The sequence below is a fragment of the Cytophaga sp. FL35 genome (genome assembly GCF_014349235.1).
Taxonomy (GTDB): Bacteria; Bacteroidota; Bacteroidia; order Flavobacteriales; family Flavobacteriaceae; genus Euzebyella.
This window is the reverse complement of sequence record NZ_JACSOH010000030.1, coordinates 1-51,510: the sequence shown is the minus strand read 5'-3', so window position 1 is coordinate 51,510 and position 51,510 is coordinate 1. Positions and strand designations below refer to the sequence as shown.

General features: G+C 39.3%; 33 protein-coding genes and 1 tRNA gene. 11 read left to right on the top strand and 23 right to left on the bottom strand.

Annotation, left to right across the window (positions count from 1 at the left end):
- The first annotated feature begins 100 nt into the window (after positions 1–100).
- Positions 101–514, top strand: coding sequence for a response regulator (locus BIZ36_RS18060; RefSeq protein ID WP_187459296.1), 414 nt, complete (start codon positions 101–103; stop codon positions 512–514).
- A 26-nt stretch (positions 515–540) separates the two neighbouring features.
- On the opposite strand, the gene BIZ36_RS18055 is transcribed toward BIZ36_RS18060, so the two are convergent.
- From BIZ36_RS18055 to BIZ36_RS18035, 5 genes are all read right to left on the bottom strand, one after another.
- Complete coding sequence (locus BIZ36_RS18055) at positions 541–4,575, bottom strand: hybrid sensor histidine kinase/response regulator transcription factor (protein ID WP_187459295.1); 4,035 nt, start codon at positions 4,573–4,575, stop codon at positions 541–543.
- A 61-nt stretch (positions 4,576–4,636) separates the two neighbouring features.
- On the bottom strand, positions 4,637–6,208 hold the full coding sequence (locus BIZ36_RS18050; RefSeq protein WP_222937452.1) for a glycoside hydrolase family 28 protein: 1,572 nt from the start codon (positions 6,206–6,208) through the stop codon (positions 4,637–4,639).
- A 1-nt stretch (position 6,209) separates the two neighbouring features.
- Positions 6,210–8,522, bottom strand: a complete 2,313-nt coding sequence (locus BIZ36_RS18045; protein WP_187459294.1) for a GH92 family glycosyl hydrolase — start codon at positions 8,520–8,522, stop codon at positions 6,210–6,212.
- A 192-nt stretch (positions 8,523–8,714) separates the two neighbouring features.
- The gene (locus tag BIZ36_RS18040; RefSeq protein WP_187459293.1) at positions 8,715–10,358 is read right to left on the bottom strand and encodes a RagB/SusD family nutrient uptake outer membrane protein; all 1,644 of its coding nucleotides are present in this window, start codon (positions 10,356–10,358) and stop codon (positions 8,715–8,717) included.
- Between the two features lie 29 nt (positions 10,359–10,387).
- Positions 10,388–13,435: a SusC/RagA family TonB-linked outer membrane protein gene (locus BIZ36_RS18035; RefSeq protein ID WP_222937451.1), complete on the bottom strand. Its 3,048-nt coding sequence runs from the start codon at positions 13,433–13,435 to the stop codon at positions 10,388–10,390.
- A gap of 314 nt (positions 13,436–13,749) precedes the next feature.
- On the opposite strand from BIZ36_RS18035, the gene BIZ36_RS18030 reads away from it, so the two are divergent.
- Positions 13,750–14,214, top strand: a complete 465-nt coding sequence (locus BIZ36_RS18030; protein WP_187459292.1) for a response regulator — start codon at positions 13,750–13,752, stop codon at positions 14,212–14,214.
- Between the two features lie 10 nt (positions 14,215–14,224).
- Here BIZ36_RS18030 and BIZ36_RS18025 read toward each other — a convergent pair whose 3' ends face one another.
- From BIZ36_RS18025 to BIZ36_RS18000, 6 genes are all read right to left on the bottom strand, one after another.
- The gene (locus BIZ36_RS18025) at positions 14,225–14,605 is read right to left on the bottom strand and encodes a DoxX family protein (protein ID WP_187459291.1); all 381 of its coding nucleotides are present in this window, start codon (positions 14,603–14,605) and stop codon (positions 14,225–14,227) included.
- Between the two features lie 54 nt (positions 14,606–14,659).
- Positions 14,660–15,541 (bottom strand): aldo/keto reductase, encoded by an 882-nt coding sequence (locus tag BIZ36_RS18020; RefSeq protein ID WP_187459290.1) that lies wholly within the window; start codon positions 15,539–15,541, stop codon positions 14,660–14,662.
- A 145-nt stretch (positions 15,542–15,686) separates the two neighbouring features.
- A complete protein-coding gene (locus BIZ36_RS18015; protein WP_187459289.1) occupies positions 15,687–20,135 on the bottom strand; it encodes a CheR family methyltransferase in 4,449 nt (1,482 codons plus the stop codon).
- 257 nt (positions 20,136–20,392) lie between these two features.
- Entirely contained in the window at positions 20,393–21,292 is a 900-nt protein-coding gene (locus BIZ36_RS18010; RefSeq protein ID WP_187459288.1) for a transglutaminase family protein, read from the bottom strand.
- A 1-nt stretch (position 21,293) separates the two neighbouring features.
- On the bottom strand, positions 21,294–23,852 hold the full coding sequence (locus BIZ36_RS18005; RefSeq protein ID WP_187459287.1) for a circularly permuted type 2 ATP-grasp protein: 2,559 nt from the start codon (positions 23,850–23,852) through the stop codon (positions 21,294–21,296).
- 6 nt (positions 23,853–23,858) lie between these two features.
- Positions 23,859–27,182 carry a transglutaminase family protein gene (locus BIZ36_RS18000; RefSeq protein ID WP_187459286.1) on the bottom strand — a complete coding sequence of 1,108 codons (3,324 nt, stop codon included), beginning with the start codon at positions 27,180–27,182 and terminating at the stop codon, positions 23,859–23,861.
- A 244-nt stretch (positions 27,183–27,426) separates the two neighbouring features.
- On the opposite strand from BIZ36_RS18000, the gene BIZ36_RS17995 reads away from it, so the two are divergent.
- Together BIZ36_RS17995 and BIZ36_RS17990 are read left to right on the top strand one after the other, a co-directional pair.
- Positions 27,427–27,867, top strand: a complete 441-nt coding sequence (locus BIZ36_RS17995) for a hypothetical protein (protein WP_187459285.1) — start codon at positions 27,427–27,429, stop codon at positions 27,865–27,867.
- A gap of 287 nt (positions 27,868–28,154) precedes the next feature.
- Positions 28,155–29,567, top strand: a complete 1,413-nt coding sequence (locus BIZ36_RS17990; protein WP_187459284.1) for a glycoside hydrolase family 99 protein — start codon at positions 28,155–28,157, stop codon at positions 29,565–29,567.
- A 60-nt stretch (positions 29,568–29,627) separates the two neighbouring features.
- On the opposite strand, the gene BIZ36_RS17985 is transcribed toward BIZ36_RS17990, so the two are convergent.
- Together BIZ36_RS17985 and BIZ36_RS17980 are read right to left on the bottom strand one after the other, a co-directional pair.
- Positions 29,628–30,668, bottom strand: a complete 1,041-nt coding sequence (locus BIZ36_RS17985; RefSeq protein ID WP_187459283.1) for a zinc-dependent alcohol dehydrogenase family protein — start codon at positions 30,666–30,668, stop codon at positions 29,628–29,630.
- 100 nt (positions 30,669–30,768) lie between these two features.
- Positions 30,769–32,832 carry a glycoside hydrolase family 3 protein gene (locus BIZ36_RS17980; protein WP_187459282.1) on the bottom strand — a complete coding sequence of 688 codons (2,064 nt, stop codon included), beginning with the start codon at positions 32,830–32,832 and terminating at the stop codon, positions 30,769–30,771.
- Between the two features lie 316 nt (positions 32,833–33,148).
- Here BIZ36_RS17980 and BIZ36_RS17975 point away from each other — a divergent pair, with 316 nt between their 5' ends.
- Positions 33,149–33,784, top strand: a complete 636-nt coding sequence (locus tag BIZ36_RS17975) for a hypothetical protein (protein ID WP_187459281.1) — start codon at positions 33,149–33,151, stop codon at positions 33,782–33,784.
- Positions 33,785–33,802: 18 nt separating this feature from the next.
- Here BIZ36_RS17975 and BIZ36_RS17970 read toward each other — a convergent pair whose 3' ends face one another.
- The 4 genes from BIZ36_RS17970 to BIZ36_RS17955 all read right to left on the bottom strand — a co-directional run bounded on the left by BIZ36_RS17970 (position 33,803) and on the right by BIZ36_RS17955 (position 35,633).
- Positions 33,803–34,204, bottom strand: coding sequence for a DUF4174 domain-containing protein (locus BIZ36_RS17970; RefSeq protein ID WP_222937450.1), 402 nt, complete (start codon positions 34,202–34,204; stop codon positions 33,803–33,805).
- Between the two features lie 183 nt (positions 34,205–34,387).
- A complete protein-coding gene (locus tag BIZ36_RS17965; protein WP_187459280.1) occupies positions 34,388–34,816 on the bottom strand; it encodes a hypothetical protein in 429 nt (142 codons plus the stop codon).
- Positions 34,794–35,090, bottom strand: a complete 297-nt coding sequence (locus BIZ36_RS17960) for an HU family DNA-binding protein (RefSeq protein WP_187459279.1) — start codon at positions 35,088–35,090, stop codon at positions 34,794–34,796. The genes BIZ36_RS17965 and BIZ36_RS17960 overlap by 23 nt, the downstream gene beginning before the upstream one ends.
- A gap of 66 nt (positions 35,091–35,156) precedes the next feature.
- A complete protein-coding gene (locus BIZ36_RS17955; protein ID WP_187459278.1) occupies positions 35,157–35,633 on the bottom strand; it encodes a nucleoside deaminase in 477 nt (158 codons plus the stop codon).
- 137 nt (positions 35,634–35,770) lie between these two features.
- Between BIZ36_RS17955 and BIZ36_RS17950 the strand changes: the two genes are divergently transcribed.
- Positions 35,771–36,220, top strand: a complete 450-nt coding sequence (locus BIZ36_RS17950; protein ID WP_187459277.1) for a hypothetical protein — start codon at positions 35,771–35,773, stop codon at positions 36,218–36,220.
- A 7-nt stretch (positions 36,221–36,227) separates the two neighbouring features.
- Here the strand turns inward: BIZ36_RS17950 and BIZ36_RS17945 are convergent, their stop codons facing one another.
- Both BIZ36_RS17945 and der read right to left on the bottom strand, forming a co-directional pair.
- Entirely contained in the window at positions 36,228–38,987 is a 2,760-nt protein-coding gene (locus BIZ36_RS17945; RefSeq protein WP_187459276.1) for an outer membrane beta-barrel protein, read from the bottom strand.
- A 133-nt stretch (positions 38,988–39,120) separates the two neighbouring features.
- Positions 39,121–40,425 carry a ribosome biogenesis GTPase Der gene (gene der / locus BIZ36_RS17940; protein WP_187459275.1) on the bottom strand — a complete coding sequence of 435 codons (1,305 nt, stop codon included), beginning with the start codon at positions 40,423–40,425 and terminating at the stop codon, positions 39,121–39,123.
- An 81-nt stretch (positions 40,426–40,506) separates the two neighbouring features.
- On the opposite strand from der, the gene BIZ36_RS17935 reads away from it, so the two are divergent.
- Entirely contained in the window at positions 40,507–41,013 is a 507-nt protein-coding gene (locus BIZ36_RS17935; protein ID WP_187459274.1) for a GTP-binding protein, read from the top strand.
- Positions 41,014–41,069: 56 nt separating this feature from the next.
- Here the strand turns inward: BIZ36_RS17935 and BIZ36_RS17930 are convergent, their stop codons facing one another.
- From BIZ36_RS17930 to BIZ36_RS17915, 4 genes are all read right to left on the bottom strand, one after another.
- On the bottom strand, positions 41,070–42,593 hold the full coding sequence (locus BIZ36_RS17930) for a choice-of-anchor I family protein (protein WP_187459273.1): 1,524 nt from the start codon (positions 42,591–42,593) through the stop codon (positions 41,070–41,072).
- 86 nt (positions 42,594–42,679) lie between these two features.
- The gene (era, locus tag BIZ36_RS17925) at positions 42,680–43,567 is read right to left on the bottom strand and encodes a GTPase Era (protein WP_187459272.1); all 888 of its coding nucleotides are present in this window, start codon (positions 43,565–43,567) and stop codon (positions 42,680–42,682) included.
- Between the two features lie 3 nt (positions 43,568–43,570).
- Entirely contained in the window at positions 43,571–44,041 is a 471-nt protein-coding gene (locus BIZ36_RS17920; RefSeq protein ID WP_187459271.1) for an RNA methyltransferase, read from the bottom strand.
- The gene (locus BIZ36_RS17915) at positions 44,028–45,392 is read right to left on the bottom strand and encodes an alanine/glycine:cation symporter family protein (protein WP_187459270.1); all 1,365 of its coding nucleotides are present in this window, start codon (positions 45,390–45,392) and stop codon (positions 44,028–44,030) included. The genes BIZ36_RS17920 and BIZ36_RS17915 overlap by 14 nt, the downstream gene beginning before the upstream one ends.
- A 188-nt stretch (positions 45,393–45,580) precedes the next feature.
- On the opposite strand from BIZ36_RS17915, the gene BIZ36_RS17910 reads away from it, so the two are divergent.
- The 4 genes from BIZ36_RS17910 to BIZ36_RS17895 all read left to right on the top strand — a co-directional run bounded on the left by BIZ36_RS17910 (position 45,581) and on the right by BIZ36_RS17895 (position 51,437).
- A tRNA-Met gene (locus BIZ36_RS17910) sits at positions 45,581–45,653 on the top strand.
- A gap of 43 nt (positions 45,654–45,696) precedes the next feature.
- Positions 45,697–46,974 (top strand): tyrosine-type recombinase/integrase, encoded by a 1,278-nt coding sequence (locus BIZ36_RS17905; RefSeq protein ID WP_187459269.1) that lies wholly within the window; start codon positions 45,697–45,699, stop codon positions 46,972–46,974.
- A gap of 834 nt (positions 46,975–47,808) precedes the next feature.
- A complete protein-coding gene (locus BIZ36_RS17900; RefSeq protein WP_187459268.1) occupies positions 47,809–49,695 on the top strand; it encodes a hypothetical protein in 1,887 nt (628 codons plus the stop codon).
- The gene (locus tag BIZ36_RS17895) at positions 49,695–51,437 is read left to right on the top strand and encodes a hypothetical protein (protein ID WP_187459267.1); all 1,743 of its coding nucleotides are present in this window, start codon (positions 49,695–49,697) and stop codon (positions 51,435–51,437) included. The genes BIZ36_RS17900 and BIZ36_RS17895 overlap by 1 nt, the downstream gene beginning before the upstream one ends.
- The last annotated feature ends 73 nt before the right edge of the window (positions 51,438–51,510 follow it).

The following is a 51,510-nucleotide window of genomic DNA, read 5'->3' as shown; positions in this document are numbered from 1 at the left end:
AGTTAAAATCTATATTTTTTGATTATTTAAGCTATTTCTTATAAAAATTTATTTTATTTTAGATTAATGTAAGAATAATACTATAAAAAAATCCTACCCTATGAATCCCCTAATACTATTAATCGATGATGATCTCGTATCACAGTTTGATATGAGAATCAAACTGCAGCGTCACGGGCAACCGTGCGAAATATTGTCCTACGATTGTCCTATTGAAGCGTTAAGCTGGTTTGAAGATTGGAAGTCTTCTAACGGGGCTCTTCAATTACCGGATATTTTATTATTGGATTGGCAAATGCCAAAAATGGATGGTTTTGAATTTTTAAGTGAAGCTCTGGACAGAGGAATTCCTCTTAAAGATATGGATATTTATATGGCCTCATCCTATAGCAATTGCCTTGAAAGGGCTGAAGAAGAAGTCAAGTCGGTTGTAAAAAGGCGATTTATTAAGCCTTTGAGCAGAGCAAACGTGGATATAATTTTTACCAATCAGGCTTTAAAAGAAAAAGTATAGAAAGAAAACTACACTCACTAATTTTCTTATTTAATCAATTTACTGGGGGGATAGCCAAATTGTTTTTTAAAACATCGACTAAAATATAGGGGGTCGTTAAAACCAATAAGGGTAGTTACTTCCGAAACATTGTATTTTTTGGTTTTTAACAATGCAGCGGACTTCTTCAAGCGCACCGTTCTAATAAATTCTTTTGGTGCCAGATCTGTAAGCTCCTTTATTTTTTGGTATAATTTTGAAGAACTCATCCCCAATTCTTGACATAAGAAACTGGTGGACAAATCCGCATTATCCAAATTTTTATCGATTAACTCTGTAATTCTACGCATTAAATTTTCATCAACCGGAGAATGGGTCAAAAGACTCACCTCACTTTCTGTTTCTTCGGCAAACTTTGCTTTAAGGTCCAATCGTGATTTAATGATATTTTCTATCATCATTTTCAATAAGGAAGGGTCAAAAGGTTTTACCAAATAGCCATCTGCGCCGGTACCATAGCCTTTTTTCTTGTCCTTATTGTCACTTAATGCTGTCAACAATACTACTGGAATATGGCTTATGAACTGATCGTTCTTAAGGGTTTCACAAAACTCAAATCCATCCATTACGGGCATCATCACATCAGATACGCAAACAATGGGTTTTATCTGTCTACACAGCTTGAGACCTTCTTCACCGTTTTCGGCTTCATACACTTTGTAAAATCCAGACAGGTAGTCTACCAAGTACTTTCGTAGCTCAAGGTTATCATCAATTACCAATACTTTTTGTTTTAGATCGGTATTCTGTATGGTTTTTCTGGGAATTTCATTTGTTTGGGGATAATCGACCACTTCATTGGGAACCCTAATTTGAAATATCTCTTCTGGATGATAAAAATTTTTCTGAATAGGTATTTCCACCGTAAATACGCTCCCCTTTTTGGGTGTGCTCTTGACCGTTATTGTACCTTTATGCAAACTTATCAGGGATTTAACCAAAGATAGACCTATACCGGAACCTGTATTATTTTGCTTGTTGGGCGAATCTTGATAAAACCTATGAAAAATTTTTTCCTGACTTTTGACCGGTATCCCTATTCCATCATCACTCACTTCTGCGGTAAGCAACCCCGTTTCCTGATTATATCTTAAATAAAGGTCTACATTACCAAAATCCGGAGTAAATTTAAATGCATTGGATAATAGGTTGTAGAGAATCTTATCATATTTGTCCGTATCTATATATCCAAGAATGTTCTCGTTCTCTGAAATAAACTGAAAGGTGATGTTCTTATTATTGGCCAACTCTTTGTAAGAATCAAAAATATTCTTGGAGTACGCCAAAATATCCGTTTGGGTTGTTTTTAACTTTAACTCACCACTTTGTGCCTTTCTAAAATCCAGAACTTGGTTGACCAAGGAAAACAATCTATTCGTGTTTTGGTGAATAAGTTTGTACCTGCTTTTTTGATAATCCGTGATCAACCCATTATTCTCTTCCATTAACTGTTTAATAGGACCTAAAATTAAGGTTAGAGGCGTTCTCAGTTCATGCGAGATGTTGGTAAAAAACCTAAGTTTTTCATTATTTAGTTTTATGTCATGTTCCCTGTTTACTTTTTCTGCCATAAGCTCTCTGCGCAACTTCATTCTTTTGTCAAGCTCAAGCCTAATGAGATAAAAGGATAGCCCAAGGATTACAAAGAACAAAACAAAAGCTTGCCATGTAAGCCAGAAAGGTTTCAGGATTTTAATATCATATTCCACAGTGTCGCTCCAGGGGCCATCCCCATTTCTAGACCTTAATTTAAATGTATAATCCGTGGGATATAAATTGGTATACTGTACGTTTCTTGTATAGCCATCTGTAGTAATCCACTCTTTATCAAAACCCTCTAATTGATATTGAAACTTATTTAGTTTCTCGTTTGCGAAGGACGGAATGGCGAACTGTAATGAGAAGTTTCTGTTGGCGTATGAAAGTTCTACTTCTTTGTTAAAATTGATATCCTCTTTTAGAGGAACTTGTCCGTTGATTTTCACTCCCGGTAGAACTTCCCTATTGGCAATCCTAAACTCAGAAATGACCGGTATAGCTTTTTCTTTATGGGCCTCAAGCTTATCTGTTTCAAAGTGGATGACCCCATTTTTTGCGGCCAGAAAAATTTCAGTTCCATTAGGGGAATAAAAACCCCTGGAACTAAAAACATCTAGCCTGTTACCACTATTCACATGGTACGTGTTCAAACTTCCGGAAGTACTGTTCAATTTGGCCACACTGTTATTGTTCAAGTTCAACCAGAGATTTCCAGAAGCATCAAATAACAAATCCGTCACCCATTTGCCAACGAGCTCTTCTGGCTCCTTCACAACTTCAAACAGGCCCCTATCCGCATTTAGCCTGCTTAGTCCATATCTGGAAGCTGCCCAAACAGTGCCTTGGTTATCTAAAACAATATCACTTACATCTTTGGCATCGGCATTATGGAATATTCCCTCCCTATTTATAACATAAAGTTTGTAGCGAAGCTCTTTGGTATTCAACTGTACAGCTCCGTCTTCCGTGGCCAACCAAACAATATCCCCTTCTCCTTTACAAATGGCATTGATTTCAAAACCATCTAACAATTTACCCTTAGCTACAACTTGATTTTTTGCTTTGGTGTCCCAATAAACAACACCTTCCCCAAAAGATCCCAAAAGTATAGTCTGTTCGTCAATTGTAGCTATGGCTATTACCGGTGCATTATGGAAGCCGGTATCAAAAATGGTAGAGCTGTTAGCTTCATGATCGTATACTAGAAGTCTACCGTCCCATAATCCACAATAAAAAAGCTTATGGTCATAGGTATAAATGGAAGCTATGTCTGCCTGATTGTTAAAAAGAGGTCTGTACCCGGATTCGTCTGTGATAAATAGGCCATTATGTCTAGTGGCAATTAAAATTTCACCATCATAAGTTTTGGCAAAACCTCTGATTCTTGGGGCCTTATTTCCTATAAATTTGGAAATATCCTTATCCAAACTGAACTGGTTTTCAAATGAGTCAAATTTATCGAGCCCATCTTCCGTACCGATCCATAATACACCGGAAGCATCAAAAAACAAGGAAGAAACCAAATTATCCGTCAAAGAAGCGTCATCAGAAAGAACGGATTGAAACAGTTGAAAATTACCTTTGGCAATATCCTCCAATTGATCACAGACCAAAAGACCTCCTAAAGTGCCCACCCAATATTTATTGTCCGGCGCTTTAGCGACCGAAAGGAAGTAGGGTCCTAAATTATTTCTAAGTTCATTATCAGTAATAAAGAGATTGACAAAAGAGTTGGAGTCGCGGTCAAATTTATACAGCCCTTCACGCGTACCAACGAACATATCCTTTTTGGCATCTTCATAAATAAAATTGACATAAGGATTTTTCTGATTTGAGTTGGGAATGGGCAATTCGAACTTTGTAATCTGAACAATGGTACCTTTAGAATTCAACTGTACTTTAGCAACCCCACCGGTCTCAAAACTACCGATCCAAATATTACCTTCACTGTCTTCAAAAATGTCCTTTATATACTCAAAGCCTTGTATTTCAATACGCTCAAAGGAATCGGTATCCACATTTAATATGGAAAGTCCTTGAGTTCTTGTTCCTACCCAAACTCTTTCCCATTTATCGATCAAAACCGAACGGATTTCCCTTTCAGGTAAGGCAGTATTTTTTTGGGAATCTGGCAAATACGTACGAAAAGTATGGGTATCTGTTTCCAGTAAAGTAAGTCCGCCACGTGTACCGATCCAAAGGTGATTGGATTTTGCATTGAACTCCAGCGCGGTGATGTCATCATTTAGAATAGAAGGCGAGTCCTTATCTGAACTTACGTACGACTTAAACTGATAACCATCAAAACGATTGAGTCCCGCAAAGGTGCCAAACCATAAGAAGCCATTTTCATCTTGAACAATGTGTCTAATGGAATTATGGGAAAGTCCATTGTTGTCATTGTAATGGGTAAACTTTATGTCTTGGGCTACCACAGGGCCCCATACACAAAAGAATACCAAAAGAGCGTAGAAAATTCTCATTACAAAAACAACGTTTATTCTACATCCAAATCTTTTCTCAGGATGAATATAAAGGGCTAAGTTACCACTTCTTCAACCATTTTTGGGCATCATCATCCAATTGCCACTGCTCTGTATCCTTCAATACAATTTCTTCTTTATCGGTATTAGGAAGCTGAATGGAGGACATATTCAAATTATGAACATCATCAAAAACAAATGCCGGTCTATATTCCATTTCTTTTAAGCCAAACTTAATATTGGACATCTTAACGTTCTTGGCGTGCCTAACATACAAACCGTACGCCGGTAATTCACCGAACATGGAAAACTCCGGATACCCTTTTCTTTCTTCAGGAACCCTGTCCAAATCGCTTAAAGGAATGTATGCCATACTCCTACTAGAACGACCGGGATATATAATCTCTATATTCTCCAAGGTTATACTTTCAATTTGATGGCCTTCTATTCCCACAATGGAAGAAGGGAAAGGGTTATGAAAGAAATTCACTTCGGGTCCCCTTAAATCATAATCGATATCTGGCCTACCAAAAGGAACTTCTACTTTCATATTGGTAATGGAGATATTTCTTACTACTCCCGGCTTTTCGCCTGCTCTATGTCCCAATCTCACAAAAATGGCGTTTCCGGTATTTTCTGCCACTATGTTGTTCACTTTGATATTTTCAATAAGGGCCCCGTCTACTGATTCTATGGCAATGGCAGAACGAAACGTATCGAATACTTTAATGTTCTCTATAGTCACATTTTTAAATCCGCCAAAGGAAGCCGAACCAAATTTTATGGCACTAGCGCTGGACCGTATGGTACAATTGGCTATATAGATACTATCATTGCTATATCCCGGATAATAGGATTTTAAGCAGATGCCGTCATCAGCAGAATTAACATCACAGTTAGTGATTCGCACGTTTTTACTATCCGTAATATCCATTCCGTCATTGTTCCAATAAGACCGGTTGGTAACGGTGAGATTATCTATAATCAAATTAGTGCACAGCTCAAAAGATAGTCCCCAACAAGCGGCTTCCCCTACTTTTAAGTCCGTTATTTCAATATTTTCACATTGTGAAAACCTAAACAATTTAGGTCTCATGGTCTCATTGGGCCTATTTCGCTTAGTGTTGTAATTAGGGTCTATGGCAACTCCGGCATGGTGTAGACTGTCAATATGTAAAGCCAGTGGTAGCCCCTGCCCATCAATACGCCCCTTACCACTAAGTTTGATGTTTATAGCCTTATGAGCCAAAATCAAAGCCATTTGGGAATTATCGTCCTTTTTGGGGCTTTCGGGTCTTCCTGGAAATTCCATTTTTTGGTAGTCCCCAGGATCGGTACTTCCTAACAATTGGGCATTCTCTTCAAAATAAAGATGAACATTGCTTTTTAATTGAATGCTTCCCGACAGATAATTTCCGGAAGGAAATACAACCTTTCCTCCCTTTTTTCGCTTATGTGCGGCGTCGATCGCTTTTTGGATGGCTATTGTATTAAGGGTCATACCATCTGGCACCGCTCCAAAATCCGTTACCAGAAACTCCTTCACCTTCCCCTTATCCAATTCCGGCAAAGGTTGTGTCATAGCAATCAATAAAGCGACCACCGGTAAAAAAAACCAGATTTTAGTTTTCATATTATTTGGTTTTTGACTCCGATTTCATATTCATAATCAAAGTACCCCCATTGGTAATATCCTCGTGTTTGATGGTAAAATCAGCTAAGCTGGTTCCGTTGAAAACGGGAGTATCCGAATACACGTTTGTTCCACTATTGTTGGAAGCATCAATTACAAAGGTTCCCCCTTTATAATAGTCTGGATGCAACTTAATGGTCACCTTATTGAAAATAGGACTGCCTATTTGATATTCAGGGTTTTCCTCTGTGCCCCCGTTCATCTGAAACAGGCCAATTTTGTAAAGCACGTTTAAACTCCCCATGAGACCTTGATCCTCATCGCCATTGTAACCGGTATCCGGTGCCAAACCACTAAACGCTTTTTCCACCACTTTTCGCGTCCAGTATTGGGTTAGGTCTGGCCGGCCCAACTTATTGAATACGAAAGGCGTTTGTATGGAAGGTTGATTTCCCAAATTGATGGGGATTCTTCTGTATTCCGGATGCAATTCACTTTCGTGCGAACTACCGGAGGTAAAGTTTAGTTCTTCTGCTTTTGTGAACTGTTCCTGCAATTTTTCAATTGCTTTTTCCTTTCCACCCATTAAGTTGGCCAAGCCATCCAAATCATGGGGCACAAACCATGTTGCCTGTGCGGCATTGCTTTCTACAAAACCGTTTTCATAAGCATAGGGGTCAAAATCTGCTTTCCATTCCCCCTTTTCATTTCTGGGGCCCATCCAACCTTCTTCTACATTAAAGACATTTTGATAGTTTTTGGACCGGTTCATAAAAACCTCCACCTCTGAAGCCTTTCCTAATTTCTTCGCTAATTGGGCCAAAGTGTAATCTTGATAGGCATATTCCAATGTTTGACCAGAGCCGTCTAAATGTATACCGAACTTGCCCTCGGGCAGGGGATTGGGAACATAGCCCTTTTCCAAGTAATGACTGAGCCCGCCGCCAATTTCCGTTTCATGCTCATAACCGGCCCTACCCATGATACCGCCTTTTTCGTGGTTCTTTTTAAGGGCGGAAAAAGCTTCTTGCAAATCTCCTTTATAGATATTTTTTTGAATGGCGGTTACTACAAATGGCGTACTGGAAGCGCCGGTCATCACATAGGTGTAGTTGCCACCGGACGGTCCTCTAGGTACCAAGCCACCATCCCTATAATATTGCATTAAGGAATTGGTAAATTCATCCATTATCTCAGGATAGGCCAATCCCCATAAGGTATTGATGGTCCACTGAGCCCCCCAAAAACTATCTGAGTTATAGTGGTTAAATTGAGGTTCTTCTTTTTCATTTAACGGAAGCTGACCAATTCTAAAATTCTCTCCCGTATTGTCCGGATAGGCCCCATTTACATCACTGATTGTTCTTCTTCCTTGTAAAGCGTGCCACAAATCGGTATAAAATCTTCGCTGCTCTTGGTCAGACCCCCCTTCTACTTGAATTCTTGACAGCATCTTGTTCCACTCCTCTTTGGATTCTTTCACAACCTGTTCAAAATCCCAATGTGGAACTTCTTTTTCCAAGTTTAGGGCTGCATTTTCTTTGGACGTATAGGAAATACCCACCTTCATTAAAACAGCATCTTCCGTTTTGTTTAAATGCACTACAGCATTTTGGGTAATTTCATCATGTTCAATGGAAGCAATTGCCGTATTTAAAAGTACTTTAAAGTACATTTTTAAAGGCTTGGGTCTTCTAAAAGTAGGTTCCATGACCAGACTACCGGAGAGTGCCATATTACCGTCCATTTCCAGGACTCCTTCGGAATTATCACAGGGTCCCAATGGGGTATGAAGGTTAAATAGAATGGCTCTTTTTTCTCCATCCTCCGCTCTAAAGTTGTATTTATGAAAACCAACCCTTTTAGTACTAGTGAGCTCTACTTCAATATTATTTCTATCAAGTTTTAAATAATGATGCCCGGGAGTTACTTTTTCAGATTCATGGCTAAATTTTGAATAGAAATCCGTAAATGGATTTATAGAATCCCTATTGACTACGGGCATCACGGAGAGGCCGCTCATTTGCCAAGCATGTACGTGGCTAAACCCTTTTATAGAGTCAACTTTGTAGCGATAACCACTTCCCCATGCGCCATCAATCTCCGTATCCGGGCTAAGGTTGACCATCCCAAAAGGTCTACTGGCAGAACTGAAGAAAAACCATCTGGAGTTCTCCGTATCCAACCAAGGATATACCTTATCCACATAGTTAATTTCCAATGGTTTTTTTACCTCCACTTTCTTCTCACAAGAGACAAACAGTAAAAGGCTAAGGGTAGAAACAAAAAATAATAACTCTTTGATGCGAAGCATTTTTAGATAGTTAAGAAGGAAGGTAAAGTGAGTATAATAGTGGTCAATATATAGAAAATACCCATAAATTTTAAAAATTTATTGAAGCTTAGCAGGTCAACCCATAACAGTAAATGTAAGTTGGGCGGGCCTAAGCCCGCCCTACCAAACAATCAGCTGTTAACTCAACTAAACTTAACAGAAGCAAAAATTTTACTTGTAATTAGGGTTTTGCGTTATGCTACCACCGGTATTGTCTATTTCTGCCTGAGGAATAGGCCTCAGCAAGTGATATTCCTGTAATGCATTGTTCAAGGCAACATGCGGGTTGTGCTCCCTTACACGCTCCAACAACTTACCTGTTCTTTTAAGGTCTGCCCAACGATTGACCTCACCTATGAGCTCTCTTGCCCTTTCATCCAAGATAAAGTCGATATCCACATCACCGGCAGTCACCTCTTCTGTAATTCCGGCTCTGCTTCTCAATGAGTTCAGCAAGGTCGCCGCTTGACCTGCATTTCCTAATTCAAGGTAGGCTTCAGCTGCAATCAAGTAGGCTTCTCCTCCTCGCATCATAACCATATCTCTTTCTCCTTGAGAAGATTGATCTGGCTGCGTAAAAGGTACCCCGGGATCTTCAAACTTAGTAAAGATGGGAAAATGTACAGGAGTAGTACCATTATTGGTGAAATATGTTCCGGGGTTAATAACTGCATAGGGCACGGCATCTATTTCCTCTTGTGTCCAAGTTTCTTTTGGAAGCAATATTGCCAATTCTCCTGCAGCAACCGTAACGGTAGAACCGTTTACCTCAGCTTCATAGTCCTCATGCGCATAAATCTCACGGGTAAAAGTAGCTTCGGCCCTTTGGTCCTCATCAGAAAATAAACCGTAAAAGAAAGGTGTTGGCATATTTCTTAGTCCCTGAACGGTCCTGATCAACCCGGGATAATCATAAAAACGGAACTGGTACATCATGTGTCTGGAGTTACCCCAACCACGACTTACCGAGTTTCCTCCAAATAAATAGGAGAAAACAACTTCCTGATTTCTTTGGTTACCTATAGCTACCAAATCTGCAAACGAACCTTCCAATGGATGGTTTGTCATTACCGTTTCGGCAAGACCGATTGCCTCAGTAAAATCAGCATCGGAACCAAATGATTTATACCCTCTAGTCAATAATACTTTGGATAAAAGATGTCTTACCGCATCTTTTGAAACCCTACCATAATCAGCTGGATTTTCATCAACACCAGCCAATGACGTTTGTAAATCAGTAATTATCTGTGCGTACACTTCTTCCTCGCTTGCCCGGCTATAATCCGTATCCGAAGTAGTAACCTGGTTCAACACCAATGGCACCCCCCCGTAATTGACCACTAATTTAAAATAGGACCATGCCCTAAAAAATTTTGCTTCAGCAACTCCTTTGGCCAATTCGGCCGCCGATAAATCTGGAATTGCAACTTCACCGTTCTCCAAATCTGCCACAACATTGGCAGCGGAGATTACTTTATATTGATTGGTCCAGAAAACTCCAACAGCCCAATTCAAGGAGTTAAAGTTCACGTAGTCATTCACATCACTAGTACCGTTTATGGCGGTAGCCCTTGTAACGATATCCGTTCCCAAATCCTCTAAAGCATAGTAAAGGTCAGAGGTATAATAGGTGCTGGTTTCCCTTGCCCGCTCGTATACGGAAGCTACCAATTGATTAAAAATCTGTGGGTCTGATTCTACGGTTTCTATACTTAAAGAGGAATTATTTTCTTCCTCTAAATAGGTGTCGCAACTGGCTCCTAAAACTCCGGCCAATAACAAACCACCAATTATTTTGCGATTAATATATTTCATTGAAATCTTTTTAATGTGTTAGTAACTGATTAGAAGCTTAGGTTAAGACCGGCCATAAAAGTTCTGGACATGTATGCGGCTCCCCACTGATTTCTTCCTGCATTTTCAGGATCCCAACCATCGTAATCTGTAAAAATGAACGGATTTTGAACGGTAGTATATAACCTTAGGTTACTTACGTTAAGTTTCTCCAATATGTTATTACCTAAGGAATATCCTAAAGTGATAAACCCAACCTTGGCGTAGGATACATCCTTGTAATGCGCTACATGCCCGTAAGGACCAGGATTACCTGGTTGATACCATGAATTGATCGGATTATCCGGTGTCCAATAATTCACATCATAACCATTAAATGTCCTCTGTGGTTGGTCTTGCCATCCCCAAGAGTAGTTACTATGGAAATTACTTCTGTAGGTATTTCCTTGGCTAAAGTTGATCAAGAAAGAGAAATCAAAGTTTTTATAATCCATATTACTGGTAATACCACCAGTCCATTTAGGAGCAACTTGACCAATTACCTTTCTGTCCTCATCCGGAGTAATTTGTCCATCACCGTTCACATCGGTAACTTTTACCTGGCCTGGACGTTGTCCAAAAGTGGCTGCTTCCGCTGCTTCGTCAATTTGCCATATACCGGCATATTCGTAATCATACACAGAACCAACTGGCTCTCCTACTCTATGGATTAGGTTGGTGCCCCCAACATTGAATACTATTTCATCATTCTGATATAGTTTTTCCAAGGTATTTTTATTGGATGCAAAATTGAAGTTGGTAGACCAACGGAAATCCTCTGTATCCACATTTACCGTATTCAACATTACCTCAATCCCCTTGTTACTGGATTCTCCTACATTATTGAACGTACCTGAAAATCCGGTTACTGTTGGTAATGGAGTAAAGAAAATGATATCATTGTTCTGTCTTTCATATACATCTACAGAACCGTTGATCTTGTTATTAAAGAAACCAAAATCTACCCCCACGTTAATTTCCGTAGTAGTTTCCCAAGTAAGATCCTCATTTGCCAAATCCGTAATATAGGAAGTAGCCACGGAAGCATCCCCAATGTTGGTGGCACTCGCCGCCAATAAAGACTGTGATTTAAGTGGCGCTAATCCACCGCCTTGACCGTTATTACCAGTTTGCCCGTAGCTCAATCTTAGTTTGGCATTGGAGACCGCACCAAGATTTTTCATAAAGTTTTCATCTATGATTTTCCAGGCAAAGGCAGCCGATGGAAAAAATGCCCATTTATTTTTTTCCGAAAGTATGGAAGCTCCATCATATCTACCTGTAACAGTGAACAGGTATTTATCGGCCAGGGTATAATTTAATCTACCAGTATAAGACTCCAAGGTCATCTTACTAAAATCACTGGAAACATCCCTGATATCCAAACCTGCTCCTATATTGTAGAAACTATACTCATCTGTGGTAAAGTTCCTTACTTGGTTATAATACCCTTCAGACCTTTCCAAAAACCTTGAAACAACCCCGGTAAAATTAACGGCATGGATACCCTTGCTAAAGTTGTAGTTAAGAATATTATCCCAAGCATATGAAAAGTAGTTACCGTGATTTACCTGAGCCCTTCTATTGGATTCATTGGCACTAACACTTTTAGAATATAGCCCGCGGTATTCGCCGTACCTGTTATACTTAATATTTGGCGAAAACTTGGTGGTAAAGGTTAGACCGTCAAGAGGTTTGAACCTTACGGCAAAATCAGCAATGTATTGAAGAAACTTATCTTCCCGTGTAATATTATCCGCTTCAAACAATGGATTGGTTATCTGTGTTTCTTTGGATGTTGGGAAAAAACGTAAGGTCCCATCCTCATTGTACGGCCTACCAATGGGCTTTAACCTGTACGCACTCCTGAAACCCTCAAAACTACCTCCATTTTGAATGGCCGTTGTAATGTAATTGCTAAAGGAAACGTTTACCCAGTCTGCCAAATCACTGCTTAGGCTGGCCCTCACATTATATCTAGTAAAATCTTCACCGTCCGCAGTACCTTCATCCTTGGTATACGCCAAACCTGCCGAGTATCTAGTGGTTTCAGTACCTCCACTTAAACCAATAGTGTGGTTTACTTGAAGTCCGTTTTTTAACATAAGGTCTATCCAATCCGTGTCAACGCCATCTGCCACATTTTGTAATTCCTCAGCATCCAAAAATTCACTTAATTGAACATCACTGGAACGGTAGGTCAAATCGCCTTCAGGCTGGGAAAACTCATTTCCAACAACGGCTTCTTTCACCATTTGCAAATACCCTTCCGTATTAAAAACTTTGGGCAAGTGGTAAGCTTGTTTAAAGCCCGTGTAGTTGCTATAGTCTACCTTTAATTTTCCGCTCTTACCTCTCTTTGTTTCAATAAGAACCACCCCGTTACTACCTCTAGAACCGTAAATAGCTGTAGCGGAAGCATCTTTAAGAATGTCCATTCGGCTAATATCCGCCGGGTTAAGAAAGGAAATATCATCAACAAAGATTCCATCAACAATAAATAAAGGGTTTTGACCAGGATTAAAACCATTACTGTCATTTTGGTTTATGGTACTGGCCCCTCTAATACGGATGTTAAATCCTCCACTCCCTGGCTTATTATCTCCACGCTGAATAACCACACCGGCAGATTGCCCCTGTAAGGCAGATACCGCATCTACCTTGTTGGCCTGTTCAATCTGTTTGGCACTAACGGTGGCAACAGAACCGGTTAAATCACTCTTTTTAACGGTACCGTAACCAATGACCACCACTTCATCCAATTTAGCGGCATCTTCTTCCAATACCACATCAATGGTCTGCTGACCATTATAACTTACTTCGGCATTCTTAAAACCAAGATAAGAGAAGACCAATACGTCTCCATTTTCGACACTAATTTCATAATTGCCATCAAAGTCTGTGGCCGTACCCTTAGAAGTACCCTTAATCATAATGTTCACCCCGGGAATGGGCATGTTGGTATTGTCATTGACAACACCTGTCACTTGTTCTTGTGCGAGAAGCGTTGTGCCCGTACACATACAAATGACCAACAAAAGTTGTTTTAGTCTAATCATAGTAGTTTGTTAAGTAGTTTACTGCACTAAACTATCGCAGACCCTTCAAGAGCATATGGACAAAACAACAAGAAATATGGATTTATATAGGTACCAACTAACCAAAACCCACTTAAAAAACTAATATTCAATTAGTTAAACAGAATTTTAAATTTTAAGTTTTTTTTATGTTTTTAATGTTTTGAAACCAATCCCCATTGAATTCAAACTTAAAATGTTAAGGTTTTTGATGCATTCGCATTAAAAGGAAATGGTTTTAAAGCACCCCATAGAGATGCCAGACCCTAATTTTGTATTTAAAATTTTCAGTTGATTTGTTAGAAAGAATATTTGGGCAGGATATGATAAGTCAAAATAAAAAATTGGTGTACTTGGTAGATGATGACCATGAGGATCAAGAAATCTTTTGCGATGCTTTGGAAATGGTAGATTCTGAAGTTGAGTTAAAAATGTTCGATAATGGGGTTGACCTTATGGCCGATTTACATTCTGAAAGTAAACTTCCAGACCTAATTTTTTTGGACCTTTTTATGCCAATGATGAACGGTGAGGAGTGTTTACAGGATATTAGGGACAATGAACGTTTTGACGAAGTTCCGGTCATAATTTATTCTACCGTTCTGGACATGACCAAAATTGAGGATCTGTTTGCCATGGGTGCCAATCGCTATTTGCACAAACCTTCCAATTTTCACAATTTAATTTCTGCATTGGAGCGAACGCTTAATTCCGTAAAAAGAAACAAACTAGGTGGTACTGCCATCATTAATGTTGTTTGATAATGTAAATTTACTTTTTGGGAATATTACTATAATCCTGAGCAAAAAGTAAAAGACCAAAATAAACAGCATGCACCAACTGCGCCCCTACTGCACCCCAATTTTCTATAGAGCAGCTTCCCAAAATTAACAAGGACATCACCATAAGACCTGCCACAAGTGCGTACTTCACTTGAATGGATAGCAACATAAGTAACCCAATGCCAAATTCTACGATGGGCAAGGCATAACTGAAAGGTATTATTAAGAAGGTAGGAATTGCAGATTCCGTCATAGTTTCCACCATCCACGTACTAAAACCGTCAAGTTTTGGCAGTCGTACTGCGCCATGACCGAACATGCTTACCGCCAGCGGTAACCTTAGTAGATAAAACAGGGTAGTTTTCTTCATTGTTCAATTTTAAAAGTTAAAGGGCAACATTTTAATTATGTTGCCCTCATTCTTTTACGCTTGTTTACCTATAATATCCGGCCATTCATTTGGAAGTTCTCCGCTAAAGCCCATTTTAGGAAGTTGACTAATGGTATGTAAGTCTTCCCCGGTAAGTTCAAAGTTGTAAATATCAATATTCTCCAAAACCCTTTCCTTGGTAGTTGACTTGGGGATGGGCACCGCACCATGCTGCACAATCCACTGTAAGGTAATTTGTGCTACGGTCTTGTTGTATTTTTTGGCTATTTCCTTCATTATACCGTTTTTAAAGACGGCACCTTTCGCAAAGGGCGACCAAGCTTCTACCCTAACATCACGTTCTTTACAGTAGGCAAATACCCCCGGTTGCCAATATCCCGGATGAAATTCTATTTGGTTGACCGCAGGCTTTATTCTTGCCGTTTGTAATAATGGTTCCAAATGCTCCGGCCAAAAATTACTCAACCCCAACGATTTAATTTTTCCTTCCATCTGTAAATCTTCCATGGCTCTCCAGGTCTCCGAGTTGATTTTCTGCCAATCAGCTCCAAAGTTCTTCTCGTTTGCCGGCCAGTGAATAAGATAGAGGTCAATATAATCTAACTGGAGCCTTTCCAAAGATTCAAAGAACGCCTTTTTAGTTTCGTCATACCCCAAGCGATCTCTCCAAACCTTTGTGGTTACCATAATTTCTTCTCGAGGTATTCCACTTTGAATTATTCCTTTCCCCACCGCCTCTTCATTTTCATACCTAGCGGCCGTATCCAATAGTCTGTATCCGTTTTGTAACGCAAATTTAACGCTCTCAATTCCTTCTTCCTCTGTGGCTTGGTACGTTCCAAAGCCCATGTAGGGAATGGTCTTGCCATCATTTAAGGTATAAGATTCTATTTTGTGGTCCTTTGTAATGTCCATAAATGTAATTTGAAATTAAAACTGCTAGAAAATAGGAATTAAAGATCGCAACCCTTATTGCAAACAACATGAATTTTTGTTCGTTTAAACCTACCTAAAATCAAGGTATTCTTGCTTGAACCATATTGAATAATGCTCTCCTAAATTAATTAGGAATCCATTTGGAAAGGATGGTGAACATTTCATCTTTTGAAATAGGTTTCGCCACATAGTCAACAAATCCTTTTTCCAGACAATTCTCACGATCACTGGTCATGGCATTGGCGGTTTGGGCGATAATCCGTGCCTCCGGATTGATTTTCAGGATGGCGTCTGCCGCTTCATAACCATCCATTACCGGCATACGTATATCCATTAATACCAATGAAAGGTCCGATTCATTTTTGAACAACTCCACGGCTTCCTTACCATCCATGGCCCAAGAAATTTTCATTTTTAAAGGTTCAAATAATTTTTTGAGGTAATGTTTATTGGTAGGGTTGTCCTCGGCGATTAAAACATGTTTGTTTTCAAATTTAGAGGTATCAACGGTTGTCTTCCCATTCTGCTCTTTTTGTTCTGAATGATATGCTTTATAAGGAATATCAAAGGTAAATGTAGTACCTACCCCTTTTTTGGAAGCTACTTTTATAGAACCTCCTAAGAGACTTAATACCCCTTTGGAGATGGCGAGACCTAGACCGGTACCATCGTATTGTTTTTTGTCTTTGTGCTCTACCCTTTGAAAGCGGTCAAATACTATTTCCAAATCCTTTTTGGAAATACCTATGCCCGTATCGGTCACCTCAAAAATTACCCTACCATCTTCAATTGTAAATCCAAACCTAATGCTTCCCTTTACCGTAAACTTAAGGGCATTGCCTACTAAGTTGATCAATACCTGCCTTAACCTAGAGGAATCTGTTTCTATAATATGTTCACCATCTTCAGGAACATAACATTCAATTGAGATTTTATCTTTTCTACGTTGCTTACGTATAGCTTCAAAAGTTTTTTGAACCTCATTAGTAAGCTCGTTTAGATTACAGGCTCCAAACTGCAAATCCAGTTCCCCTGCCTCAATCTTGGAAAGGTCCAAAATATCATTTACAAGATCAAGTAATTGTTTACTGCATTTTTCGATAATACCCACATATTCTTCCCTTGTGTTTTTATCCAACCCATCTTCCTTAAGAAACTCTGCAAAGCCCACCAATCCGTTCAATGGCGTGCGTATCTCATGGCTCATATTCGCCAAAAACTGATTCTTATAGATATTGGCAGAATGAGCTTTGTTTAAAGCTAGTTGTAATTCACGCTCTATTTTTTTCTTTTCGGTAATATCTATAAATACCCCTATAAAACTTATGACATTGCCTTCATCATCATACTCAAAAGGAGAATCTACAGAATAACACCAAACCCAATGACCGTCTTTATGCCTAAATCTATACTCTATTTTACAGTGCTCATTTCCATTAAACAATTCTTGCATATGTGCGGAGATAGCATCCCTATCCTCCTCATGAAAAAGTTCCATAAACTCTGACTGCTCCATTGAATTAATTTCATCCATGGAATAGCCCAAAATGGTCCCATATTGTTCGTTTACATAGTCGTTGGTGCCGCTGATAAAATTGTAGATATAAATTCCTGAAGGAGATAATTCCGTAATTTTATTAGAAAACTCCTTTTCGTGCAGCATTCTTTCATAAAGGTCTTTTCGCTCGGTAATATCTTGAGCAATCCCGCGTAGATGGGTAATTTCCCCCATCTCGTCGTAATAGGCATTGCCAGAAGCAAAAATCCATCCAAGGGAACCATCTCTTTTAAGCATTCTTAACTCCAAAGCATAAGGAGTACCGTCATGGGCCGTTTTTTCCACGGCTTTACTAAGTTCTTCCCAAGATTCCTTGGTAAAAAGTTTCATGTGCTCTGTGTAGGGCGGCGGGGGTAAATGAGGATCAAAACCGTACATTCTATAGAGTTCTTCTGTCCAGAACACTTTATTGGTTTTCACGTCTAAACGCCAACTACCCATTCTAGCTACTTCTTGGGCTTTGGCCAATTCTTCGGATTTTAATTGTAAGGCCAGTTCATTTTCCTTAAGATCACTGATACTAACAAAAGTAACTACCACCCCCTCAATTCTCTTTTCTGATGTTACAAAAGGGGCTATCTTATTTAGATACCAGTTTTTCTTCCTATCGCAGATTTCTTTCTCAAAAGTCTGTAACTCCTCCAATGCCATTTGACAGTCTTCCAAGAATATATCTCTTGTTGCATCATCAAATTCAGAAGCAAAACTTTCAATGGAGCGGCCTAAATCTCTTTCCTCCAAATTGAAAATACGCTTTACGGCCGGGGTAAACTTTCTAATATTCAGGTTTATATCAAGGAACAGCGTACCAATATCAGTACTGTTCAATAAATTCACCATATCATTATGAAGATCCTCAAGCTCCTTATTTTTCTCCTGAAACTCCGTATTTACGGTGTATAATTCTTCATTAACGGACTGTAATTCTTCATTGGAACTTTGTAATTCTTCATTGGAGGACATCAACTCTTCATTAGAACTCTGTAATTCTTCATTACTGGTTTCCAATTCTTCAATTACGTTTTGTAGCTCACCCTTTTTCTCCATGAGCTCATGTTCCAAATCTGCTATTCGCTCCTTGGAAAAATTGGAAACATCATCGCTCGAAAGATAAATTTCCTCTGCAGGCCTCTCTTTAACACTCTCCCCAAATTGTATTAAAAAAATGTTTTGATCCTTCTGCAAACTATCTACCTGTTCAAAATATAGATCCGTGGTAAGGTCTACTTCTGTTGTTTTTACCACCAGATTTTTAATGGTGATAGGCCCATTGGACTTCATGGTACGCCTTACTCCATTTCGTATTACCGTAGATAACTCCTGCGGTACAAGACTCATTAGATTATTGGAGAACATTCCATCAGTTTGCCTAAACCATCTTTTAAATTCACCTTGAATAAATTGTACATTGAAATCCTCATCTACAAAAACAGTAACCGGGGCATATTTTTTGCTCAGATATTTATAGTAAAAAAGCTCATTATTGGAAGTAAGTTCTTTCTCCCTTGGCTGCTGGTTTTCCGTACCTAGATAATCCATTCTACGTGTCCTCACATCGTTATCATAAATAGACCTTCTGTTAAAAAGCTTCTTTTCCTTTTTCACTACTTGAAAGATTCTATGTTTGGCATCCAAAGGTCTAAAAGCACTATTCATTCTTCCTAGAGACTCACTACTTCCCAAGAATAGGAAAGCATCTTTATTGAGGGCAAATTGAAAATTGGACAGAATGTTTTGCTGTGTTGCTCCTGTTAGATAGATGAGTAGGTTTCTACAAGTTATTAAATCTACTTGTATGAATGGGGGATCATTGGTAACATCGTGATAGGAAAAAACTACTTTTTCCCTAATACGTTTAATAATTTGTATCCTATTGCCTGTCTTTAGGAAATATTGGTCCAAATAAGACTTATCAATTTCCTCAGCATCGTTTCCATTATAGATACCGGCACTTGCCTGCCTTAGGGCATTTTTATCAATATCAGTTGCAAAAATTTTGAAATCAATATCCAATCCATTGATATGAATATAGTCATCAAACAACATGGCTATACTATACACCTCTTTGCCATTGGAGCAGCCGGCCACCCAAATCCTAATCCCTTCAAACTTGTCCTTTTCTTGGCAAATCCTTGGAATAACACTTTCCTTTAAAATCTGAAAAGCTTCTTGATCTCTAAAAAAATTTGTGACCCCTATTAAAAATTCTTGTTTAATGATTTCCAACTCCTCCTCTTTTTTCTTTAGATACGCCAAATAATCTTCTAAAGAATTGATGTTGTGAAGGCTTAAACGTTTGGCCAATCTTCTTAGTAAAGTATTTGGCTTATACTTTTTAAAGTTGATTCCCGTCTTTTTCTGAATTTCGAACAAGATGGCCTGATAGCTCTTTTCGTCGTAAGCTTCTTCCTCCCCGTCTACCTCCAAAACAATTTCATGGTTAACAAAATTGAAAACTTTGTCCGCTATATTTCCAGAAGACAATACATAATCCACTAAATTGGTAGAAATGGCAGACTTGGGCATGCCATCAAATTGAGCAGATTCCGGCTCCTGCACAAAGATGGTACCCCCGCCCTCCTTAATATCGCGCAAACCTCTGGATCCATCCGATCCGGTACCGGACAAAATGACCCCAATGGATTTATCTTGGTATTCTTGCCCCAACATTTTAAACAGAATATCTATAGGTAGGTTCAAATGTTCCTTTGGTGCTTTTTTGAGTAACACAAATTTGCCATCCTTTACTCCCAAGTTTTTGTTACGCTTATTTAGGTAAATGCAATTAGGTCTTATGACCTGGTCTTGATCGGCCGTAAAAATTTCCATCTCTGTATGGGAGGATAAAAGTTCTGGCATTAAACTTTTAAAATCCGGGGAAAGGTGTTGCACTACAATAAAGGCTATGCCGGAATCACTGGGCATGTTATCGAAAAAACTTCGAACTGCTTTTAGCCCTCCAGCGGATGCGCCAATTCCTACCACATAAAAGTCCTGAGGTTGTTCTTTACTCATATTCAGTTTGGTTTTGCAAGATTGACTCTCGAATAATCCATGTCAACTGTAAAACACTTGAACATAACTATTCCTCTGAAAAGGCAATACATCAAGAAAATAACCCCTACGCAAATCAACCCATGTAAGTAACGTATTCCTATTCTTAACAGGTATGCAACGTAAGTATGTTAAAATTACAGATTTTTTGAGTGATTGAGCACACCTTGTACCCAATTAATTCTATAAGTTTAAGAAGATTTAACTTACAATTGAATTTAAACCGGTTGCGCAGCCGTAATATCTACCATTACCTTGAGCTTACTCTTTCCACTCCCAAAAACAACTCCCTTTAAAGGAGGAACATCGTAATAGTCCCTTCCCCAGCCTACAACAATATGCTGGTTCATGGGTATCATATTGTTGGTAGGGTCAAAATCTACCCATCCAAAACCAGGAATGAATATGGAGAACCAAGCATGGGACGCATCTGCTCCCACTAATTTTTCTTGGCCTTCTGGCGGAATGGTCTCTATATAGCCGCTCACGTACCTTGCGGGCAACCCCATAGAACGAATACAGGAGATGGCAATTTGCGCAAAGTCTTGGCAAACCCCTTTTTTCTCCCTCATCACCTCCTCTACCGGAGTTGAAATACTTGTAAAGCCAGAAACGAAATCAAAGTCTGTATAAATACGCTGCATGAGTTCATATGCCGAATCAAAAACCGAGCGGTTGGGTAGAAAAGAAACTTTGGCATATTCCCTGATTTGCGCATTGGCCCGCCTTATAAATATAGAATCCAAGATGTATTGCTTGGCGTCCAAAAGTTCTGGTGTGGTGGCTCCCTTTAATGCAAAGATTGCTTGCGAGTTTGTAACTCCCCTGCAACTATTGCTATTCATATTTTCTTTGAATGGTGTGAAGTCCCTTTCTATTTTACTCTTGGTAGTTACTTTTAGTTCCTTATGTTCTGTTTGGATGGAAAATCTAGTGATAAAATTTCCAAAGAAATCCCTCCTTTCAGAAATTTCCGAAGGAAGGGGACTGATGTCTATGTTAAAATCCAATAATTTCTGCCCTTGGGAATCACGCGGTCTAAGGGTGGCAATGTTATGACAATAGCTAACCGGTGCATTGTACTTGTAGGCGGTTGTATGGATTACATTAAAGACCATATTAAAAAGGAAAAGATTGAACTACCAACTGGTTTTGCTTATCTGTATGGTTAAAATAGGTACTGGTTAGTGATTGACTGGTTTGATACAATAAAGTGGAAAGTTCCTCAAATAAAGTATCAAGGTCCTTTCGCACTATATCTTTATCAGAATTGGTTTTGATCAATTCTGATGACGACGCCAAACGAAGCTTGGAAAATCCTTCTAAAATGTACTTCTGATAATTAGCCAAGTTATTGTCCTGTCTTGAATGCGGCAATCGTACAATATCCTTTTGAATTCTGTTAAGCATAAAGGTTAAGGACCTAGGATATTCCAAATCCAAAATCACCAAATCCAATACATGCTCCAACTTAATATAAGAACGGTAACTATAGCGATAAATATTAAGACTTTCATGACTGGTTAGCAGATATTCAAGTAATTCATATTCTACCTGCTCATCATATGCGATGGTCAACAGAGACCTACATTTGGTAATAGTAAGAATACTTTGCTCCAACTGCAGCCCTATAAAATAAAGAAGCAGACCTTGCTGCACCAATATGCTCTCTTCAATAAGCCCCATAAAAGCTATCAATCGGGTAATCAACTGATTGAGCACTTTTAAAATCCTGTTGATGGAACGGTCCTCACTTTTTTCAAAAGTCTTCCATATGTTCTGAATATTCTCAAAAACCCGCCACATATCCGTAGACCAAAGATTTCTAATGGAATAGTAAGAATTACTGAACATCCCCAGGGTATGCGCCAAACTACCAGGTCTATTTCTATCTAACAGAACGGAAAGCATTTCTTGCATGGGATGTTCCATGGCTTTAGCTTCTTTACCCTTTTCACCCACAAAACCGGGATAGGTGCCCGTTAAATTGGTAACCGCCCGGAACAAAACCTCCAATTTTTCCGTTTTTGGTTTCTCGTCATTGTCCTGTAGTAAGGCCATTTGCCTAAATACCATTCTTAAAAAGCGGGCGTTCACCAAGGTTCTTCCCACATATCTACCTGCCCAGAACAAATTTTCCGCTGTAAGGCTAGGTAGGTCATTAAGGCCTGAAATTGCAATAGAACTTCTAGTTTGCCAGTGTTTTACCTCCTCTAAAGATGCATTTTCCTGAATTACCCAGAAATCCTTGCTGGTTCCCCCTCTTTGATTGGAAACCCTAATGGTTTCACTGCTAGGCGCTACCCTAACGAGTCCACCGGGCATTACATGATATGCCTCCTTACTGGCAATACAAAAAGAACGGCTTACCAAGTGCCTTGGCTCCACCGTATTGCCCGACAGATTGGGCGCCGTAGAGAAATTGATTTTTTCCTGTGCAACATACCTATAGGGTGTCCGCCTAATTTCAAGTTTTAACTTTTCCAATTCCACGGCACTTAGGAACTCTGCAAAATGGATACTTTCCCTATTGGTTCGGTCTATTCGTTTGATGACCAATTGCGATAAGTTTTCAAGAACATAGTTCATTTCTTTCTCCTGCCCGCACCACCAAGAGGCAATTTGCGGCAACATCAGATCCTCGTTCAAGAAATATTTACTTATGGAGGGCATAAAAGGAATTAAACCTGGATTTTCCATTACGGCACTTCCAACAGGATTCACAATGGCCACATTTTGCCTTCTAACAACATCTAAAAGTCCGGCCACTCCTAAATGGGAATCTTCCCTTAACTCCAAAGGGTCTGCAAAAACATCATCTACCCTACGCCAAACAACATCTACCCGTTTTAAACCTTGTAAGGATTTCATCCAAAGAAAACCATCTCGAACTACCAAATCATTGCCCTGTACCAACGGGTAGCCTAAAAAGGAAGATAGGTAAGCATGCTCAAAATACGTTTCATTATGAGAACCAGGGGTTAATATGACTATGTACGGATTTTCCTTTTTTACAGGTGATGCATCCATCAGCATTTGATGTAGTTCAAAGAAAAAACCGGACAAACGCTTAACGTTCATTTGGCTGTAAATCTCCGGTAAAATTCTACTAGTGGTAGAACGATTTTCCAAGGCATACCCCATTCCGGAAGGAGCCTCCGTCCTGTCGTTTACCACCCAAAGACGTCCGTCACTGCCACGGGCCAAATCCGCTGCGTAAATGGATAGAAACTTTTGGTTGGGATAGGTGATACCATCACATTGGCGTAAAAACCCCCTATGTCCATAGATGACCTCACTAGGAATAATACCTTCTTTGATCAATTTTCTTTCGCCATATACATCTTTCAGGACCAAATCCAAAAGGCGACTTCGTTGCATAATACCCGCCTCAACCTTTTTCCATTCCTGTTCCTCCACCAAATGCGGAAAAACATTCAAATTCCAAGGACGGTGCATCCCTTTAGGGTCATTATAGACGTTGTAAGTAACCCCATTCTCTCCCAAGAGCCAATCAATATCTTTTTGGCGGGCCATGAGCCCCTCGGGTCCAAATTTTTCAAACTCTTTGAGAAGTTGGTTCCAATAGGGTTTTATTCGCTGTTGAGCCGTAAACAGCTCATCATTCTTGTGTTGGGTATGATAGGTATTGATCCAATTGGTAGTGGTTAGCGGCATCTTCAATTACTTTTTACGTAAATCCAAAACATGAGGGTATTCCGGGTTCACGGGTACTTCTTTGAAAACAAATGTACTGGAAGCATTTTTAGGCTCCACCAATCTACCCACAAAATTTGTATTTGTTTTGGGTTGCGCAGGTAAAACCTCATCTTGTGTATGGCCCATTTCCCAAAAACGATTGATTCTTCGTGATTCCGCCTCCAAACTGTTCACGGGATAGGTTTCATAAGAGCGCCCTCCGGGATGTGATACAAAATAGGTACAACCCCCTATTGATTTCTTGTTCCACATATCAACCACATCAAAAACCAAAGGGGTGTCCACTCCAATAGTGGGATGCAGTGCAGACCATGGCTGCCACGCTTTGTACCGTACGCCCGCCACATACTCCCCTTTGGTTCCCGTGGGACTCAAATCAATTTTAACACCATTGCAGGTGATGCTGTACCGCTCTTCCGTAAAATTTTTCACCTTTATCTGTACTCGTTCCAAGCTGGAATCTACATATCTAGAAGTACCCCTTCCGGACATTTCTTCGCCTAAAACGTTCCATGGCTCAATGGCCATTCTTAGTTCCAACTGTATGGAATTGATTTCCACCATCCCATATAACGGAAACCGGAACTCGAAAAAGGGATCGAACCAATCCAATTGAAAAGGGTAACCGGCATCGTTTAATTGCGAGACCACATCGGCAATATCCTCTTTAACGTAATGCTCCAATAAAAACTTGTCATGTAGTTCAGTTCCCCAACGTACCAAATCATGCTTGTAGGGCTTTTTCCAAAACCAGGAAACCAAGGTTCGTACCAGTAACATTTGCATAAGGCTCATTTGGGAATGTGGCGGCATATCAAAAGCCCTAAGCTCCAAAATTCCCAAGCGGCCAGAGGAGCTATCCGGAGAGTATAGTTTATCGATACAAAATTCTGCCCGGTGCGTATTACCCGTGATATCGGTCAATAAATGTCTAAACAGCCTATCTGTTAGCCAAAAAGGTACTTCCCCTTCTTCAGGTATCTGTGCAAAGGCTATTTCAAGTTCATATAAATTTTCCAAGCGACCCTCATCCACCCTGGGTGCCTGACTGGTAGGACCAATAAAAGCCCCGGAAAACAGATAGGAAAGCCCAGGATGATGCTGCCAAAAAGTTAATAAGCTACGTAACAACTGAGGTTTACGTAATAACGGACTATCGGCCGGGGTTATACCGCCCAAGGTAACGTGGTTTCCGCCACCGGTGCCGGTATGCTTCCCGTCCAACATAAATTTCTCCGTCCCCAGTCGGGATTTTTTCGCCTCTTCATATAACGTTAACGTATTTTTGGTAAGCTCCTCCCAATTTTTTGCGGGGTGTACATTAACCTCGATTACACCAGGATCTGGGGTAATCTTTAAAACCTCCAATCTATTGTCCCTAGGGGGTTCGTAACCTTCTAGAATTACCGGGATTTGCAACTCTAAAGCAGTGGACTCAATTGAAGCTATCAAATCCAAAAAGTCCTCTGCTGAATTCAAAGGAGGTAAAAAGAGGTATAATTTATTTTCTCTAACCTCTGCGCACAAAGCAGTACGTACATAGGGCTGATTTTTTAGGTGGCCCACTTTACCATTTTGCAATCGTTTTTGCAATTCTTCCCCATAAGCCGGAAGTTCTTCCTTTGGTTCAAAAAGTTCGGGTTCAGCTGTAGGTTCGGAGGGTATTTTTGGGTTTTTAGGCAGCGACTCTAGCGGTAACCGTAATCCTATAGGCGAATTGCCCGGTGCCAAAACCAGGTTACCACCTCTAAATTCCCAAGGGTTGGTAATCCATCTACCTCCGGATTTTGATAAGGGCATTACGTGCCCAACCACTTCTCCAGTGCCCTGCTCCAGTACCTCGCTCAATTTTTTTCGCAAAGCGGAATCCCTTTGGTCGTATATTTTTCCGTCCACATCCACCGGTAATTTTCGCTCTTCCCACAAAAAGTAAAAGGCATCTTCGTAGGCAGGCATCACAGTATCCGAAGGACACAAAAGTTTATCCGATAGTTTTTTTAAGAAAGTAGATGTACTATCCTTAGGAAGCTCATATACCTTGGAAAATGAAGCCAGCCATTCAGGATTTTTCCAGATGGCTTCCCCATCTTTTCGCCAATGAATCCCTATGAGCCAACGCGGCAAGGCTTCACCCGGATACCATTTTCCTTGAGCATGGTGAAGCATTCCACCTTTTCCAAAAGCTTCCAATAACCTGCCGGAAAGATGAGAGGCCAATTCCCTTTTATGGGGCCCATCCGCCGTGGTATTCCACTCTTCGGCCTCCATATCATCAACCGATACAAATGTAGGCTCCCCGCCCATAGTAAGCCTTACATCGTTTTTTTGTAACTCCTCCTCTACCTTGAAACCCAAATTGTAAATGGCATTCCATTGTTCTTCCGTGTAAGGCCTAGTCACTCGAGGAGATTCAAAAATGCGGGTGACCTTGTTTTCGAATTCAAATTGAGTTTCACATGGATCCGTTAAACCGTATACCGGTGCTGCACTTTCATAAGACGGGGTACATGCCAAAGGAATATGGCCCTCTCCCGCTAAAAGTCCTGAGGTAGCGTCCAACCCTATCCACCCGGCACCTGGCAAATATACTTCTGCCCAAGCGTGAAGGTCCGTAAAGTCTTCTTCTGGTCCTGAAGGGCCGTCCAATGATTTTTCATCGGCCTTTAATTGAACCAAATAACCGGATACAAAACGCGCGGCCAATCCTAAATGTCTAAGTGTTTGTACCAACAACCAGGCAAAATCCCTGCAAGAACCCAACTTTCTTTCCAAAGTCTGTTCACAGGTTTGTACACCGGGTTCTAATCGTACCGTATAATTTAAATACTCATACAATTTTTGATTGAGCCCGGTAAGGAAATCAATAGTGCGTTTTTTACTTAGGTCTAATTGTGATATCCATTCGGTAAGCAACGGACCATCCTCCATAATTTCCAGATAGGGCCGCAGTTCTTTTTTTAGAGCTTCGGAATACGTAAAAGGATAATCCTCAACGGCTTCTTCCACAAAAAAATCGAAAGGATTGATGGTTTTCATATCTGCAATGATTTCCACATCAATGGAAAGTTCATTCGTCTTTTCCGGAAATACCAATCTGGCCAAATAATTACCAAAAGGATCCTGTTGCCAATTAAAAAAATGGTTCTCAGGTTTAATTTTAATGGAATAAGCTTCAATGGGAGTCCTACTATGTGGAGCAGGCCTTAGCCTAAATATGTGAGGGGAGAGATGAACCTTGCGGTCATATTTATAAACAGTCTTGTGCTTAATCGCTACTTTTAATGCCATATAAAAAGCTGGTTTTCAATGTATGTAAGTTAAGCGATAAAAAGAGGAATCCCTATCGATATCAACAGATAAATTAAAACTTTAGCTTCTATAGAATAATGCCAGCCCTATTTTACAATAATGACAAATTAGGGTTCCATAAACTGATAAAACCTGAGGTTTTAATTGTTTTTAGGTAATGAAAATTCTCCAATTTAGCGCAACCCTCCTACAATCTCACATCTATTCTTAAAAATGGTCAATTATGCGATTCTATACAGCACTATTTGTGTTACTTTATTTAAATTCCTGTACAAACGAAAATTTAAATACCCTTGAATCTGATTTTATAGAAACACTACCACAAGAATGGGAATTAAGCAGTATGACCTTGGGCATGCAACCAGGAAACGTATCTGGAGAAGACCTCCCATATCAAGAAACACTGGTTTTAAAAGAAAACAATAGTTTTCTAAAGACAAGGTTAACCTCAGATAAAACGATTACGGGAGAGGGAACCTTTAGCATTAAGGAAGATACCCCTGGTACAATTTTAGTTTTGGAATATGATTCTGAAACCGATTTAATAGAAAGTTGTACTGGGGAAAAGCTTATAGAAAAATTTTTGGTAAAGGATAGTAATTTATTGACGGGAGGCTCTGCTGCCTGTGATGGGCCTGGTCTTTTATATAAAAGAAAATATTGAAATTTAGAGTGTGCACGACCTCTAAAAAACAAGACTAAACCAATTTGATTACATTCCCATACTGCACCCTAGCAATCTTCAAGTAAGGCAATCGATACTATTTATTGAATAAGGTACCTAAACTTTTCATAGTAAGGTTCTTCCGGTTTTTCCTTTGGAATCTATGATTTAAAGAATTCATTCGTCGACATTTATCTTTCGCTCATCTAAAGTTATTAGCTAGTTGGATGATATACCTCAGGTTGCAAGTAATAAAAATCTAATTTTCTCCCTTAAACCTACTTATTATGAAACTGATAACGAGAAATTCAGTGCTTTTACTGTGGAATGCCCTATTGATTGCCATGACCTCATGTGAAAAGGATTCACTTACAGAAGAAACTTCTATAAACGAAAAATTAGAACCTGTAGAAACCACATTTTCCAACGAAATAAAATCTAACAGTGCCTATTACCAACTACCCCCATTAGAGGGAAATTTCTCGAAAAAAGAGTTACAGAAAATTGTTGACGAAGAGCTTTCCAATTTTAAAAAAGGTACTATTTCTGATAAAAACCCGCCACCAATGTGGGTTGGAAAGAATAATAGCAAAAAAGTGTATGTACATTATATGCCATGGTTCCAATCCATATCCTATGATGGTTACTGGGGTCAACACTGGACCATGGCCAATAAAAACCCAAACGTTACCGATGAAGACGGCAGAAGAAATATTGCAAGTCATTATTATCCATTAGTGGGTCCTTATTCCTCAAGGGACCCCTACTTACAGGAATATCACTTTTTATTAATGAAACTTGCAGGAATTGATGGGGTTATATTTGATTGGTATGGGAGTAGAAATGAAAATGACTATGGGCTTATTAGGGAAGCTACCGAGACCTTTATGGAAGAACTGAATGATATAGACCTTGATTTTGCCATTATGTATGAAGACCGAGTAGCTGACAATTCTTTTCAAAATCTCTCTAAAGGAGAAGTTGAATTGTTGCAAGACGATATGAACTTATTGAACGAATCCTACTTTGTAAAGGACAACTACATTAGGGTTCAAGATAAACCAGCATTTTTTGTTTTTGGTCCAAATTATCTTACGGAAGAGTCCACTTGGAGTACAGCTTTGGAGAATTTAAGCTTAAAGAGTAACATATCATTTTTAAGTTTATGGGGATCAACGGAAAGACTACCAAACGTTATAGATGGTGAATTTATTTGGATAAGCCCAGGTTACATGGATGATATGGAGGGTTATTACAACTACGGCCCAAATTTAAAATATACTGTAGGTTCTGCTTATCCTGGCTATGACAATTTTTATACCGAAGGTGGCTGGAATTGGGGGTCTGATTATTTTACCATTGCCCCGTCAATAGAAACGTTTCGGGAAACACTCTTTCTTAATCATCACGAAGACTCGGAATTTGTCCAATTAATTACATGGAATGATTTTGGCGAAGGCACTATGATCGAGCCCACCTTGGAATTTGGATTTGATTATCTAATTGAGATTCAGGATTACACAAAAGTGCATTCCAATCTAAAAGATTTGGAACTAGCTACCCACCTTTACTTGGCAAGACAAAAGTTTAAGGATAATCCAGAAGTAATGTCCCTTTTAGATCAATCATATAAATATTTTAAAAAGCTAAATGTAAGCAGGGTCAAAGGGATTTTGATAGCAATTGATAAACTCTATTAAGACTGAACAAAAAAGCTCCAGCAAATAATTGCTGGAGCTTTAACATTTAAAGTGTGGTAATCAAAAAGAGTTGATTACTGTTATTCCACTGCTTTTGTATTGATTCATTTGGGGAAGCAATTCTATAGATTCCTCCAAAGAAATGGAACGGTCCAGTAACTTTTGTGGTGCCAAAGTACCTACGCGTATCATTTCAAGTATTTCAGCGTATTTGTAAGCCTGCATTCCATGGCTACCTAAAACTTCCAATTCATTCGCTATAATTTTATCCATGGGAACTTGAGGGTGCTTGTGGTCACCGGCCATTAAACCTACTTGAACGTGTTTTCCCCTTTTTCGCAAATTGGAAATGGAATTAAAACAGGTAATTTGACTTCCTAAGGCATCCAATGAAACGTGTGCTCCACCTTTGGTCAATTCCTTTACCTCGCCCACTACGTCAGCGGATGTTTTACCATTAACCGTTGCAACCGCCCCTAAATCCTTGGCGAGCTGTAATGTTTTATCATTGATATCAACGGCTATAACCTGAGCTCCCATAGCGGAAGCAATCATAATGGCGGACAATCCTACCCCTCCACATCCATGAACAGCCACAAACTCACCTCCTTTAATATTACCTTGTTCTACAACGGCCCTAAAGGAAGTTATAAACCTACACCCTAAAATACAGGCGGTCTCATTGCTTATTTCCTGTGGAAGTTTTACCAAGTTAATATCGGCAAAATTTAGCTGCATATACTGTGCAAAAGAACCCCAATGGGTAAAACCAGGTTGCGATTGATTATCACAAACTTGATGATTTCCTGAATGGCATTCATAACACTTTCCACAACCGCCAACGAAAGGTACGGTTACCCTGTCACCAACTTTAAAATTACGAACATCCTTACCAACGGCAACAATTTCTCCTGCCAGTTCATGACCCGGCACATGAGGCAATATAATATCCTCATCGTGTCCTTGCCAAGCATGCCAATCACTCAAACACATACCCGTAGCTTTAATCTCTAAAACTACCCCATGATTCTCCGGTGTTGGAGATGGTACATCCTTAATAACTATTTCTCCTTTGAACTCCTCAAAAACTGCTGCTCTCATTTACAGACATTTTCTAGTTAAAACTATTATAATTTGAGGTGAAGGTATTTAAAGAACCTTAGAGCAAAAAAAGTTCGTTGTTAAGTTTTGTTAAATGCCCTTATTCGCCATAAGATATGCCTTCATCGAAATTAAAAAGGGCATATCCCTCCCCTTCCATGTACCCTGGCAAATCTGATTTTTGGTCTATGGCAGCTTGGTCGTTAACGGGTGTTGAAAAAGGCATCTTACCTGTTGGATTAAATTTACCTTCCACCACAGCTAAAATGGCTTCTGGAGTTGTGCCAAAAGTGGCAAGTACACTGGTAACATTACCGCTCTCACCATCTGAATAAATTTCATCAATAGCCCAAGGGTTGGTGAAATTTATCGCCAATACAGTTGGCTTTTTAGCAATCAATGAATTTACATACTTGGTATCTATACCATTATTGGAAAGGTTTACATGTAACGGACTACCATCTGATTGAAATAGGGATTTACCCTTTGGCACCAACCATAACAAAACTAAATCTGCCTCTTCCGGAGTATCTACAAACTGTAGGTTACCTGTATAGTTCTCAGGTTTAAAGACATTTGAACTGTCTTCACCTCTCTTGGGAAGGTACGTTTCAAAATATATCTTTGTTTTTTCCTTCAGGGGAAGGGCATTGCTAGATTCCGTATCATTTCTGAGTAGCACAATGGATTTTTTCATTGCCAGATCCGCCTTCTCCTTAAAGTTTGAATTCCCTACTATTTCCTTGGCTTTATTTAAATCGACATATGGGTTTTCAAAAAGTCCCAAATTAAACTTTTCCTCTAATAAGAGTTGCACGGAAGCATCTACATAATCTGATAGTTCAGGATATTTTTTCAACGTTTCTATTAATTTAGTGGGGTCTGCCGTACCGGAAAAAAGATTGACCCCTGCTTCCAAAGCCATTTTATACCGCTCAATAAAATCGAGCTCCTCTACTCCCCAAGGCATCATATCTATTGGACCTGTATCTGAGTTTATAATTCCCTTATAACCTAATTCTCCTCTCAAAACACCTTGCAACACTTCCTTATTAAAAGCATAGCCCACTTCTGGATAGGGCGTATGAACAGGATAGGAATAATAAGGCATGATAGATGAAGAACCGGCTTCTATGGCAGCCTTAAAGGGAATTAAATTATTTTTAAACATATCTGATTCAAAAACTTCCCTCTTGCCCCAATCAAAATGCGGGTCCTGACCACCTTCTGTAGCCCCCCCGCCTGGAAAGTGTTTGGTTGTCAAAGCTACCGATGTATTGGATAAACTATCACCCTGAAAGCCCAAAATAACTTCCTTCATCATCTTTGAGGCCAACTGGGCATCCTCACCAAAAGTTCCTTCCACCCTTTGCCATCTCGGATCCGTGGCCAAATCTGCCATATACATATATCCTTTTCTAAGTCCTACAGACCGCCATTCCTCACCGGACATTTCGGCAAATTCCCTGGTAAGGTCAAAATCCCTCATGGCCGCCAGACCAAGCTCGCCGGGCCATTGCGTAAAAGGTGTCTTGCCTACCGTTAGACCTATAGAGGCATCTATAGCAATATGATTTCTAGGGTTAGAGGTGATAATACCCGGTATACCGTGTCCGTTGGATTCGCATAGTTCCTGAAGATTGTTCGTATAATTTACCAAAATATCAACCGTTGGATTCGCTCTTAGGATAAAGTGTCTTTTATGAAACTGGGTGACATCCTTCGTAGTTCCAGCAGCAGTCATGGTAGGATAAGCTAAAGGCTTTTTGGTGAATATATTGGTCTCATTAATCTGATCTACCTCATTAAATCCGCTCGTGATTGGTTTGTCGTTTTGGGGTCTACTAAAGGACCAATCATTTTCCAATCGTGTAGTACTGATCAACATAAATCCCGCTTTTTCCTCAAGACTCATTCTTTTAAGCAAATCTGTACTTCGTGCTTTTGAGGATAATCTCCAATCCTCGTATGGATTCAACTGACCGTCTTTATTAAGGTCTTTAAAACCAAAGCCTTCAACCTTTAGAATTTTGGCCGATCGGTAACCCAATATGGGCTGTTTGGTTTGGTTGCCCAAATCTTTCTTATTATCGGTTTTACACGCTCCAATAGAAAGGATAAGGACTCCCGAAAGAATACTCATTTTTGAGTTAAAATATTTCATAAATTAAAGTTTAAAGTCTATTAAATTAACAATAATCATTTAAATAATTTTGCAATATTTCAATTTTACTGTTACCATAATACATTTCTCGTAATTTCATTTTGCATGGATTATTTTATAGAAACCTGATCAATGTCATAAACCATTGTAAGCGGTGCCCATATCTTTGCTACTAGGGAAAGTCTTGACAACAAATCACCTATGCTGTAACCTTGTTTTTAACCTGAATGACTTAAGAAAAAAACAAATTAGGTCTGCCACTAAACTCAAATGCCAACCAATGAAGCATAGCATTATATACCTAAACCCTAAATTGATGAACATTAAGAAACTTTTCTTCTTTTGTCTTACTTTACTGGCAGCTTGTTCCAATACCAGTTTGGTGGAAAACTATAAAAACCCGGATATTGTTCTTTTTGATGCCTATAAAGTGCTTATTGTTGGAATGGCCCAAAACGAGGAAGCCCGGATAAATTTTGAAAGCCGACTTAAAAATGAGTTCGACAAGCGCGGAGTTGAGGCCATGCGAAGTATCGATGTTTTTGACCTCAACTTTACTGATTCCAAAAGAAGTGAGGAGGAACTGGATAATTTTGAACAAAGTTTGTTGGACAAAGGATTTGACGCCATTCTGTTCACCAAAATCACCGGGGCAACAGACCGTACCAGTTTTCGTGAAAGTGTAGCCTCTTGGAGCTCATACGGCGGTGGATTTCCAAATGATTATCATGACAATCAATCCATCTACTACGATGCCGGTTACTATGACCCGTTTACGATTTACCATGCCCAAACCTCGCTTTATTGCATCTGCGAAGGCAAGGAGCGCTCCTTAATTTGGCGTGGGGCCATAGATATCAGTGACCCCAAGAATATTGAAAAAACCACGGATCGGTATGTAGACCTCGTTGTTTTGGCTATGGAAAAGCAAGATTTGATTTTTAGGGAGTAACTAATTCTGGGTAGCTTGCTAGTTATTTCTTTTCAATTCATTCGCCCTCATGGGCATGGAATCTATAAGCTGAAAAAGCTGTTCTTTAGATAACAATGAAGATTGACGAAGTTTTACCCCTCCGTCCAAGCCAATTAGGATAACTTCAAAATTCTTTGAAGCTTCTAAAATTTCATCTTTAAACTTTGAGGTAATTTTTCCTGAGGTATTAGCAAATTGCCCGGTATAGTCCTTTAACCAAAAGTCATTGCCCACAATCCTATAAAGCGCTATTTTCCTTTCTTTAAGACCTGCTTCGGAAGTTTCAAACTCTTTCAATTGTTGTTTAAATTGCTCACTTTTCCCATCTTCGGATTTAATAATCAAAACTCTATTTTTCCATTGATGGAAATCTAAATCTTGAGCATGAAGCGAAGCCATAATAATCATATTAAATAGGAACAGTATAGGAATAAAAATGGATTGGGAATAAGTACTCACCTTGAAAATTTTACCTTAAAAGTAAAGACAACACACTATTTAAGATAACTCAATCAATTCATTTTTAGACCAATACGATAAAAAACTCGCTAAATCCACTTTAAATGCTGTTTAAATTTAAAACTAATGAAATAGTTCTTTGAATAAAAAGCTCAGTAAAAGGTAGTATGCAATTAAATTAGCAACAATTTTTGACCAATAAAAAAAATGTAAAACCCCAGGTAATATTGGGTGTGCCTTCAAGTCTTTATTTGGTTTTCGCTTCTTATTATTGATCATGTTCTCATAATATCTGTAAAAAATCAACCAAATTAATCCTCCACACAAATATTGAAAAAGATCTAAGCTTAAAGATATTACAAGCCAAATTAGAGGAGAAATTAATTCTTTTGGAATTACAAAACCGGACTCAGATGTCGTTTTAAAAATCCAAATTATGGCTACACCTGCAAAAGCTAAATTTCGGTTTAACTCGCTAGTCTTACCAGTATAATATAAGTAGTCATCTTTGTAATCATCAATCGTTTTTTTATTTACTTCTTGGACCGCCATCTCCCGTACCTTTTTTTATTAATTTAATACTTGGCTTAAATTTGACTATCTTTTTCTGACCAATCTTAATTTTTTCACCAGTGCTAGGATTTCTTCCAATCCTCGCTTCTCTCTTTGTAACTGACCAAGAGCCAAAACCAGTGAGTGATACGCGGTTACCTTTACTTAAGGACTCCTCTATATTCCCTAAAAATGATTCTAATGCCATTTTCGCTTCCTCCTTGGTAATATTTGCGTCCGCCGCCATTTCAGCAATAAGCTCTGCTTTTGTCATTAATAAAGTTTTAATATTTTAGACTACAATAGGGGAAGTTCTGAAAATTACTAAAACATGGCCAAATCAGTATTCTGTTCGGTCATTTTTTTCGGCCCAACTTTGAAAAACGGGCAGTGCTTCCTTTCTAAGCAATTGTACAAACGTCATCTGGCGGTCATCCATATCCTTTTCCAATTCGTCATAGATAAAACGGTCATCAAAATCAATGGCCTTGGCATCTTCCTTGGTACACGCAAAATAAACGGCCTTTGGCCTGGCCCAATAAATGGCCCCTAAACACATGGGGCATGGCTCACAGGAGGTGTATAGTATACAGTCCGTTAGCTGAAAAGAGCCTAACTTTTCACAAGCCTCTCTAATTACCACCACTTCTGCATGTGCTGTTGGGTCATTGGTAGAGGTAACCTTATTATGGCCTTCGGCAACAATCTCTCCGTCTTTGACCACTACTGCACCAAAGGGACCTCCCGCATTGGAATTCATACCCTTAGCCGCCATTTCAATGGCCCTTTTCATAAAAAACGCATGTGAATCGCTCATAAAATCAGTTGTTTTTTCGCTATTTTTAATCAAAGATAGAACTTGCCTTTCACATACTACATTTATCAATACAATAACAAATTTCTCTCCTCTATAAAGCAACCAATTAACATAAATGCATCTTTTTACAAAAAGCTATGATCAAATACCTCCTCTTCATTCCCTTATTGTTTTTATCCTTTTGTGAGTCGGACGAAGTAGACTGCGCTGCCACCATCTGCGAAGGTCGTATTTCAGAACTCCTATTTCAGCTTAGAGACAGCACTACAAAAGAAAATTTACTTACCAACGAGAGTTTGACCTTGGAAGATATCACCTTAAAGGGAAGTACCTCGGCCCAGCTTTCCATCGAAAATATATTGGAAACGGACATGCTCATATTAAGGGATAGTAATTGGAATGAAGATACGTTTTCTTACCAACTCATCATTAAAGATTCCATAACATACAATTTGGACCTAGAATTAAAGCGTACACCTAACAGTGGATGCTGTGGAGGTATTTTAAGGACAGATTCTTTTAAGATAAATGACGAAACAAAAGAAATACAAGAAATCTATAACGGTAGTATACTTTTAGTACCATAGACCGCTATTAAAGCCTTCTAAACCGGCCTCCCCGAGATGGTTTTGCACCTCCAAACTGGTCAAATTTATAGGTAAAACTTCCCATAAAATAGCGTTTCAACACCGTACCCTGAAAATCTTGGATAAAGTCTTCACCCGTTGTTCTTCTGGTGTTGATATTTTGGTCCAAAAGGTCGTAAGCCAACACCTTGACAGTTCCTTTCTTATTAAGAATTTCAAGGCCTAAGCTCATGTTCCAAAAAACTGCATCCTTTTTAAAACCGGGTCCTACATTTCCGTTGTATGTATAGCGAATATCATTACCAAAAATTACATTTTTTGGCCAATAGGTAGTTAATCTCAGACTGGCATTCTGGGAAGTGAAATTAATATCCTCTACACTCTCCAAATTGTACCGGGTGTTATTAAAAGATATACCGTAGCCGGGCTCAATTTCCAAAAGCTCCTTGTAATTATAAGTGATGGAAAGGTTGGGAGAAACATCCATACTTTTGGCCTCCAATCTCACCCCATTGGTAAAACTCACCTGTTTGCCAAAGCTCATACCCGGTCTTACATTGAATTTAGCTGTAAAAACACTGTCTTTTTTAATCTGTTTGGAGTATCCGAACCCTGCCCATCCATTGTAATTTCCATCAATATTGGTGAAACGGGTTGTCCTAAGAAAATTTTCATCTGTTGTGGAAATGGCCGAAACCCTGTCTTTTTGAAAGTTCATATTGAAATAGGCATACAAACCGGTACGATCTTTCCAATTGAAATCATTGTAATTAAAGTTCACATTATGGTTGACCTCCGGAGAAAGCTCTGGATTACCGATAACCACATTAAGTGGATTACTGACATTGGGAACCGGCTGTAACTGATTTACAGACGGCAAATTTAAATTAGATCGATACCTTGCAAAAAATCGCTTATTTCTACCCAAAGAGTAGCGCATTCTAGCATTGAAAAGCAGATTTTTATAAGATTTGGAGAAATTGGAATTTTGTAGAAAATCTTGGTTACTCAAATCCGTTAGCTTATACTCGGCTCCTATCCTAAAATTGAGTTTCTCCCCGTTTCGTCGAATACCGATTGCCGGAGTTTGCTGAATATTCTTAAAATTGAAATTAGAACTCAGCTCTTCGTTGAACAGCAGATAATCTCCTTGTTGCTCATCAAAATCATTAATTTGCTTGCTATTTTCACGGTCATCGTGGCTGTAGGTATATTCCAGATCCAAAAAGAATTTTTCGGTAATCGGATGGCGGTACTCTGCCTGTACTTCATAGCTGTTACGTTTATTGCTTACCTCGGTAAGTTGGTTAAGCTCTTGCGTTTCGGCATTTTCCCCATATACTTCCCTAAGTGATGCCAAGTTGGAAACATCTCTATTCTCATTATTGTTGTTGGAAAACCGAATACTTACAAACCTACCGACGGTATCCAACTTTTTAATAATCTCGAGTCTATTGGAAAAATTTCTCTGAAAACCATCACTAACGGTGGTTCTATTGTTTTCATTGATCAGGTTTCCAGATGCATCCGTTGTTACCGAAGTATTGAAGTTATAACTGTCCGTTCTATTGACACTCATAGAGGGTTCAAGGGAAATACGAAGGGTTTCATCAATATCAAATTCCAAATTGGCCGCACCTCTATTGGAATTGGTAGTGCCCAAGAAATTACTCTCACTATCTGAAAAGAAGCGGCCGTTGGGCAAAATATTTTCCCTGTTTGTCTTTTGGTCGTTAAAAGAATCGCTGTAGCCAAAAAAGTAATTTCCATCTACTTCATATGTACCTTTTTTGGCATTGGCATAGCTCCCTCCAATATTGGAGGATGTGGTAATTCCGTTTCCAAAATTATTGATGAGCCCAGATTCGCGAGCGCCGTCATAACCGCCTCGTGTATTGCCAACCATATCATAAATTTCATCAAAAGAAAAGCCGGAGTTATTGATGTTGTTGCTACTGGCAATAAAACTCATTCGCTCCGTATCATTGAAATAGTTGAGCAATCCGTTAAGTTGGTAGCGCTCATCGGTTCCGTAACCAGCTGCCGCCCTCCCAAGTATTCCTTTATTCTTATCCTTTTTAATGGTCAAGTTGATGGTCTTGCTTTCACCATCCCCATCTTCCCCGGTAAACTCCTGAGTTTTGGTCTTGGAATCCGTAATCTGGATTTTGTCTATTACTTCCTTGGGAAGACTTTTGGTTGCTACCTTGGGGTCATTACTAAAAAACACCTGACCGTTAACCAACACCTTGTTTACCTCTTTCCCGTTGACGGTAATCTTTCCGTCACTATCTACATCTACCCCCGGAAGCTTTTTTAAGACATCCTCTACATTGGCATCAGGTCTGGTTTTGAATGAATCTGCATTGAACTCAAGGGTGTCCTTTTTCACTTGAATGGGCACACGTTCGCCAACCACGTTTACCCCTTCCAATTCCTGCGCTTGAGGTTCCATTTGAATTGTTCCCAAATTGGTAGAAGGTTTTACCTCCAAATTCATGGTTAAGGGTTTGTAGCCATTATAAGAGACAAAAAGGTTGAGTCTTTTTAAAGAAGTACGCTCTTCCAGTTCAAAATACCCGTTCTCATCAGAAATTGTATAAGCCACTAAAACGCTGTCCTTTGGAGACTCCGCATAAATGGTGGTTGCTTCCAAAGGATTTTGGGTACTCGCATCTTTGACCGAACCGGTAATCTTAAATTCTTGTGCCGTTAAATAGGGGGATAAAAAAATGCACAGAACAAAAGCGAAAAAGGCTTTGTTCATGGGTATATCTGTTTAGTGGTTTTAGTTGTAATTGGTATAGACCAAAAATAGAAATCCATTAACAGTATGTGGCGCACTTAACAAAAGTTTGTGTTTTTTCACAAAATGTTTGAAAAGCTTAAAAGTGCCGAACCTATTTTTTCCTCATGAAAACCGTGACGGGAACGCCAGTGAAATCAAAATGCTCGCGCAACTTATTTTCTAAGAAACGCTTGTACGGATCCCTGACATACTGCGGTAAATTACAGAAAAAGGCAAACTGCGGATAAGGAGTGGGCAATTGGGTAATAAACTTGATTTTCACGTATTTATCCTTGTATGCAGGAGGTGGTGTTTTCTCAATGATGGGAAGCATTACATCATTTATCCGCCTTGTCTTAATTTTTTTGGAACGGTTTTTATAAACCTCCACCGCTATTTCAATGGCCTTATAAATTCGTTGTTTGGTCAGGGCCGAAATAAAGATAATAGGTACATCTACAAACGGCTCAATGGCTTTTTTAATCTGCTTGGTATACTGCTTAATGGTATTGGTCTCTTTATCCTCTACCAAATCCCATTTGTTCACTAAAATTACAACGCCTTTGTTATTACGCTGGGCAAGCCAAAAAATATTCTCTACCTGGCCGTCAAAACCACGGGTGGCATCAAATAGCAAAATACATACGTCACTGTGCTCTATGGCTCTAACGGAGCGCATAACCGAATAGAATTCAAGGTCTTCCTTAACCTTTCTTTTTCTACGAATACCGGCGGTATCCACTAAATTAAATTCAAAACCGAATCGGTTGTACTTGGTATCTATACTATCCCTCGTTGTACCGGCAATATCCGTCACAATGTAACGGTCTTCACCGATCAAGGCGTTGATAAAAGAGGATTTACCCGCATTTGGCCTTCCTACCACAGCAAAACGTGGCAATTCACTTTCTTCATTCACTTTCTCCGGAAGCACTTCCACTAAGGCATCCAGAAGGTCCCCGGTTCCACTACCATTTATACTGGAAAGCGTGTAAAACTCCCCTAGACCAAGAGCATAGAACTCCACGGCATCTTCTTCTCTCATGGCATTATCAACTTTGTTGATTGCCAAGAATACCGGTTTGTCCACTCTACGGAGCAACTTTGCTACATCCTCGTCCATTCCTGTAACCCCGGTTTCCACATCCACCATAAAAATAATGGCGTCCGCTTCATCAATGGCCAACTCTACCTGCTTATCGATTTCCTTTTCAAATACGTCATCGCTACCCACTACGTAACCTCCAGTATCAATTAAGGAAAACTCTTTTCCGTTCCAATCACTTTTTCCGTAGTGCCTATCTCGGGTAACGCCACTAACGGCATCAACAATGGCCTCCCTCCGCTGTATCAAACGGTTAAAAAAGGTGGACTTTCCCACATTAGGCCTTCCCACAATAGCAACGATAGCACTCATACCTGCAATAATTTTGCGACAAAAGTACTACTAATATTTTAACGAATTATGTATCTTCTTCTTTCTTAAAAGTCCCTGACCATGAAAGCCTTGCCCAATGACATTGTTTTAAGACCGAGATTTCAATTGGAACTGGCGCAAACGAAGGAAACACTGCTATCCGCCTTTGAAAAATCCGAAGAAAAACCGTTTATAATTAGAAGGTTGGACGACCATGTTTTTATCAAATTCAATTCAGAGCGTGTTCATTTTTGGTCCCCTCAATTACATCTGGAAATAAATGTATACAAAGACGACCAAAGTAAACTTTACGGTCTTTTTGGCCCCAATCCTACCTTATGGACATTCTTTATGTTCCTGCATTTTGGGATTGCTACTGTTTTTATCATATTAGGCATTTGGGCGTATTCCAGTGCCATATTAAATCGTCCGTATGCTCTCCAACTCAGCTTAATGGCACTTATGGTTATCATTTGGTTGGCACTTTATGTTTTTGGGCGGGTTGGAAAACACAAAGGGAAACCACAGATGCACGAGCTATACTCCTATATGCAAAGAATATTGGAAAGCTCTAACAAAATACCATAAAAACCCTTACCAGAATGGATAAGGGTTTGTCCCAAAAAAAGTGTACTAAAAATTTACTATTTGATTTCGTAGATAGAAACGGTGTTGCTTACTTCGTTAGTAACAATCAACAAGTCTTCCTTTGTAGGACTATCTTTTGCGGGCACTACCAATAGACCTTCAGGAGCCACATCCTGCGCATCGAATATCCAATTGACAAACTCAGGTGCATACGGATTGGAAATGTCGTACACCATCACGCCACCTGTACGTTCCAGCCCAACGAACAACAATGTTGAACTACCTACTTTTAGGGTAGTCACCGCTTCCGGCTCAGCTCCTTTGTCGTCGCTGCGACCGTCGGCTTCGCCCTCATCGGCATTGAAATACGAAGGATTCAATTCAAAAGTTTTCCTTCCTAGGTCGTCTCCACTATCATATACCTGTGTTCCGTAAGTATCCCATATCGTGAAAGAACGCGTACCGTAGGAATAAATCTTATCAAAATCTCCATCACCATCAATATCGCCGTTGGCTGTAGTGGTTTTTAACCTTCCTAAATTCTCATCCATTTGAAGTTCCTCGGCATTGGGGAATACGGTGGCATCCAATTCTAAATCTTTTACCCTTTCTTCCTCAGAATAGCCATCATAATCCCTGGCATCACCTTCATTAGCGGTAATCAAGTATTCGCCTCCTTTCACCTTTGCAAACGCAATGGCATCGGGCATATAGAAACCGTATACCGGCCAATTCTGGAAGTTACCCACCATATCATCTTCATTGCTGGCATCCAAACTATTCATAGGCAAGGAATGATCTTTTGTTCCCAACCCGTATATATTAGTAATGCTCATGGACTTTAAATCGACCACCGCAATACCGTTGTTCTCTTGTAAGGTTACGTAGGCATAACGGCTATCATCAGAAATAGCGACGTATTCCGGTTCCACATCTTGGGCAAAGCTCGCACCCGGCCCAAAAACCCTAAAATCATTACCTATACCTTCTTGGCTGAAATTAGCAAAGTAAAGAGTAGCTACTTCGCTCTTATTTAAATCGATAACGGAAATCGATCCTTCGGGATCCACCGTATAGTCATCATTAGGCTCCCCTTCGTTTGCCGCAACGATATAATTTCCGTTCGGTGAGAAGGCAACCATATCAGGCAGTGCACCTGCAGTATATGTTTCTACCATCTGAAGGGTTTCGGTGTCATAGGTTACGATGGTTCCATTTGCCTGCTTGTTGGCATCTTCGACCGCTACGGCCAATAGGCCTTTATGAACGGCCACGCTGTTTGGAGTACCATTCAAAGGTATACCTGAAAGTTTTACGGACATGCCCGGATTTGAAATATCCCAAACCGAAACCTCATCATCATTGGGATTTACGATAAAAAGTTTGTTCGTTTTGGCATCAAAGGCACTGATTTCGGCAAAGCCTTCATCACCTTCACCATTACTAAAAGTTCCTATTTTCTCAAAGGTAAGTGCGGCTACGTCCTTGTCATTATCCTGACCAGGCATGCCAATGTAATCTTTAATGCAAGAAGAAAGTGCAGCTCCTGCAACCAGGGCTGCTAATAGTGATTTTTTCATAGTACGGTATAGTTATTTATCTAAAAACGAATATGATCAAATACCGTAACCAAAAAGTAAGCTCAATAATAAGCTAATGTTATGATTTAGTTTTGGTTGTACCCAAAACGCTTGAGTTGACGCACATCACTACGCCAATTTTTGTTGACCTTTACATAGAGTTCTATGTGTACCTGCTTACCAAAAAATTGCTCCAGATCCTTACGGGCTTCCATACCCACCTTTTTTAAAGCGCTGCCTTTATGGCCTATTATTATTCCTTTTTGGGAATCTCTTTCCACCATGATCACCGCCCGCATGCGAATGATATCTTCGTCCTCTATGAATTCTTCTGTTTCAATTTCTACCGAATATGGAATCTCCTTTTTATAATTCAAAAGAATTTTCTCGCGGATGGTCTCATTGACAAAAAATCGCTCCGGTTTGTCCGTCAATTGGTCTTTGGGATAATAGGCCGGCCCTTCGGGAAGTAATTCGATGATGCGTTCAAATACATTTTTGATATTGAAATTGCTCAAGGCCGAAATAGGGTGCAACTCTACTGTAGGCAAAAGGTTTTGCCAGTATTGCACTTGTTCTTCCAACAATTCTTGAGTGGCCGTATCCACTTTGTTCAAAAGCAACAGTACGGGAATTTTGCTATTCTTTATTTTTTCAAAAAAAGCCTCGTCCTTTAAAGCTTTCTCCCCTATTTCTACCATGTAAATAAGAACATCGGCATCTTCAAATGCCGTTTTGACGAAATTCATCATACTGGATTGAAGCTCATAGGCCGGTTTGATTATTCCCGGGGTATCGGACAAAATCACCTGAAAATCTTCTCCATTGACAATACCTAGAATTCGGTGTCTGGTGGTCTGTGCTTTGGAAGTAATAATGGATAATTTTTCGCCCACAAAGGCATTCATCAAAGTAGATTTACCTACATTGGGGTTTCCAATAATATTTACAAATCCTGATTTATGCTTTTCCATACCTTATCTTTTGTTAAACCTGGGTTTTGGTAAATTTCTATCGTACATCACGATACTTCCGGCCACGGCGACATTCAAACTTTTTACCGACTGGAAACGTACCAAATGATGCGATTTTTTACAGGCCTGAGCGGTGAGCCCATGGTCTTCGGCCCCTAATAAATAAACACACCTTCTGGGATGGTGAAAGGTCTCCAGATCCACGGCGTTCTCTGTCATTTCTACCCCTACCAACATGGCCCCTTTAGGTAAATTTCCATAAAAATCATCAAAAGTATCGTAGTGGAAATAGGGCATGGCCTTTACTGCTTGGTGGGTATCGCTCGATTGTTTCGCATACCTGTTTCCAATGGTAAAAATAAAACTGGCACCCAAATTTTGAGCGGTGCGCCAAAGCACCCCTAAATTTTCCGGTGTCTTTCCGTTCTGGATGCCAATTCCAAAAAATTCATGTTCAAAATTATCCCTGCTCACCTTTTAACCTCTGAAAATACTTTTTAGCCTCCTTATTTACTTTAGGAGCCAACAAAAGTACGGCAATCATATTGGGTATTACCATTAATGCATAGGAAAGATCAATGAGGTTCTTTACCAATTCCAAAGAAGCCACCGCTGCAAAAACAATCATGATGACAAAATACCAGTTGTAATACTTGCCTATTTTTGGGTTCGTCAGAAAAGACAAACACTTCACCCCGTAATAGGAATAGGTAAACAAGGTGGACAAGGCAAACGCGGTAACGATGAGCATTAAAAGGTCATCGCCATAACCAAAAAGGGTCTTTTCAAAAGCGGAAAGGGTCATAACAATACCGCTACCGTCCTCTAAATAAGCGCCACTTAAAATGATTACGACTGCGGTGAAAGTACATACCAAAATCGTATCAATAAATGGACCTAACATGGCCACAAGCCCTTCTTTTATAGGACTATCGGTTTTTGACTGCCCATGGTACATAGGGGCACTACCCAAACCGGCCTCGTTGGAAAACATGGCCCTACGGATACCGATAATTACTAGCCCCCAAAAGCCTCCAGTCACCACCGTTTTGAAGTTCCAGGCTTCGGTAACGATCATTTTTAAAGAAGGAATGATTTGGGAAGCATTTAAAACCATCACCACCACTACGGCCAATAAATAGACCAAAACCATAAAGGGAACTATGGCCGAAGCCACTTTTGCAATTTTTGTCAGTCCCCCGAAAATAACAAAAGAAGTTACAATGGCCAGTACAAAACCAATACCCAACTGCCAATTAAAGGTTCCAAAATTGGCAATGGTCTCATTAGGCTCTACAACGGTCATAAAAGTGTCCGTGAACTGGTTTGCCGTAAAAACACCTAAAAAGCCAAAAAGTCCGCACACCGCAAAAAACAGGGCCAGAGGCCGTGCCTTCTCCCCTAGGCCTTTAGTAATATAATACATGGGGCCGCCTTGCAATTTACCATCGGCATCCGTAGTTCGGTACATCACAGCCAAGCTACAGGAATAGAATTTGATACACATACCAATGAGGGCCGTGACCCAGATCCAAAACACCACCCCCGGACCGCCATCATGAATGGCAATGGCCACCCCGGAGATATTTCCCAATCCCACAGTGGCAGCAACTGCAGCCGATAACGCTTGAAACGAACTCACATCACCCTGTGCTGTTTTGTCATCATATTTACCTGCCGTTATAGCGATGGCATGACCAAAAAAGCGATAGGGTAAAAACTTGGAATAGAAGACTAAGAATAGTCCCCCACCGATTAAAAGAATAAACATGGGCCACTCCGTAAAAGGTAGCGCTCCCGAGATTAGGTCGTTAATTAGTTCCATAGGCAATGTAGCAAGTCTCGAAGGTATACATTTTAGGGGTTTTATGGGCGGATAAAAAAAGATTCTCGAATATGTTTTGATAATACAATAAAACGGTTGTATATTTGCTGCCCGTTACGAACAAAGTAGCGGTCTTCTTGGCAGAGTAATGAACTGCAGCAATGATGCAAGTGAGAAGAAACCCATATCGCGGGGTAGAGCAGTAGGTAGCTCGTCGGGCTCATAACCCGAAGGTCGCTGGTTCGAGTCCAGTCCCCGCTACTAGATTAACCCATTGACTGACAGTGTTTTGAAACTGTTGCCAATGGGTTCTTTTTTTGATATATTGCAAAGCGCATACGCTACCGCATACAAACACGGTTTGAAGAAGAGATACACGGAACCGAAGATCTATCATGGCGGGGATGATTTCGACCTCTCCAAAAGGTGGTATGTCTACTACTCCTTCGCCAAACCCGACCATTTCGACAAACTCGGAAATCCCGTGTTGGTTCGCCAGACACCAGTTACGATGAGTGTCAACAAGAATTTTAAGACCAAAGCGGAAAGGTTATTACACTTAGGGATCATCAAGGAGGTTTTGCTGGAAATGTTGAAAGAAGGATATTCTCCTTACAAGGACAAGCTTAAGCTAAATTCAAAATCCTTGGAATATACGGCTGAAGAGGCACTGGATTATGCGTACGGCATAAAGCTCAGTGAACTTTCGGAAACTTCCGTCAAAGATTACAAAAGCCGATATGGCAGGTTTAAAACTTATTTGGATAAAAAGAATCTACTTGACAAAAGTATTCTCAGCGTTACCAAACAAACCGTAAACGATTATCTCCAGAGTATCGTCAAAGCTTCAAGCGCAAGAAACCGGAACAACACCCGTATCGTACTAAGTTCGTTATTCGGCGAACTAGAAGATAACGATATCATCCCAAGAAATTTTATCGAAAATATCAAGGTACTCAACACGAAATCGGTAAGTCATAAGACCTATTCGTTGAAAGTTCTGGAAGGTTTGTTCGCTTTTATGAAGGAAAACGACCCACTTCTATTGCTCTTCGTAAAATTTGTTTCCTATAATTTTTTACGACCAATTGAAGTATGTAGACTTAGGTTAAAGGATATTTTTCTTTCTCAAAAACTATTGCGCGTTCAGGCAAAGAATAAGCCCGAGAAGACTAAAATCATACCTGATATCGTTCTTCGCGAAATTCAGGATTTAGACTTCTCTGTACAAAATCACTTTTTGTTTACGCCTACCGGCATTGGTGAATGGGAAGCCATAGAATCAAGTAGAAGGGATTACTTTACAAAACGGTTTTGGAAGCTTAAAAAGAAATATAACGAATATCTAATTGCAACCGGGGAAACTCTACAGTTGGGAAGTGAATATACCATCTACTCCTTTAGGCATACGTTTATAACGCTACTTTTTAGGAAGCTCAGAAAAGACTTTACGTATACCGAAACTTGTGATAAGTTAATGCTAATTACAGGCCATTCCACTCTAGATGCGCTTAAGGCCTATTTGAAGGATATTGATGCAGAGCTTCCGGAAGACTATAGTGGTTTGTTCTCTTTAATTTGAGGCAAAATATTGGAGAACAAGGTGGTTTTCCAATCAGTATATGCTTCTTGACCTGTCCAAAGTTTTTCATTGTTGTTATCATGAAAAACTTTTTTGCTTAGAACTGGTCCACGGAGATGTTTTATTCAGTTCTCACTGCAATACTAAAGGAGAATTAGGATACCCGGAGTATACATAAGTTGAAAAAATTCTTATATCCCATTACCGTAGAAGTGAATTAAACTCTTTACAAAAAGCGGATTTTGTAAAGAGTTATGTTTTTTTGATTATAGTCTAGGGAGTTTAAGCCTAATCCTAGTACTATGACCAAAAGGCATAATGTAAAGAGTTCTCAAAAGAAAGAGGCTATTTATAGAAAGGGTTACTGAAACATCCTGACATGGCAGTATGACAAAACCCTTAGTTGTCAAATTTCAAACTCCTCTTGAAGCGGAACAAAACTCTAAATGTTAATTTAGTTCAAGCGAACTTGACGCCGAAGTTTTTATTGGGAATGGAGCGTCTCCCATATTTCAATGGAGTAACGAAATGGAAATCCAAACTTTGGGATTGGGTTCAAGATAATATGTAGAGAGGCTCTTTACCAGGAATGTAATTTAGAGACAATGTCCTTAGCGCCATTGTGCACGAAAGGTAAGTGAAAACTTTAGTTTAAGGTGCTGGAGAAACCTCTTAAACGAATAAGACCATTGTATATGCTCCATTGAAAAATAGCCTATCATTTTTTTCTAGCTAGAATGTCTTTTTCAAGGAATTGCCTGAATACCTACTATCTTTATAGTAGGCTATCACAAAAAAAATATACTAGTAAATACTATAAACAGCAGAGGTTAAATGAATCAACAGGAAAAAGGTTTTATCAACAGATTGATTACTAAGGTCTTTGAGACCAAAAAAACTCAATTTAAAAAGGCCGAATTGGAAGGAGTGGATATCCTAGTTAAGCTCAAAATATTAAAGCACTTACAAGAAGTACCGGATTTACTAGAACTGGAAACAAATTCTTTCTTATTTAATCAATCCCTTTATGATTTGGCGGAGGGCAGAATTGGCAAAAAATTCCCAAATGATATTTCGCGTTCGTTTGCCATGGTGGACGGACTTGAGGAAATATTAAAAAAAGAGAATGATATTAAACCAAATGTAATTGGCTCCTATAGTGCTATCCTTAAAGGACTAAAGGGCTATATCTTATTCCAGTTGGAAAAGAACGGTGTAGATATTGCTGATTTTTACAAGCGGATTATTGGTCCTTCTCAAAAACATGAAAATCATCTTTTTTTATTTGATGATTGTTTTTTCAGGTTCTTACCTCATTCGGGATATGATGCTGAAAAAATATTGGGGATATGTGATGAAGTTTTGGACAAAGGTGATTCACATTACGTCCTTTCATTTGCTAGGGAATTATGTGCGAATAATTTGCACCTAGCGAAAAATCTATATTTTGTCAGTTCCAAAATGAAGTCACTTCGACATCCTGTGTTTCTGACAAATTTGGCCGTAGGTCTCTTTAACAACGGACATACAGGAATATTCTCGGAGTTTGAGAAAATAGTGGAAACGAATCCCGAAGAAGGCTATCGTTTTTTTAGTGCCATTGAAATTAACACTAAAAAAGTACTTTATAAGGTTTATCGGTTAGTCGAAAAAGAAAGTGCCGAAGCGGCGTATCAACGCCGAACAAATATTCTTGGCAATATCATTGAGAGCCCATTAACATCTAAAACGATGCGGGCGAAATGTTTCAAGAAGATCAATAGCTTCTTCGCATGCAAAAGCGACGATGTTGCCCATGCAGTAATATGGAGCGTAGAATTCATAAAAGGTTACGAAGAAAATAAGTATAAGTTGCTCATCTCTTACCTTAACCGAACTTCAAATTTTAAGATTCTTGACAATTTCTTTTTTAGGTTTCAAAACCCAAGTTACCTATTCCGCTTAATAAAATCCTGTTATTATACTAAATGGGGTAGAAATTCAATTAAATTTTTTGAGAATGCAATTTTGCATTTTTGGTCACAGAATCTGAAGGAGACCCAAAATGAAATTCTCGCTATGTTCGATCCAAGATTCAGATTAGGGCTTCTGCCTGTGGAAATTATCATGTGCGGCCATGGTCATCCATTACCCATCGATTTACAATTATTAGATTCGAAAAATAAACAGCTAAAGGCTGTCGAATGTTTTTGTTTATATCCTCATTCGATCAATGAGTTGATACCAATATTGATAAAACTGCGAGAATCGCCATTTCCAGAGGTCGTTACTTATTTAAAAGATGAACTTGCACAGTTGGTCTTTGATTCATACAATACCATGCTTTATAAATCTATAACAGATTTGTTAAGTACATCGAAAGAAGACAAACAGTTTCTTGCTCCGATCAAGAAAGCGTTGGATGTATACAATGAAGTGAAAAAGATGAAATCCGCTGTGCACGATGTTAACCCTCATGAAAATGAAAAGGAGCTTATGAATCTATACTATAGTCTCGAACATGAACAAAGGGCAAAAATGATGGATAGCATAGGAAAGGGGGAGGGGTCTTTTTTTGGATTTGCAAAGAATACCGTAATCGTGAGAGGCAACAGTTGGAAAATACAGGGGCGTGAGGAAGTAATGCCTTTGGGAACGGTAAAATCGGAACATTGGTTAGACGCTAGGGCATATCGTAACCCCGATTTATTTGAAATGAATTTGAAGAAATTTGATAGTTAATGGATATCAAACCAATTATTGTTCAGAAATATTTAGAATCCTTAAAGGAAGACAAAGAGTTGGATGCTATTTTTCCCATGCTTCTCCAATCCATGGGGTTTGAAGTGTTGTCAACTCCAAAGGAGTACAAAGGCTTTTCCCAGTATGGAAAGGATTTAGTTGCGGTTAAGGATGACGATGATGGCACTAAAAAACGCTTTTATTTTGAACTTAAAGCGGGAAATATAGATGGTAGAAATTGGAATAACGGGCCAAATGGTGTAAGAGAAACGCTCACAATGACTATTGACCATGATTTTGAGACTACTTACCCCAAGTTCAAAGATTTGCCGATCAAGGTCGTTTTGGTATTTAATGGTATGGTGTCCGGAAAAACGAGGGAGCAGTTAAACGGTTTCGTAAAAAAGGAATTTCATGATAAGGGTACTGAATTCGTAGAATGGAACATCTACAAGCTGACCGAATTGTTTGCTGACAAACTCTTTGGAGAGTATCTGTTGACTGATATTAAGACCACAAAACTGTTTAACCGTATTCTTGTCAACCTGAATACATCGGATGGGGTATCCGACGATTTTGTGGAGTTGATAGATGTAATATTGACCAGAAAAACTTTTAAGGGTTCCAAGAAAAAACTTCCTCGAAAGTGGATTTTATTGTTTGAATCACTGCGTTTAATTTCCTTAATAATATATACGGAATCCAAAGAATACAACAATCTTGACATTGCCAAGCGTTACCTTACCCACCTACTACTGAGATTTTGGTACTGGATTTTAAAAAATAAGCTTGAATCAAATCAAGTGGTCATGGGGTATTTCCAGCAAATCCTCATTTTCTACTACACTCTTTTATGTGAATATCTCAAAAGGACGATGCCGTTTGCCCGGTTAAAGGATGGACTGGCAAGTAATGAATCCGGTCGATATGAAGAAATAGGATACACATATAGAACGATTCAATACTTACAAACACTATGTTTTACACTTAATTTTGAAAGAACTTTTAATCCTAAATTCGATTTTAAAAACGCGAACAAGGCTTTGGTAGAAGTAATTAATCAAAATTCGGTTTCTGCCCGAGTTCTTTTAGACATTGATTCAATAGTAATATTGGACATTATTAACCTTCTATTAAATTTAGGCGATGTTCAAAGTGCCAAAAATTACCTTAAACAAGTTCTGGGATACATACGTCATGCAAAAAGTACATACGGAAGATTACCAGATGCCAATAATAATATAAGAAGTGTCATCGAGCTGACTATAAAGGGAGAGAAACCTATTTATTACATCGATTCAACCTCTCCTCTAATTGCTACCTTATTGGAATACTTGGCCCTATTTGATATGGAAGATGAATTCTATTTGTTAAAGGAGTTTGTCAAGGAGCACGATATAGACCTTGGGATTTTCGTTCCACATCATAGCTTGAATTCTTCCTCCAAAGAATTAATCGAGGATACCGAGAACGACCTTGAAGAGCAGCTGTTTTCCAAATCGGTTCGCGATGGTTATCAAGCCGAAATCAGTTTCAGAAAAGAAAACACATTGGAGGCCACCATAACTTTTGAAGAATTTCAAGAGCTGCTCTTTAAGAGAAAAGATGAGTTTACTTATGAATATAGAACTGATAAAGCAGGTTATCCTTTCTTAAGAGATTTGGCACATCATTATTTTCACACGCCCTATTTTCCCGATACTTGGAGAAATATAAGTTTAAACTCCAAAATTTCTACCTGATTAATGCAAGAACTTAGGAGATTATTTTTGAAAGTTAGTGAGAATCAGGCGGCTCAGGATCTTAAATTCATAC

Coding starts and splice junctions, on each gene's coding strand:
- BIZ36_RS18035 (WP_222937451.1), bottom strand. CDS start 13,435: ATGATTAGACTAAAACAACTTTTGTTGGTCATTTGTATGTGTACGGGC.
- BIZ36_RS17905 (WP_187459269.1), top strand. CDS start 45,697: ATGGGTTCTTTTTTTGATATATTGCAAAGCGCATACGCTACCGCATAC.
- BIZ36_RS17955 (WP_187459278.1), bottom strand. CDS start 35,633: ATGAGCGATTCACATGCGTTTTTTATGAAAAGGGCCATTGAAATGGCG.
- BIZ36_RS17970 (WP_222937450.1), bottom strand. CDS start 34,204: ATGGCTTCGCTTCATGCTCAAGATTTAGATTTCCATCAATGGAAAAAT.
- BIZ36_RS18010 (WP_187459288.1), bottom strand. CDS start 21,292: ATGGTCTTTAATGTAATCCATACAACCGCCTACAAGTACAATGCACCG.
- BIZ36_RS18015 (WP_187459289.1), bottom strand. CDS start 20,135: ATGAGTAAAGAACAACCTCAGGACTTTTATGTGGTAGGAATTGGCGCA.
- BIZ36_RS17935 (WP_187459274.1), top strand. CDS start 40,507: ATGAAAGCCTTGCCCAATGACATTGTTTTAAGACCGAGATTTCAATTG.
- BIZ36_RS18050 (WP_222937452.1), bottom strand. CDS start 6,208: ATGAAAACTAAAATCTGGTTTTTTTTACCGGTGGTCGCTTTATTGATT.
- BIZ36_RS18005 (WP_187459287.1), bottom strand. CDS start 23,852: ATGCCGCTAACCACTACCAATTGGATCAATACCTATCATACCCAACAC.
- BIZ36_RS18040 (WP_187459293.1), bottom strand. CDS start 10,358: ATGAAATATATTAATCGCAAAATAATTGGTGGTTTGTTATTGGCCGGA.
- BIZ36_RS17990 (WP_187459284.1), top strand. CDS start 28,155: ATGAAACTGATAACGAGAAATTCAGTGCTTTTACTGTGGAATGCCCTA.
- BIZ36_RS18000 (WP_187459286.1), bottom strand. CDS start 27,182: ATGGCATTAAAAGTAGCGATTAAGCACAAGACTGTTTATAAATATGAC.
- BIZ36_RS17930 (WP_187459273.1), bottom strand. CDS start 42,593: ATGAAAAAATCACTATTAGCAGCCCTGGTTGCAGGAGCTGCACTTTCT.
- BIZ36_RS17995 (WP_187459285.1), top strand. CDS start 27,427: ATGCGATTCTATACAGCACTATTTGTGTTACTTTATTTAAATTCCTGT.
- era (WP_187459272.1), bottom strand. CDS start 43,567: ATGGAAAAGCATAAATCAGGATTTGTAAATATTATTGGAAACCCCAAT.
- BIZ36_RS18020 (WP_187459290.1), bottom strand. CDS start 15,541: ATGGACATTACAAAGGACCACAAAATAGAATCTTATACCTTAAATGAT.
- BIZ36_RS17975 (WP_187459281.1), top strand. CDS start 33,149: ATGAACATTAAGAAACTTTTCTTCTTTTGTCTTACTTTACTGGCAGCT.
- BIZ36_RS18025 (WP_187459291.1), bottom strand. CDS start 14,605: ATGAAGAAAACTACCCTGTTTTATCTACTAAGGTTACCGCTGGCGGTA.
- BIZ36_RS17900 (WP_187459268.1), top strand. CDS start 47,809: ATGAATCAACAGGAAAAAGGTTTTATCAACAGATTGATTACTAAGGTC.
- BIZ36_RS17960 (WP_187459279.1), bottom strand. CDS start 35,090: ATGACAAAAGCAGAGCTTATTGCTGAAATGGCGGCGGACGCAAATATT.
- BIZ36_RS17915 (WP_187459270.1), bottom strand. CDS start 45,392: ATGGAACTAATTAACGACCTAATCTCGGGAGCGCTACCTTTTACGGAG.
- BIZ36_RS18045 (WP_187459294.1), bottom strand. CDS start 8,522: ATGCTTCGCATCAAAGAGTTATTATTTTTTGTTTCTACCCTTAGCCTT.
- BIZ36_RS17950 (WP_187459277.1), top strand. CDS start 35,771: ATGATCAAATACCTCCTCTTCATTCCCTTATTGTTTTTATCCTTTTGT.
- BIZ36_RS17985 (WP_187459283.1), bottom strand. CDS start 30,668: ATGAGAGCAGCAGTTTTTGAGGAGTTCAAAGGAGAAATAGTTATTAAG.
- BIZ36_RS17895 (WP_187459267.1), top strand. CDS start 49,695: ATGGATATCAAACCAATTATTGTTCAGAAATATTTAGAATCCTTAAAG.
- BIZ36_RS17945 (WP_187459276.1), bottom strand. CDS start 38,987: ATGAACAAAGCCTTTTTCGCTTTTGTTCTGTGCATTTTTTTATCCCCC.
- BIZ36_RS18055 (WP_187459295.1), bottom strand. CDS start 4,575: ATGAGAATTTTCTACGCTCTTTTGGTATTCTTTTGTGTATGGGGCCCT.
- BIZ36_RS17965 (WP_187459280.1), bottom strand. CDS start 34,816: ATGGCGGTCCAAGAAGTAAATAAAAAAACGATTGATGATTACAAAGAT.
- der (WP_187459275.1), bottom strand. CDS start 40,425: ATGAGTGCTATCGTTGCTATTGTGGGAAGGCCTAATGTGGGAAAGTCC.
- BIZ36_RS18060 (WP_187459296.1), top strand. CDS start 101: ATGAATCCCCTAATACTATTAATCGATGATGATCTCGTATCACAGTTT.
- BIZ36_RS17980 (WP_187459282.1), bottom strand. CDS start 32,832: ATGAAATATTTTAACTCAAAAATGAGTATTCTTTCGGGAGTCCTTATC.